Here is a 55,684-nt window from a genome sequence, read left to right on the forward strand (position 1 = left end):
GATGGGAGGAGTTCTGAGGCCACCAAGCCTGCGAACATCCTCGAACACGACACGCGCGGCGCCCTCAACGGGCGCCGCGCGTGTTCCGAGGAGAAATTTTTGCTCGCCGCCTCTTGTCGAGGCGCTTGATCGGCCTATCTCCGTGACAGGCGCCGGAGCTTTGCTCCATCACGACGCCGCCCTCGCACATTCAATCCGTGACGTTCCTCGACCGACTCGCTGGAGTCGATCGATGCCGCACCGCTTGCTGACAGGTCCCGACGGGGATGTCTGCGACAAGCGGTTTCAGCCGTCACCACAACAGGGAGACGAAAACCATGCAGATCAGCCAGGTTCTTCAGGCTCTCGGCCAGTTCGCGTCCGGCCTTGCGCCGGTCAGCCGTTCCGTCCGCCCGCTCGAGATCGATTTCGACACTGCAGACGCCCTCGGCCCCTTCGAACAGGCCGCCATCGGCCAGTGGAAGACCGAGGACGGGTCGATCCTGATCGACCTCCGGCCCGATGGCCAGTTCCACAAGGCCAAGCCCGCCGCCGGCGCCAAGCATGTCGGGCGTTATGCGGTCGACCGCTCGAAGCTCTATTTCGAGGGCGAGACCGGCTGGGTCGCGCTCGGGAAGCTGAAGCGCGGTACGCTCAGCATCGGCGAGAAGCGCTTCCGCAAGGCCTGACGCGTCATTGCGAGCCACTCAAATAAAGCAGGGCCGCGCTTCCGGTGGGAGGCGCGGCCCTTTTCGTAACGGCGCGAGCCTCGTCAGTAGCCGACCGTGAAGCGACGGCGGCTATGAGCCGGCTTTTCCAGCTCATCGACCAGGGCGATCGCATAGTCCTCCGCCGAGATCGAACTGTTGCCCTTGTCGTCGACCAGGAGCTGATCGGTCCCGAGGCGGAATTGTCCGGTGCGCTCGCCCGGCTGGATCAGGGCCGCAGGGGAGAGGAAGGTCCAGTCGAGGTCCTGGTCCTGCTTCAGCAGATCGAGGAAGACGCCGCCCTTCCGGGCTTCGTCGAGATAGATGGCGGGGAATTCCGGGGTGTCGAAGAGCTTCACGCCGGGCGCGACCTCGAGGCTGCCGGCGCCGCCGACCACGAGATAGCGCTTCACGCCCGACTGCTGGACCGCCGCGAGCAGGAGCTGCGGATCGCTGGCGGAGAAATGCACGGCGCTGATGACCGCATCGTGGCCGGCGAGGAGCTTGGCCAGCCCGTCCTTGTCGAAGACGTCGCCCTTGATGGCGGTGACGCCCGCCAGAGCGGCGATCTTTTCGGGATTGCGAACGATGGCGGTGACGGCATGGCCGCGGGCCGAGAGTTCGGCCAGCAGGCGCGAACCGATGAATCCGCTGGCGCCGATCAATGCGACCTTCTTGGCGACTTTCATGACAGGGGCTCCTTGTTATGGTATCCAATGGATACCTGCACTCTAATGGAACCTATCTGATCCTGCCGCGCCGCCCCGTAAAGAAGGCACTTTCACGCGACATGGTCACCTCCGGGAAACCGCCATGCTGAAACGCCCCGATCCTTTCCAGGCGCTCTGCCCGACCCGGCGCGTGCTCGACCGCATCGGCGATACCTGGGCCGTGCTGATCCTGATCGCGCTCGACGACGGCACCTTGCGTTTCAACGAACTCAGGCGCCGGATCGAGAACATCTCGCAGAAGATGCTGTCGCAGACGCTGAAGAGCCTGGAGCGCGACGGGCTGGTGCGGCGCGAGGTGTTCGCGACGGTGCCGGTGACCGTCGAATATTCGCTGACCGGGCTCGGGCGGACGCTGGCGCAGACGGTGAACCAGCTCACCCTCTGGGCGGAGGCGCATATCGCCGAGGTCGAAGCGGCCCAGCAGCGCTACGATCGCGGCGGAGCCTCGACCTAGCCCGGATTCGGGAACGCTGGCGTTTCCACCGATTTCGTGTATATGCCCGGGCAACCGGCTTAACCAGCCGGCGGCGCGACCCCTCCGCGATGAGGCGGCTCGCGGGCTTCGGACCTTGCTGGACGACATCCCGGCCTGGCCCGCCAGATCAACCCGAACACGAGGATATCCCGATGTCGATCACGGCCGAGCGCAAGACCGCGCTCATCAAGGAACACGCCACCAAGCCGAACGATACCGGCTCGCCGGAAGTGCAGATCGCGATCCTCACGGAGCGCATCACCAACCTCACCGGCCACTTCAAGTCCCATAACAAGGACAACCATTCGCGCCGCGGCCTGCTCAAGCTGGTCTCGCAGCGCCGGTCCCTGCTGGACTACCTGAAGGGCAAGGAAGAGGCCCGCTACAAGACGCTGATCGAGAAGCTCGGCATCCGCCGCTGATCGAAAGCCGACGGTTTCCGCCCGGTGCGACCTGCTCCGGGCGGCTCCTTCTCAGGTGAGGCCGCCATGGGGCGAGCCGCCTGACTGCCGCGGCGGCCGCATGGGGCGGCCCTCCCGCGTGACCCGCCGGGCGCCCAAGACGTCCATGGCAGGATCGCCGAGCGCCCGGACGCGCAATCTCGCATGATCCGGGTGTTCCGCCGTCTTGCCCATGGGCCTGAAGGCACCGGACGGGTCAAAACCCGACCGAAAGATATAAATCCATGTTCGACATCCAAACCGAAGAACTGATCTGGGGCGGCCGCAAGCTCGTCCTCGAGACCGGCAAGGTCGCCCGCCAGGCCGATGGCGCCGTGCTCGCCACCTATGGCGAGACCGTCCTGCTCGCGACCGTCGTCTCGGCCAAGGAGCCGAAGCCGGGCTTCGACTTCTTCCCGCTGACCGTGAACTACCAGGAAAAGACCTTCGCCGCCGGCCGCATCCCCGGCGGCTATTTCAAGCGCGAGGGCCGTCCGAGCGAGAAGGAGACGCTGGTCTCCCGCCTGATCGACCGCCCGATCCGCCCGCTCTTCGTCGAAGGCTACAAGAACGACACCCAGGTCGTCGTCACCGTGCTCCAGCATGACCTGGAGAACGATCCCGACATCCTCGCGATGGTCGCGACCTCGGCTGCGCTGACCCTCTCCGGCGTGCCCTTCATGGGCCCGATCGGCGGCGCCCGCGTCGGCTATATCGACGGCGCCTACAAGCTCAACCCGACGATCGAGGAGATGAAGGACTCGGTTCTCGATCTCGTCGTCGCCGGCACGCAGGACGCCGTCCTGATGGTCGAGTCGGAGGCCAAGGAGCTTCCCGAGGACGTGATGCTCGGCGCCGTGATGTTCGGCCACAAGCATTTCCAGCCGGTGATCGACGCGATCATCCGCCTGGCCGAGAAGGCCGCCAAGGAGCCGCGCGACTATACCCCGGCCGACAACTCCGTCGTTCTCGACGCCGTCCTGAAGCTCGTCGATGCCGATCTGCGCGCCGCCTACAAGATCACCACCAAGGCCGAGCGCTACAAGGCGCTGGACGCCGCCAAGGCCAAGGTCGCCTCGCTGATCTCGGCCGAGCCGGACGGCAAGACCACCTTCACCAAGGAGCAAGTCGGCGGCCAGTTCAAGGAGGCCCAGGCCAAGGTCGTGCGCTGGACCATCCTCGACGACGGCACCCGCATCGACGGCCGCGATCTCAAGACGGTCCGCAAGATCGTCGCAGAGGCCGGCATGCTGCCGCGCACCCACGGCTCCGCCCTGTTCACTCGCGGCGAGACGCAGGCGCTGGTCGTGACCACGCTCGGCACCGGTGACGACGAGCAGTTCATCGACTCGCTGGAAGGCACCTACAAGGAAACCTTCCTGCTGCACTACAACTTCCCTCCCTACTCCGTCGGCGAGACCGGCCGCATGGGCTCGCCCGGCCGCCGCGAAATCGGCCATGGCAAGCTCGCCTGGCGCGCCATCCGTCCGATGCTGCCGGCGAAGTCGGAGTTCCCCTACACGATCCGCGTCGTCTCGGAGATCACCGAGTCGAACGGCTCCTCCTCGATGGCCACCGTCTGCGGCACCTCGCTGGCGCTGATGGATGCCGGCGTGCCGCTGAAGGCGCCGGTCGCGGGCATCGCCATGGGCCTCATCCTCGAGGGTGAGCGCTTTGCCGTGCTCTCCGACATCCTCGGTGACGAGGATCATCTCGGCGACATGGACTTCAAGGTCGCCGGCACCGCCGCGGGCATCACCTCGCTGCAGATGGACATCAAGATCGCCGGCATCACCGAGGAGATCATGAAGGTCGCCCTCGACCAGGCCAAGGGCGGTCGCGATCACATCCTCGGCGAGATGAACAAGGCGCTCTCCGCCTCGCGCAGCCAGCTCGGCGAGTTCGCGCCGCGCATCGAGACGATGAAGATCCCGGTCGACAAGATCCGTGAAGTCATCGGCTCCGGCGGCAAGGTCATCCGCGAGATCGTCGAGAAGACCGGCGCCAAGGTGAACATCGAGGACGACGGCACCATCAAGATCGCCTCGGCCGACGGCAAGTCGATCGAAGCGGCGATCAAGTGGATCAAGTCGATCGTCTCGGAAGCCGAAGTCGGCGTGATCTATGACGGCACCGTCGTCAAGATCATGGAGTTCGGCGCCTTCGTGAACTTCTTCGGTGCCAAGGACGGTCTCGTCCACATCTCCGAGCTGGCCGCCAATCGCGTCCAAAAGGTCTCGGACGTCGTCAAGGAAGGCGACAAGGTCAAGGTCAAGTTCCTCGGCCAGGACGAGCGCGGCAAGATCCGCCTCTCGATGAAGGTCGTCGACCAGGCCACCGGTGAGGACCTCACCGAGAAGCTCAAGGCCCAGCGCGAGGCCGACAAGGCCCGCGAGAAGCAGGGCGCGGCCGAGTAATCGCTGCCCGCCAGCTTGTGTAAAACAGAACGCCCCGCATCGAATGATGCGGGGCGTTTTTCGTTCACGCGGCATGTCCCGCCATGTCCGGGCAGCGTCCTTGCTAGTCTTCCGTGAAAGCCGGAGTGCCTGCCGATGAAATCCTTCGCCGTTCCCGCCATTGGCGCTTCGTTGCGCTACTATGACATCGCCGGCGACGGCCCGGCCCTGCTCATGATCCATGGGCTTGGCTGCGCCTCCTCCTGCGATTATCCGACCGTCGCAGCCGATCCGGCCTTGCGGGGCCGTCGCATGCTGCTGATCGACCTGCTGGGCTCCGGCTTCAGCGATCGGCCGGAAGCGTTCGGCTATACGATCGTGGATCACGCCCGCTGCATCGTCGCGCTGGTCGATGCGCTGGAACTCCCCCGGGTCGATCTCTTCGGACACAGCATGGGCGGCGCCGTCGCCATTGCCGCAGCCGCGATACTGGGGCCGCGCCTTGGCAGGCTCGTCGTCGGCGAACCCAATCTCGATCCGGGCGGCGGCCAATTCAGCCGGGGCATCGCGGCGATCCCGGAAGCGGAGTATTGCGCCGGCGGCCAGGACGCGATCGTGCACGCAGCCCGAGCCGAGGGCAACGATATCTGGGCAGCCTCGCTCGCCCGCAGCGCCGCCTATGCGGTGCAGCGGACAGCGCGTTCGCTGGTCGAGGGGAGCGACCCGACATGGCGGAGCACCCTCGTGTCACTGCCCGTGCCGCGCACGCTGATCATCGGCGAGCTGTCGCTGCCCTATGATGATGCGGCGGGACTGCCCGAGGCAGGGGTCGAGATCGCTATCGTGCCGGGGGCCGGACATTCCATCCCGTGGGACAACCCGGCCGGTCTCGCTGCCGCCATCGCGGCTGGCTTGTCTCTGGCGCAACGTGCCGGGAGGTGATGACGCGTCACTTACAATAGTCTAGACATATGCCGACCCATGGAGACCGGCATGTCCGACCACCGCATCGCCTCGCTCGACGACCTCGCCCATGCCTATCCCAACTCGATGGCCCCAGCGTCGCTCTTCAAAGAGATCGATCATGTCGACGCGAACTACGCAGCACTGATCACCGCCTCGCCGTTTTTCGTGCTCGCGACGGTCGGTCCGGAGGGGCTGGATTGTTCGCCGCGCGGGGATCTGCCGGGCTTTGTCACGGTCCGGGACGCGAAAACGCTCCTGATTCCCGACCGAAAAGGCAATAACCGTCTGGATTCCTTGAAGAATATCCTGTTCGACGATCGAATCGGAATGCTCTTCCTAATCCCCGGTTGCGGCGAGACGCTGCGCGTGAACGGACGCGCGGAGATTTCCTGCGACCCTGAGTTGTTATCGCAGTTCGAGATGGCCGGGAAGCTGCCGGCGAGCGTCATGGTCGTCCATGTCGAGGCCGTCTACTTTCAGTGCTCCCGCGCGGTGGTGCGGGCAGAGCTCTGGAACCCGGAGCGGCAGGTCGACCGGCGCAACCTGCCCTCGCCCGGCACGATCCTGCGCGACATTACCGCGCGCAACGTCGCGGTCGAAACCTTCGACGGCCAGGCCTATGACGAGGCGCTACCCGGCCGGGTCAAGGCGACGCTGTATTGAGAGGCGGTTGTTCCTCTCCCCTCATCTCGGGCTTGCCCGAGATGAGCAGCTCAGGGTGTCAAAGTCGGCAACAGCCGACTTTGATGGGGGAAGGAAGAACTCACAGCAGCCCTTCGTTCCCGGCCAGCGTCTTCAGGCTGATATCCGGCCGGGCGCCGACATGCGAGATGATCTCAGCCGCTGCCAGCGCGCCGAGGCGAAGCGAATCGCGGGTCTCGCGGTTCGAGGTCAGGCCGTAAAGGAAACCGGCGGCGAAGAGATCGCCGGCGCCGGTCGCGTCGACCACGCGCTCGATCGGGAAGACCGGCTCCTCGATGATGCCGTCCGGCGTCACCGCCAGCGCGCCCTTCTCGGAGCGCGTGACGACCGCGAGGATGTTCTCGGCACGCAGCGCTGCCAGCGCAGTGTCGAAATCCGCGGTCTCGTAGAGGCTTTTGAGCTCATGCTCGTTGGCGAAGACGAGATCGACCATGCGGTTGCGGATCAGGCCGACGAACTCGTCCCGATAGCGGTCGACGCAGAACGAATCTGACAGGGTGATGGCGACGCGGCCACCGGCCGTGTGGGCGATCTCCGAGGCCTTGCGGAAGGCTTCCTTGGCCGCCGGCGGATCCCAGAGATAGCCTTCGAGATAGACGATATCGGCGTTCTCGACGGCCCTGGCGTCGACATCGGCGACGGAAAGACCCTGGCAGGCGCCGAGATAGGTGTTCATCGTGCGCTCGCCGTCCGGCGTGACGATGATGAAGGAGCGCGCCGTGGCCGGGCCTTCCGTCGCGTCGGCCGTGCCGAAGGCAACGCCGAGCGAGGTCAGGTCATGGCGATAGAGCTTGCCGAGCTCGTCCCCGCGGACCTTGCCGATGAAGGCGCCCTTGCCGCCGAAGGAGGCGAGGCCGGCGATGGTGTTCGCGGCCGAGCCGCCCGAGATGATCCGGGCCGGGCCCATCGCAGCATAGAGCGACTCGGCACGCGGCTCGTCGATCAGCATCATCGCGCCCTTGGTCAGCTTCTGCGCGGCGAGGAAATCCTCCTCGGCCGAAGCGAGGACGTCGACGATGGCGTTGCCGAGGGCGAGGACGTCCGTGCGGGTCTGGGTCATGGCTCTAGCTCTGTCCGGAGGGCGCGGCCCGTCGGCCGATTGGGAAGATGCTGGCCCTGTCGCATCCGCATGCCGTGCGGTCAAGCCGGGCGCTCAGGCCGGATCGCGCCGGGCGGCGGCCTCGTCGAGCATGCCGGCGAGGCGGCGCAGATCGTCGCCCTCCAGCAAGCCGATCTCGCGCGCCAGCCGGTTGGCGAAGAGCGTCGCTTCGGGATCGAGGCCGGCTGTGTCGATGGTCACGCGCGGATGCGAGAGGTCGGCGAGGCGGACGAGCTCGTCGGCCTCGTCCCAGATCACGCCGAGGAGGTGGATCGCGCCCTGGATCAGCGTGAAGGTCGGGCGGCCGCGCTTGCCGTGTTCCAGCGCCGAGAGATAGGCCGGCGAGACGCCGAGACCCTCTGCCATCTGAGCGAGGGTCATGCCACGCGCTTCCCGCAATTCGCGCACGCGGTGGCCGAAGGGCGTCACGGCCCGTGTTCCCGCAGGCGGCGCAGGCGGACATAGAGCGCACCGGAGCCGCCATGGCGCTGCTCGGCCTCCTCGAAGCCCAGGACCAGCGTGCGCAGCTCGGGCAGGCGCAGCCAATGCGGCACCATCCGACGCAGCACGCCACGCTCGTCGCCGAACAAAGCCAGCGCCGGCGCGCCCTTGCCGGTCACAACCAAGGCGATGCGGCAACCGCGTCGCTGCTCGCGGCGAAGGAAGGCGTGGAGCGCCAGATGCGCCTCGTCCTGCCGCATGCCGTGCAGGTCGATGGAGGCGTCGACGCTCTGCTGGCCGCGGCGCAGTTGCGTGCGCAAACGCCGCTCGATCGGCGCCAGCGGCGGGGCTGCGGACGGTGCAGCTTTCACCGGCAACGCCGTCGCAACGGCGCGCATGGCGGCGTCTGTCGCTAGGGGGACCGCCTGTTCGGGAACCGGCTCGGGCTCGACCGGCGCGCGGCCGGGCAAGGGCTTGACCGAGCGCGCGACCTGGCGCCAGAGCGCGATATCGGCCTCCGTCAGGGTCTTTCCGCGACGCGCGCGCATCTCAGCGCGGCCAGAGCACGGTGAAGGCGACGGGATGGCGAATCAGGCCGGCGCGATGGCCCGCCGCTGCCCCCGAGCCGACGAAGAGATCCATGCGGGCCGGGCCGAGGATAGCAGAGCCGGTATCCTGCGCGATCATCAGGCGCGCGAGATGCTCGTCGCCGCCGACCCCATCCGGGATCGTGGCGTCGATCCAGACCGGCACGCCATAGGGCCAGGCCGTACGATCGACCGCTATGCTGCGCATCGGCGTGAGCGGCAGGCCGGCGCCGCCGATCGGCCCGCTTTCGGCGGGAAGATCGTCGCGGCGGGCGAAGAAGACGAAGGATTTGTTCAGGCGGATCAGGTCGCGGGCAAAGCCGGCATCAGCTTTCAGCCGGGCGTTCAGCCGGTCCATGGTCATCTGCTCGGGCGGGATCGACTCGCGCTGGCTGAGCACGCGCCCGAGCGAGGTGTAGGGATGGCCGTTGCGACCGGAATAGCTCAGCCGCGTGACGGACCCGTCCGGCAGGCGGACGCGACCGGAACCCTGCACCTGCAGGACGAAGCGATCGACGGGATCGCGCAGCCACATGATTTCGAGCCCCTGGCCGTCGAGCGCGCCGGTCTCGATCGTCGTGCGGTCCGGGAACGGCTCGAAGCCTTTGTCGGTGCGACGCGCGGCCGAAAGCGCCTTGTCGAGGCCCGGCCAGTCATCCTCGGAGAAACGCGTCACCAGATCCTTCGGCCGGTCATAGAGCGGCGTCGGGAAAGCGTCGGAGCGGGTCAGCGAACCCTCGAACTCCGGCTCGAAATAGCCGGTCGTGAAGCCGCTTCCGCCGCCTTCCGGCCGGATGCGCCAGAACGAAAAGTTCTGCTCGAAGAAAGTCCTGGCCTGCTCGCGATCGACATTCCCGGCGGCAACCAGCGCCTTCGCCTTGTCGCAGACGGCGGTGAGCCGCTCGGGAAGCGGCACGCCTTGGCGCAACGGCGGATCGGCCATGCATCCCTCCGCGAAGATGGCGAAGGCCCTGGCGTGATCGTCCTGCGCCCAGCCAGCGAGATCTGCTGGCGAGAGCGCCTCGGCGCGGGCTCCTGGAGGCAGCGGGGGCGACGAGGCCATGGCGGTCACGGGTGCAAGGGCCAGGATCGCGGAGAACGCCAGTGCGACACCGGCGCCGCCACGCTTCACGCCGCGGATTCGGTGGCCACGAGCAGCCAGTTGGGGTCGCGGCTGCCGAGCTGGCGCGAGAAGGTCCAGATGTCGTTGACCTCCGAGACCTGCTCGGCGCTACCATCGACGACCACACCCTGCGCGTCGCGGGTGACGCTGATCAGTTGCGAGACGAAGGCGATCGTGACCTGGGCGGTCTTGCCCTTGACGTCCACGGCAGCGAGATCGGCCTTGTCGATCGAGACGAAATTCGATTCCGCCTTCTCGCCGCGCTTCTCGCGCTCGGAGATGGCCTGCTCGAAGCCGTCATAGACCTCCTTGGCGAGGAGACCCTTCAGCATCTTGCGGTCGCCGCGGGCGAAGGCGGTGACGATCGCCTCATAGGCCGCCTTGGCACCGCCGACGAATTCATGCGGATCGAAACCGGGCTCCTGGCGGATCACCGCCTCGATGCCGGCGCTGACGGGCGAATCCGGCGCGGCCAGGTCCTTCCAGCGCTCGGCCGCCGGCAGCTCCGGTGCGACCGGGTCGTTGGCGGCGCCCGGCAGGCGGATCACATTGTCGCGCTTGTCCGGTGCTTGCGCCTGATCGGGCCGCATCGGCGGCGTCTCGCGGCGGGCGAAAGGATCCTTGGGCTGCTCGTTGCCGGTCTTCTGGCCGAGCACGGAGCGCAGCTTCCAGGCCACGAAGACGGCGAGGACCAGGAAGACCAGAGTCTGCATGTCGAAGGAATTTTGCATCGAAAGCTGACCCGCGGCTCCCCGTTGTTACCCGGCCCATCCGCGTCCGCGCCGGGCCTTCACCTTCATATGGTGAGACTGGCTCGTAACATCCACCCCTCCGCTTGTGAAGGCGACTTCTTGTGCCGGCACGGCGTCCATGATAGCCGACGCGCGCGCCGCTCCATAGCATGGAGCGCAGTCCCGAGTGCCGGCAGAGGCGCGGGATTTCCCGAGACAGCCTGCCAGAATAAGATGGGACCGATGGCCAACGAACTCCCCAACGGCAATGGCGCCGGCGCCGAAGCGGCTCCGAGCCTGAACGCCCTGATCCAGTACACCAAGGACTTTTCCTTCGAGAACCCGAAGGCGCCGCGCTCGCTCGCCCAGCAGGAAGCCCAGCAGGGCCCCCAGATGTCGCTGCAGGTCAATGTCGGCTCGACCGCTCTCGCCGACGACGATTACGAGACCGTGCTGCGCCTCGAAGGCAAGGCCGAGCTCAAGGGCGAGACGCTGTTCGCCTTCGACCTGAGCTATGCCGGCGTATTCCGCCTGCAGAACATCCCGCAGGAGCACATCCACCCCGTTCTGGTGATCGACTGCGCCCGCCTGCTCTTCCCCTTCGCCCGGCAGATCATCGCCGAGGCCGTGCAGAACGGCGGCTTCCCGCCCTTCTACGTGCCGCCGATCGACTTCGCGCAGCTCTTCCAGCAGCGCCTGCAGGAGCTCGAGGGCCAGCAGGGCACCGCGACCAACTGATCGGTCACCGTACCGAAAGACCTGACGGAAGGGCCCTCACGGGCCCTTTCTTCGTTTATTGCCGATGATTGTTGTCCTTGCAGGACAACGCCCCTCTCTCCATGTGCGTGGGATCGACGGCGGACGCCCCAACCGGGACGCCCGCCTTTTCCGTATCCGATGGAGACCTGATGGACGCCCTTCTGACGCTTGCCGCCGACCCCGCCGTATGGGCCGCGCTCGGGGCACTGATCGCCATGGAGGTCGTGCTCGGCATCGACAACCTGATCTTCATCTCGATCCTGACCAACAAGCTGCCGGAGCATCAGCGTTCGAAGGGCCGCAGGATCGGCATCGGACTGGCGCTGATCATGCGTCTCGGTCTGCTCGGCACCGTCGCCTTCATCGTCAAACTCACCGCGCCGATCTTCACCGTCTTCGGCCAGGCCTTCTCCTGGCGCGATCTCATCCTGATCGCCGGCGGTCTCTTCCTGGTCTGGAAGGCGACGAAGGAAATCCATCACAAGGTCGATCCCGATCCGGAATCCGTCCTCGCAGAAGGCGGCACGCGCGCCGCGACGCTGGGCTTCGGCGCGGCGATCTTCCAGATCCTGATCCTCGACCTGGTGTTCTCCATCGACTCGATCATCACCGCCGTCGGCATGACCGAACATGTTCCGGTCATGGTGATCGCCGTCATCGTCGCGGTTTTGACGATGCTGCTCGCCGCCGATCCGCTGGCGCGCTTCATCGACAGGAACCCGACGATCGTGATGCTGGCGCTGGGCTTCCTGCTGATGATCGGCGGCACGCTGATCGCCGAGGGCTTCGGCGTGCATGTGCCGAAGGGCTATATCTACGCCGCGATGGCCTTCTCAGCCTTGATCGAGGCGCTCAACATGCTGTCGCGCCGCAGGGCGCGATAAGCCGCCCTGCACGAAAGGCGGCGCGACTTACTGGGCCGCGTCGTCCGTGATGCCGAGATAGCCCTTCCAGAGCGGCGCCTTCAGCGAGCCGAGGATGAAGGCCTCATGCGCCTTGAGCGCCTCTTCGCTGAGGCGCGGGGCCAGCGGGCGCTGACGCTGCGGCTTCTCGACCGCCGCCATGGCAAGGCCGGGGCGGCCGGCCGAGGTCTCGGCGCCGAGACCAAGCGAGGCCTGCTTGCCGCCGATCAGCTCGATATAGACCTCGGCCAGGATCTCGGAATCGAGCAGGGCGCCGTGCTTGGTGCGGCGGCCGTTGTCGATGCCATAGCGCGAGCAGAGCGCGTCGAGGCTGTTCGAGGCGCCCGGATGCTTGCGACGCGCCATCGACAGGGTGTCGACCACGAAGCCCTGCTCGATCGGCGGCAGGCCGAGCCGCTTGAACTCCATGTTGATGAAGCCGACGTCGAAGGCCGCGTTATGGATCACCAGCTTGGCGCCAGCGATGAAGTCGGCGAATTCATCGGCCACCGCCGCAAAGACCGGCTTGTCCGAGAGGAATTCTTCCGAGAGGCCATGGACGTTGAAGGCTTCGATCGGCATCGAGCGTTCGGGATTGATGTAGACGTGGAAGGTCCTGCCGCTCGGGCAGTGATTGAGCAGTTCGACGCAGCCGATCTCGACGATGCGGTCGCCGTTATTGGCTTCCACGCCGGTGGTTTCGGTATCGAGAACGATCTCGCGCATCGCTTCAGGACCTCGCTTGCGCACCGCGCCCGGGACGGCCGGCGAGCGCCATCAGGATAGAACCGACCTGCCGCTCGGCGGCCATCAGACCGTGCGACGTGTCCACAAGGAAATGGGCACGGCGGCGTTTCTCCGCGTCCGGCATCTGGCGCGACAGGATCGCGTCGAGCTTTTCCGCGGTCATGCCGGGGCGGGCCAGGACGCGCTGACGCTGGACTTCGGCGGGCGCCGTCACCACGAGGACGGCGTCGCAGCGCGCCTCGCCTCCGGTTTCCAGCAGGAGCGGCACGTCGATGATGGCGAGTTCCGCACCCTCCCGGCGGCAGCGGGTGAGGAAGGCCTCCTCCTCCTCACGCACCAGCGGATGGATGATCGCTTCGAGCCGACGCAAGGCATCGGGCTTGCCGAGCACGGCCGCGCCCAGCTTTGCGCGATCGACCGCTCCATCGATCACCGTACCCGGGAATGCGGCTTCGATCGGCGCTGCGGCCCGGCCGCGATGCAGACGATGCACGGCCGCATCGGCATCGTGCAGGGGCACGCCGCGCTGCACGAAGAGCTGCGCGGTGGTCGATTTTCCCATCCCGATCGAGCCTGTCAGGCCCAGCACGAAGGTCATGGCTGCTCCGGCGAATCAGGCCTTCAGGATATCGGCTTCGATGAGCGCACGAAGCGCCGGCGTCACCTGCGGCGTCACGCCGAACCAGCGGACGAAGCCGGGCGCCGCCTGATGCAGCAGCATGCCAAGCCCATCAACGGGAACGCCGCCACGCCGTTCCGCCTCGGCCAGCAACGCGGTCTTCAAGGGGACATAGACGATATCGTCGACGATAGTTCCCGGCCGTAAAGCGGCGAGATCGATTTCCAGCGATGGTTTGCCCTGCATGCCGAGGGCCGTCGTGTTCACGATGAGATCGGCCTCGCCGACGAGGCGGTCGCGCTTCGCCCAATCGCCCGCCTCCAGAGGATCCCCAAGAGCGGCGACCAGTTCGGCCGCGCGTTCGGGGCTGCGGTTGACGACAAGAATGCGCGCGACCCCGCGCGCCTTCAGGCCGTAGCAGATACCGCGCGCCGCGCCGCCGGCGCCAAGGACGAGCGCCGTGCCGACCCGCCCCTGCCAGCCCGGTACCGTCGCATCGAGATGGGCGAGGAAGCCGCCGACATCGCTGTTGTCGGCGATGATCCGGCCGTTCTGGCGCCAGAGCGTGTTGACCGCGCCGACGGCCCGACCGGCATCGCTGATCTCATCGACCAGCGCCATCACCGCTTCCTTGTGGGGCACGGTGACATTGCCGCCAGCGAATTCGCCCTCGCGCAGGCGGGAGATGAAGGCCGGAAGATCGACCGGCGCGACATCAATCCGCTCATAGGTACCGGGAAGACGATGCTCGCGCAGCCATTCGCCATGGATCAGGGGCGAGCGCGAATGCGCGATGGGATGTCCGATGACGAAGCAGCGAGGCGGCATGAAGGAAGTCCGTTAACCGGCGAGGCAATCGAGATCGCGCAGCGACGCGAGCACCGCAAGCAGCGGCAGGCCGAGAATGGTGAAATGGTCGCCCTCGACCTTGTCGAAGAGCTGGGCGCCGGGCCCTTCGAGCTGATAGCCGCCGACGCTGGACAGGGCAGCCGGACCGGCAACGGTCAGATAGCGCGCGATGAAATCAGGCTGAAGCGTGCGCATGGTCAGGCGTGCGGCCTCGAGGCCTTCGGCCAGCGGCGCGCCGTCTCGCGCGATGACGAAGGCTGAATGGAGCTCATGGCTCCGGCCAGCGAGCGCTGCGATCTGGCGTGCCGCCCCGGCGAGATCCGCCGGCTTGTGAAAGGCGATGCCACCGCAGGTCAGGGTCTGGTCGGCGGCCAGCACGAGGCGGCCGGGACGTTCGCGGGAGACAGCCAGCGCCTTGGCACAGGCCAGAGCAGCCGCAACCTGGTCCGCCGGCACGCCGCGATCAACCAGGGGCTTCTCGACGGCGCGCTCGTCGATCTCCGGCTTCACCACCTCGACCGGGATGCCGACAGCCAAGAGCATGTCGCGCCGGGTCGCGCTGCCGGAGGCGAGAATCAACGGCTCGGGATCGAGCCAGAGGCTGGTCGATGTGCTCATGTTGCGATGAACTTCATGCGGTGGTCGCGGAGCAGGTCGAGGATCGAGGCCGCGGTTTCCTCGATCGAACGACGGGTCACGTCGATCACCGGCCAGCCCTTTCGGGCGCAGAGACGGCGCGACTGCGTGACCTCATCGGCGACGGCTGTGGGATCGACATAGGAGGTATCGTCATCGGCGCGCAGCGAGAGCAGGCGGTTCTGGCGGATCTGGACGATGCGATCGGCGCTGGCGATGAGGCCGACGATCAGAGGCTTGCGCGCGCTTTCCAGTTCCGGCGGCAGCGGGATATTCGGCACCAGCGGGATATTGGCGGTCTTGATGCCGCGATTGGCGAGATAGATGCTCGTCGGCGTCTTGGAGGTCCGGCTGATGCCGACCAGGATGACGTCGGCATTGTCGAGATCGCCGCCCATCTGCCCGTCATCATGCAGCAGCGTGTAGTTCATCGCGTCGATGCGTCGGAAATATTCGGTGTTGAGCACATGCTGCGCCCCCGGCTTCGGCGCCGACGCCTGGCCGAGATAGGACTGGAACAGCGAGAGCACAGGCTGCAGCACCGACAGGCAGGGACAGCCGAGCTCGCGGCAGAAATTCTCCAGTTTCTCCTGCCATTCCGGCTCGACCAGCGTGTAGAGCACGACGCCGGGGGATGCCTCGATCTCGGCGAGGACGCGGGCAAGCTGCGCCTCGGAGCGAACCAGCGGATAGACATGCTCGATCGCCGAGACGGTTTCATATTGCGCGGCAGCGGCCCGGCTGACGGCGATCAGCGTCTCGCCGGTCGCATCCGAGACCAGATGCAGATGGAAATAATTGCGGACCACGGCATCCCCCGGCCTGAAGCGTGTTTATCCTCTAGCGCGCTTTGAGCGCGACCGGAATCACCGCGACGAGAATTGACGCAGCTGGCGTTTCCCTCCCGCGGTTTCGGAACGACCGGGTTATCCCGGGCCGTGGGGAGCAGTGTGGACAACCGAACAGGAAACGCAGGCCGAGTGGCGGCTCTGTATAACCCGCCCGAACCATCAACAGCCGCCCGGCTGTGAATGGTAAACAAAGTGTTTCACGTGAATCATTTTGAAAGACGGCGAGCTGTCCGCCGAATTCAATTCGTTAATAAAGCCTTAACCGGTGACCGAGGCCCCGCGCGGCCCGCGACTCGCTGTCCCAGTGGCTGTGGATCGGTTGTGGACAGAATTGCGGCGGGCTATCTCCCTGCCTCCAAGAGTCAAAACAAAAGATTCTCTCTAGGAATCTTATTTAAGAAATAGCGGGATGGATGGCCCGTCAGGCATGACGACACGCGAAACCCCTGCCCTGATCCGTGTGCTCGGCGGTGAAAGCCTGCCGACCCCTCCGGTCTGGCTGATGCGCCAGGCCGGGCGTTATCTGCCGGAGTACCGCGAGCTCAGGGCCAAGGCCGGCAGCTTTCTCTCGCTTTGCTACGATCCCGAGCTGGCCGCCGAGGTGACGCTCCAGCCGATCCGGCGCTTCGGCTTCGATGCCGCGATCCTGTTCGCGGATATCCTTCTCGTGCCGCAGGCGCTCGGCCAGAAGCTCTGGTTTGCCGAGGGCGAAGGACCGCGGCTTGAACCCGTGGCCGACGCGACCCGCTTGGCGGAGATCGATCGCGTCGCCGATCAGGCCAAGCTGGATTCGATCCCGGAGACCGTTCGCCGGGTCCGGGCTGCCCTGCCCCGCGAGACCGGCTTCATCGGCTTCTGCGGCGCGCCCTGGACCGTGGCGACCTATATGGTCGCCGGTCGAGGAACACCGGATCAAGCACCGGCGAAGGAGCTTTTCGAACGCGACCCAGCCCTGTTTCAGGCGATCATCGACCGGATCGTGACCTCGTCCATCGCTTATCTGAACGCGCAAATCGCGGCGGGCGTCGATGCCGTCCAGATCTTCGACAGCTGGGCGGGTGCGCTCGGGCCGGAGGATTTCAGGCGCTGGTGCATCGCGCCGACGCGACGGATCGTCGAGGGCGTACGCGCCATGCATCCGCAGGCGCGGATCATCGGCTTTCCGCGCGGGGCCGGGCACCTGATCCCGGACTATATCGCAGGCACGGGCGTGGACGCCGTCGGCCTCGAAACCGATATCGACCGGACCTTCGCCCGAAATGAGATCCAGTCCAGGGTCCCGGTGCAGGGCCATCTCGATCCGCTGGTGCTACGCGCCGGCGGTGACGCGCTGGAGCGGGAGGTGGATGCCATCCTGACAGCCTTCGGCGATCGGCCCTTCATCTTCAATCTCGGCCACGGCATTCTGCCGGATACGCCGATCGCGCATGTCGAGCGCTTGCTGAAACGGGTACGGGGCTGAGGGCTGAGGCAATGTACGAGTGGATCAAGGCTTTTCATGTCATGGCCGTCATCTCCTGGATGGCCGGCATGCTCTATCTGCCAAGGCTGATGGTCTATCACGCGGAGGCGCAGACCGGCTCGATCCAGTCCGAGACCTTCAAGATCATGGAGCGCCGGCTGCTCAAGGGCATCATCAACCCGGCGATGATCGCCACCTGGGTGCTGGGCCTCTACCTCGCCTGGTCTGCCTTCGGCTTCAAGGGTGGCTGGCTGCACGGCAAGCTGCTGCTCGTCTTCATCCTCTCCGGCATCCATGGCATGCTGGTAAAGCACGTGCGTAACTTCGCGAACGACAGCAATGTGAAGTCGCCGCGCTATTTCCGCATTCTCAACGAGATCCCGGCGCTGCTGATGGTCGGCATCGTCATTCTCGTCATCGTGAAGCCGTTCTGAGGCCTTTCGCGCTTTCCCGCTTGAGCCCCGGGCCGATTCCCGCTATCAGGACGCTGCGCTTCTCCAGCGTCCTCCCTTGTTGTCGACTGTTCATGAGCCGCCTGCCTTAGCAGCAGCTCATGTCGCGCAACCCAAGCGCAGGTCCGGCCAGGACCGATAAGTCGATCAATCCAGTACCATCCCAACCCCTGCCGGTTCGCAGGGCGTTCATGATCCGGGTGCCCCATGCGGGAAATCAAGCTTCAAGAGCTCAAGAGCAAGTCGCCGACCGAACTCCTGGCCTTCGCCGAGGAAGTCGAGGTCGAGAACGCCAGCACCATGCGCAAGCAGGAGTTGATGTTCGCCATCCTGAAGCAGCTTGCGGCGCGGGAGACCGAGATCCTGGGCGAGGGCGTTGTCGAGGTCCTGCAGGACGGCTTCGGCTTCCTGCGCTCCTCCGATTCGAACTACCTGCCAGGGCCGGATGACATCTACGTTTCGCCGTCGCAGCTCCGCAAATTCGGCCTGCGCACCGGCGACACCGTCGAAGGGCCGATCCGCGGGCCGAAGGATGGCGAGCGCTATTTCGCCCTGCTCAAGGTCAACTCGGTCAATTTCGAGGACCCGGAGAAGATCAAGCACAAGATCCATTTCGACAACCTGACGCCGCTCTATCCGGATGAGCGCCTGAAGCTCGAGGTGCAGGACCCGACCAAGAAGGACTTCTCGCCGCGGGTCATCGATATCGTCGCGCCGATCGGCAAGGGCCAGCGTGCTCTGATCGTCGCGCCGCCGCGCACCGGCAAGACGGTTCTGCTTCAAAACATCGCCCAGTCGATCACCACCAATCATCCCGAGTGCTATCTGATCGTGCTGCTGATCGACGAGCGGCCCGAGGAAGTCACGGACATGCAGCGCTCGGTGAAGGGCGAGGTCGTCTCCTCGACCTTCGACGAGCCGGCCTCCCGCCACGTCCAGGTCGCGGAGATGGTGATCGAGAAGGCCAAGCGCCTGGTCGAGCACGGTCGTGACGTCGTGATCCTGCTGGACTCGATCACCCGCCTCGGCCGCGCTTACAACACCGTGGTGCCGTCTTCCGGCAAGGTCCTGACCGGTGGTGTCGACGCCAACGCCCTGCAGCGTCCCAAGCGCTTCTTCGGGGCGGCCCGCAATATCGAGGAAGGCGGCTCGCTGACGATCGTGGCGACCGCGCTGATCGATACGGGATCGCGCATGGACGAAGTGATCTTCGAGGAATTCAAGGGCACCGGCAATTCCGAGATCATTCTCGACCGCAAGGTGGCCGACAAGCGGATCTTCCCGGCGATCGACATCATTAAGTCCGGCACCCGCAAGGAAGAGCTCATCACGCCGCGCTCGGATCTGCAGAAGACCTATGTGCTGCGCCGCATCCTCAACCCGATGGGCCCGCAGGACGCGATCGAGTTCCTCCTGGATAAGCTGCGCCAGACCAAGCAGAATTCGGAATTCTTCGATTCGATGAATACCTGACCATCGGCACGACCGGTTTCGGCGTTCGATTCGCCGCCGTATCGACCCGACCAGGGTCGTGCGGCGGCGAAATTGTTTCAGCCTACCCGCAAACCCGACGCCCGGATGTCCGGCCGCATCGCGAAGTCGTCCGAGGTTTGACCTAAGACCCCCGCCGCCCGGCTGCCGTCTCGACCGGCGGCATCGAGCCTCGTGCAGGACACAGCCCGGCTCCGTCATCGATTCGGCAGCGAAACGGCGGCCTGCCATGTCTCGCGCAGCAAGCAGCGCACGCCCGGCTGACCGGGCTCTCCGGTCACTTGCGCGATGGAACGCTATCGGTGCGAAGCAGTACTACCTGCAGCGACCGTCCCGCTGATTGCCGATCCGCCGATCTGGTTCAGCCCATTGAAGATACTAAATTTTCAGAGGGGAAGCGCTTGCTGCTGCGGTAGTGCCGGACGGCTGGAAATGCCGGTAGTGCCGGGTAGTGCCGTGATCTCGAGCATATGGATTCGGGCCGACGCAGCCTCGCGAGTGCTGCGTGTTGACGGGTTCAGGTTCTGGCGGCTGATTGCGCGAGCGGGAGGCGAGGTCCTGTCCGCTTCGCGGCTGGCTTGATGTTGGCAAAGGCCTCGTTCATGACGGCTGCGATCGCAGGGCTCGCGGAGGAACTCGACAAACAATGACGGGCTCGGACATCCATCCCACCATTGTGGCCCTGTCATCAGCGCGGGGCAAAGCCGGAGTGGCGGTGATCCGCGTGTCCGGAAGCCTGACTCGATTCGTTCTCGAAACGATTGCAGGAATCATACCCGAGCCCCGCGTGGCGACCCTGCGAAGACTGGTCGATGCCGCAGGGGATACGATCGACAGCGCGCTCGTCCTGTTCTTCGCCGCACCTGCCAGCTTTACCGGTGAGGACGTAGCCGAATTTCATGTCCACGGCTCTCGCGCAGTCCTGGCGCGTCTCCTTGCCATTCTGACCGCCTTGCCTGGCGTGAGGCTGGCCGAAGCCGGAGAGTTCACGCGGCGGGCCTTCGAAGCGGGAAAGCTTGATCTGGCTGCGGTCGAGGGCCTGGCGGACCTGATCGATTCGGAAACGGAATGGCAGCGCCAGCAGGCGCTGCGCCAGATGGATGGGGCCTTGAGCGGCTTCGCCACGAGCTGGCGCCATTCGCTGATCGATGCCATGAGCCTGCTCGCGGCCGAACTGGATTTCTCCGACGAAGGCGACGTCTCCGGCCCGCTGCAACAGCAGGCGCTGGCGCTGGCGGGAGAGGTGCTGGCCTCGCTGCGCGTGGCGCTGGGTAGCTTTGCCATGGGCGAGCGCGTCCGCGAAGGCTTCGTCGTGGTGCTGGCCGGACCGCCCAATGCCGGCAAGTCCAGCCTGCTCAATGCGCTCGCGCGGCGCGACGTCGCGATTGTCTCGCCGATTGCGGGGACAACGCGCGATATCCTGGAGGTGCGGCTGGATCTGGCCGGGCTCCCGGTCATCCTGATCGATACCGCGGGCCTGCGCGACAGCGCCGATCCGATCGAGGCTGAAGGCGTCCGGCGCGCCCGGGCACTCGTCGCGCGAGCGGATCTCGTTGTCGCGCTGCGTGGAGTCGATTCGGAGCCGTATCGAGTCGAGAGCACGGCCGAATTGCTTCAGATCGCCACGAAAGCCGACCTTCCGGGGCCGGTCCTGCCCGGTGAACGGGCGATTTCCGTCAAGACCGGTGCGGGTTTGACCGATCTGCTTGCCGAGATCGTCGCGCGTCTTCAGCAGCTTGGATCGGGCGAGCCGGCCCTCCTGACCCGCGAACGCCATCGCATTGCCGTCACCGACGCGGTTGCCGCGCTCGAGCGGGCGGTGATGGCGGGCCACGGACAGGGAGAATTGCTGGCCGAGGATATCCGTGTGGCCGTCGTCGCGCTCGAGCGGCTTGTCGGCCGGATCGACGTGGAGGACGTGCTCGACAGGCTTTTCGCGGGATTCTGCATCGGAAAGTGAGGCGGCGGCCGGGATCGGCCCGCGCTCTCCGCGATTGTCGTTGACCCGCCCGCCGGGCTTCGCTAGCGAAATCGCATGTCAATTCATCGGCAGCATTACGACGTGATCGTCGTCGGCGGCGGCCATGCCGGAGCCGAAGCCGCCGCCTCTGCGGCGCGCTACGGTGCGCGCACGGCCCTGGTGACGCACAAGCCGGAAACGATCGGCGTCATGTCCTGCAACCCCGCCATCGGCGGGCTCGGCAAGGGACATCTCGTTCGCGAGATCGACGCGCTCGACGGCATCATGGCGCGGGCCGCCGATCTGGGCGGTATCCAGTTCCGCATGCTCAATCGCCGGAAGGGCCCGGCTGTTCGGGGTCCCCGCGCCCAGGCGGATCGCAAGCTCTATCGGCAGGCCGTTCAGGACCTGCTGGCGGCGCAATCCAATCTCGATATCGTCGCCGGCGAGGTTTTCGACCTGGAGGTGGAAGCTGGCCGCGTTGTCGGCGTGGTCCTGGCTGATGGTCGTCGATTCGCAACCGGAACGGTCGTGCTGACGACCGGCACCTTCCTCCGCGGCCTCATCCATATCGGCGAGAAGCGAATTCCGGCCGGGCGCGTTGACGAGGCGCCCTCGCTCGGCCTTTCCGCGACGCTGGAGCGCCATGGCTTTCCGCTTGGGCGCCTGAAGACCGGGACGCCGCCCCGCCTTGACGGGCGCAGCATCGATTGGGCCGCGCTCGAGATGCAGCCCGGCGATGAGCCGCCGGAGCCGTTTTCAGCGCTGACAACCGCGATCACCAATCCGCAGATTTCGTGCGGGATCACGCGCACGACGCTGGCGAGCCACGATCTCATCCGCACCAATCTGCATCGCGCACCGATGTTCTCCGGCCAGATCGAGGGGCGGGGGCCGCGCTATTGTCCGTCGATCGAGGACAAGGTCGGGCGCTTCGGAGACCGCGATGGCCATCAGATCTTCCTCGAACCCGAGGGGCTCGACGACGACACGGTCTATCCGAACGGCATTTCGACTTCGCTTCCCGAAGACGTCCAGCTCGACCTGCTGAAGACGATACCCGGCCTGGAACGGGCCGGGATGCTGCGGCCGGGATACGCGATCGAGTATGATTTCGTCGATCCGCGCGCCTTGAAGAACACGCTGGAGACGCGAGCGATCGCGGGGCTGTTCCTCGCTGGCCAGATCAACGGCACGACGGGCTATGAAGAGGCTGGCGCGCAGGGCTTGCTGGCCGGCCTCAATGCCGCGCGCAGGGCCGGTGCTGGGGAGCCGGTCGTGTTCGATCGGACGCAGTCCTATATCGGCGTGCTCGTCGACGATCTCGTGACGCATGGCGTTACGGAGCCGTATCGAATGTTTACCTCGCGGGCGGAATTCCGCCTGTCTTTGCGCGTCGACAATGCCGATGAACGATTGACGCCGCTAGGCTTGCAGCTTGGCATCGTCGGGTCAGCCCGGCAGTCGGCTTTCGAAGCGCGCAACCGGGACATCTCGGCGCTGCGCGAGACGCTGAAAGGCTTCTCGCTGACGCCGCAGCAGGCGCAAGCTGTCGGTCTGCAGCTCAATCACGATGGGTCGCGGCGCAGCGCCTACCAAATTTTGTCCTATCCGGATGTCACGTTCGAGCAGTTGTCTTCGGTCTGGCCGGAGCTGACGGACTATCCCGCTCCGGTCGTGGCGCGGGTAACGGCGGATGCCGTCTATTCCGTCTATCTCGATCGGCAGGCGGCCGAGATCCAGGCCTATCGCCGCGACCAGTCTCTGAAGGTTCCGGCCGATCTCGATCTCGATGCGATTTCGGGTCTGTCGAACGAACTGAAGCTCAAGCTGGCGGCCCAGCGCCCCGCCGATCTGGCCCAGGCGGGCCGGATCGAGGGGATGACGCCGGCCGCCCTGACCTTGTTGGCGGTCCATGCCCGGAAGGGCCGTGCCGCTGCGTTTTCCACAGGCTCGACGTGACTGTTGATAAGGACGACAGGCAACGCGCTTTGCGCTTGACGCCTGTTTCACGTGAAACAGAGGAGCGCCTGGCGCTTCTGGTGGCGGAGCTCGGGCGCTGGCAGGCCGCGAAAAACCTCGTCTCCTCGGCGACGCTCGCCGAGGTCTGGACGCGGCATATCGCGGATTCGCTGCAGATCTTCGGATTGGCCGAGGGGCGCGAGCGCTGGCTGGATCTCGGCTCCGGCGGCGGTTTTCCGGGGCTGGTGATCGGCATCTGCCTGGCCGAGCAGGGCAAGGGCCAGATCGACCTGGTCGAGAGCAATGCCCGGAAATGTGCGTTTCTGCGCCATGCCGCCCGCATCACCGGCGCTCCGGTCAAGGTCCATGCGGCCCGTATCGAAGATGTGATCGGCGATTTCACCGGCAAGGTCGATGTGGTTACGGCCCGCGCGCTGGCTCCCCTGCCCCAATTGCTCGGCTGGTGCGAAGAGCTGTTGAGAACCGGCACGCTCGGTCTCTTTCCCAAGGGACAACATCTAGATGCGGAATTGACCGACTCAGCCAGATATTGGAAGATTCAGGCGACAACGGTTTCCTCCGTGACTGATGATGCCGCGCGAATCCTGGTGGTGCGCTCGGCGGAGAGACGAGCCGATCGATGACTGAGCTCACATCCGTGACGACACCGCGCCGCCCGCGCGTGATCGCGCTCGCGAATCAGAAGGGCGGGGTCGGCAAGACGACAACCGCGATCAATCTCGGCACGGCCCTAGCGGCCATCGGCGAGAAGGTGCTGATCGTCGATCTCGATCCGCAGGGAAACGCTTCAACGGGGCTTGGCGTCGACCGCCGCAACCGCAAATCCTCGACCTATGACGTGCTCTGCGGCGATGTCGGGCTCGGGCAGGCTTTGCAGCCGACGGCGGTTCCCGGCCTGTCACTGGCGCCCTCGACGCTCGATCTGCTCGGCGTCGAACTCGAGATCGCCTCCTCCAAGGACCGCGCGCATCGACTCAAGAATGCGATCGACGAACTGGTCTACGACCAGCGCTGCCAGGACCTGACCTATATCCTGATCGATTGCCCGCCCTCGCTCAGCTTGATCACTATCAACGCGATGACGGCTTCGGATGCGGTGCTGGTGCCGCTGCAATGCGAATTCTTCGCGCTGGAAGGCCTGAGCCAGCTGCTCAAGACGGTTGAGCAGGTCAAGGCCGGCCTCAATCCGCGCCTGATCATCCAGGGCGTCGTGCTGACGATGTTCGATCCCCGCAACAACCTGTCGGGTCAGGTTATGGCGGATGTGAAGAGCTTCCTGGGCGACAAGGTCTATGAGACCGTGATCCCTCGCAATGTGCGGATCTCCGAGGCGCCGTCCTATGGCAAGCCGGCGCTGCTCTACGATCTGCGCTGCTCGGGATCGCAGGCCTATCTGCGACTGGCTTCGGAAGTGATCAAGCGCGAGCGCGCTTTGCGGGCCGCGGCCTGAGTTTACAAGTTAGAGATTAATGAGGATGGCGATGGCCGAAGAACAGGGGCGTTCCCGCCTTGGCCGCGGTCTGGCGGCGCTGATCGGCGATGTCGGCGATGAGATCGGGGCGATCGAGCGGGCGCGCGGGCAGCGCCGCGTTCCCGTCGAATTCCTGCGGCCGAGCGCCCGCAATCCGCGCCGCAATTTCGTGGAAGTGGATCTCGATGATCTGACTGCCTCGATCCGCGAGCGGGGCATTCTGCAGCCCATCATCGTTCGTTCCATTCCCGGAATGATGGACGCTTACGAGATCATTGCCGGCGAACGCCGTTGGCGTGCGGCGCAACGGGCCGAATTGCACGACGTTCCGGTTATTCTGGTCGAGGCCGATGATCGCGAGGCGCTAGAAATCGCCATCGTCGAGAACGTACAGCGCACGGATCTCAACGCGATCGAGGAAGCGGCCGGGTATGAGAGGCTGATCGCCGAATTCAACTATACGCAGAACGACCTGGCACGCGTCATCGGCAAGAGCCGCAGCCATGTCGCCAACACCCTGCGCCTGTCGAAACTGCCCGAGCCGGTGCGCAAGCTGGTTAGCGAGGGCGCGGTGTCGGCCGGCCATGCCCGTGCGCTCCTGTCCGTTTCGGACCCGGAATTCATGGCGCAGAAGATCATCGACGACGGTCTGAGCGTTCGCGATATCGAGCGTATCGTGCAGGAAGAGGCACGCGGCGAGACCAAGAGCGCCGTGGCGAGCAAGCCGAAGGCCGTGAAGGACCCCGATACGCGGGCCCTGGAGAAGGCGCTGGAGGAGGCGCTCGGCCTATCCGTCTCAATCGGGCATCGGGCGAACGGCGCGGGCGAGGTCAAGATCGGGTACAAGACGCTCGAACAGCTCGACGCGCTCTGCCATCGCTTGAAGTCCTGAGCTACTCCGCTCTAGCGGCACGCCCGAGCCGGGCCAGTGTCCAGAGGGCGCGGGTCGCAATGGCCCGACCCATCTCGGCATTCTGTCGTGTCGCCAGCACCGCATTGCCCAGAAGACCGATGGCCTCGCTCAGTTTTGCGCTGGACCAGGCATTCAGCGCGGCCTCCGTGGTCGCGATACGCGGATAGGGCAGGCGCATCGTCGCGACGACATCCCGGACGCTGCGCCCGGCATCGATGCTCTGGCGGGCCTTCAGAAGCGTGATGGCCTGCCGCAGGACGGCGCCGAGCATCACGCCGGGGTCCAGCCCCTCGCTGCTGAGCTTGGCCTGGGCGAGGTCGAGCACCGGCAGCTTTCCCGCGAAAACCGCATCGACCAGCATCGCCTGCTCCCGCTGCGCGGTGTCGCCGACGATGGCATCGACATGCTCGACCTGAACGGCCGGGTCCGTGCCGACGTAGAGCAGCAACTTCTCGATCTCGCGGCGCGAGGTCTGGCGGTCGCCGCCGAGCAGCCCTGTCAGGTGGTCGCGCGTTGTCCGGTCGATCGACTTGCCGGCCCCCTGGACCATGTCGTCGATGATCGAGCCGAGGTCGCGCGCTGCATCGCCATAACAGGGCACGGCGAGTGCCGTCTTGGCCTTTTCGCAGGCGGTGCGGACGGGGTTGTTGCGCTGCAGATCGCCGGCTTCGACGATGACCAGCGCATCCTGCGAGGGCGTGGCCAGCAGCGGCGCCAGGGCGGCCAGCAATGGCTTCGAGGTCGGCGAGACGCGGATGGCGCGGCGGCCGCCGAAAAGGCCGATCGTGTTGGCCTCGTCGGCGAGCTTCAGCGGATCGGAAGCGACGGCGTCGCCGTCCATCCTGACGAGCTGGAAAGCGTCCTGAGGGTCATCGACGCTGGCCCGGGCGAGGCCTGCCGCACGTTCCGAGACGAGGCCTGCATCGGGGCCGTAGATCAGGATCAGCCGCCAGGCGGGATCGAGTCGTGCGAGGCTGCGCTCGGCCTCGTGCGCCTTGATCGCAACCATGGCGCGTCAGGAGGTGAGGTCGGCGGCGATCTGGCCCCGGACGATGGTGGCGAGGTTCTTCGCCGCGCGAACCTGTGCATCGCGCGCCGCGCGCACCGTGGCGAAGCGCTGCGAGGACCGCTCATAGGGAACGCGGACGGAGTTCGTGCCGGAGGCGAGAACCTTGCCGGTGCCGTTCTGGGTGAGCTTCCAGGAAATCGTCGCCACGAGAACGGCCGAATCGGCGCGGCCATTGGCATAATCGACCGTGACGACCTCGACCGATTCGGCCACGGACGCTTCGAGCTTCGCGGTCTTCTGCGCATCCGGCTCGCCGCTGCCGTCGAGCTCGAAGACCAGCTCGTTGCGGAAATAATGGCCGATCAGGCCTTTGATCTCGGGGATTTCGATGCCGCGCAGCGCCGTCTTGACGCTGCCGCCCATCGTACTGGTGGTGTAGTCGGAATAGAGCGGCTGGAAACAGCCGCCGGCAAGGCCCGCGACCGTCGTCAGCACGGCCGCGAGCAGGAAGCGGCGGGAGAGAGCGGCTTCAGACGACGACATTCACGATTCTCCCGGGAACCACGATGATCTTGCGGGTCGCACGTCCCTCGAGGGCCCGCTGAACGGCCTCGCTGGCGCGCACGGCCGCTTCCACGGCCACTGTATCGGCATCGGCGGCCACGGTCACTTCCGCACGCTTCTTGCCGTTGATCTGGACCGGCAGGGTAAGCTGATTGTCCTTCAACAGCGCCGGATCGACCTCCGGCCAGGAAGCCTCGCCGGCAAGGCCCTGCAGGCCCAGCACATGCCAGCATTCCTCGGCCAGATGCGGCATCATCGGCGCCACAAGCTGGGTGATGATCGTGGCAGCCTCAAGGAGCGCGAAGGCGATATCGGCATCGAGATCGGGCTTCTCGGCCGCGCCGTCGAGCGCCTTACCGATCGCATTGGTCAGCGTGTAGATATGGGCGACGCAGCGGTTGAAGCCCAGGCGCTCGATATCGGCGCCGACCGCGTCGAGCGCGCGATGGCTCGCCTTGCGGAGCGCCAGGGCTGCTTCGCCGATCTGGGCAGGCTTGTCCGCCCTGCCGCCGGTGCGTTCCGCGATTTCCGCGACCATGCGCCAGAGACGCTGGACGAAGCGGGCGGCGCCCTGGACGCCCTCGTCCGTCCAGATCACGTCGCGATCCGGCGGCGAATCCGAGAGCATGAACCAGCGCGCGGTATCGGCGCCGTAGGAGGCGATGATGTCGTCGGGATCCACGACGTTCTTCTTGGACTTCGACATCTTCTCGATCGAGCCGATCTCGATCGGCGCGCCGGTGTCGACGTCGAAGCCGCGCCGGTCGATGCCGGAAACCTCGATGCGGACATTGCCCGGCTCGACCCAGTCACCGTTGGCGGCGCGATAGGTCTCGTGCACGACCATGCCTTGCGTGAACAGGCCGGCGAAGGGCTCGTCCAGGCCGGCGTGACCGGTCTTCTTCATCGCGCGGGTGAAGAAGCGCGAATAGAGCAGGTGCAGGATCGCGTGCTCGACGCCGCCGATATACTGGTCGACCGGCAGGAAGCGATCCACCGCCTTGCGGTCGGTCGGGCTCTCGGTGCGCCACGGATCGGTGAAGCGGGCAAAATACCAGGACGAATCGACGAAGGTGTCCATCGTGTCCGTCTCGCGGCGGGCATCCTTGCCGCATTGCGGACAGGCGACATGCTTCCAGCTCGGATGATGGTCGAGCGGGTTGCCGGGCTTCTCGAAGGAAACATCGTCCGGCAGCGTGACCGGTAGCTCGGCATCCGGAACCGGCACCGTTCCGCAGGCGGAACAGTGGATGACCGGGATCGGGCAGCCCCAATAGCGCTGGCGCGAGATGCCCCAGTCGCGCAGGCGGAAATTGACCTTGCGCTGGCCGACCGGACGGTTGCCGCGGGTTTCGCCTTCAAGCCGGCGAGCGATCTCTTCCTTGGCTTCCGCGATGGTCAGGCCGTCGAGGAAGCGGGAATTGATCATGCGGCCGTCACCGTCATAGGCGGTGTCGGTGATGACGAAGCTCGCGGGATCGGTGCCTTCGGGCGCGACCACCGGGATATTGCCCAGACCGTACTTGTTGACGAAGTCGAGGTCGCGCTGGTCATGCGCCGGGCAGCCGAAGATGGCGCCCGTGCCGTATTCCATCAGGACGAAGTTCGCGACATAGACCGGCAGCGTCCAGTTCGGATCGAGCGGATGGACGGCGCGCAGGCCGGTGTCGAAGCCGAGCTTCTCGGCCTTGTCGATCGCTTCCTGCGCCGTGCCGGTGCGCTTGCACTCGTCGATGAAGGCCTGCAGCGACGGGCTCTTCGCCGCGATCGACCTGGCGATCGGGTGATCGGGCGCGATGGCGACGAATTTGGCGCCGAACAGCGTGTCCGGGCGGGTCGTGTAGACTTCGACCTCGTCCTGCCCGGCCCCGTTCGATTCGAGAGCGAAACGAACCAGCAGACCTTCCGAGCGGCCGATCCAGTTCTTCTGCATCAGCCGGACCTTTTCGGGCCAGCGGCTCAGGCCGTCGAGCGCGTCGTTCAGTTCCTGGCCGTATTCGGTGATCTTGAAGAACCACTGGGTCAGTTCGCGGATCTCGACCAATGCGCCCGAGCGCCAGCCGCGGCCGTCGATGACCTGCTCGTTCGCCAGCACGGTCTCGTCGACCGGGTCCCAGTTGACCTTGGCCGTCTTGCGGTCGACCAGCCCGGCCTTCAGGAAGTCCAGGAACATCTTCTGCTGGTGGCGATAATAGCTGGGGTCGCAGGTCGCGAGCTCGCGGCTCCAGTCGAGCGACAGGCCCATCGACTTGAGCTGCTTGCGCATCGTCGCGATGTTCTCATAGGTCCACTCGCGCGGATGGACCTTCTTCTGCTTGGCGGCGTTCTCGGCCGGCAGGCCGAAAGCGTCCCAGCCCATCGGATGCAGCACCGAAAAGCCCTTGGCGCGCTTGTAGCGCGCGACCACGTCGCCCATCGCGTAGTTGCGGACATGGCCCATATGGATGCGGCCCGACGGATAGGGAAACATCTCGAGGACGTAGTAGCTCGGCCGCGTATCGTCGTTCTTCGTCTCGAAAAGCTTGCGCTCCTCCCAGACGGTGCGCCATTTCGGCTCGGACTCTTTCGGATTGTAGCGTTCGACGGCCATGTCAGCGGGCAATTCTTGCGGGTTTGCCGGCTCCCGGAGGCAGGCCGGCGCAGGGGCTGAATGCAAAAACCGGATGTCGGAATCTTGCAACCTGCTCTAGGACACCATTGCGCGCACGCGGTCAACGGCGCCCACGGCATGAGAGGCTGGCAGATGAGCGATACGGTTACGCGTTTGGCAGAAATTCGGGCGGCGATCGGCCGCGCCGAGCGCGATTTCGGGCGTGAAGTTGGCTCGGCCGCGCTGGTCGCGGTCTCCAAGACCAAGCCGGCCGAGCAGATCATCGAGGTGCTCGAAGCAGGCCAGCGCGTCTTCGGCGAAAACTATGTCCAGGAAGCCAAGGCGAAGTGGCCGGCGCTGAAGGAGCGCTTCTCGGACGCCGAATTGCACATGATCGGCCCGCTGCAGTCGAACAAGGCACGCGAGGCGGTCGAGCTCTTCGACGTCATCCAGTCGCTCGACCGCGAGAGCCTGGCGAAGGAGATCGCACGCGAGATCGCCCGGGTGGGCAAGACCCCGCGGCTCTTCGTCCAGGTCAATACCGGTGAGGAAGCGCAGAAGGGCGGCGTGCTACCGGCCGATACCGATGCCTTCATCGCCCGCTGCCGCGAGGTTCACGGCCTCGCGATCGAGGGATTGATGTGCATTCCACCGGCGGACGAGCCGCCCTCGCCGCATTTTGGGCTGCTCGCCAAGATCGCCGCCCGCAACGGGCTCAAGGGCTTGTCGATGGGCATGAGCGCCGATTACGAGGCGGCGATCCAGCTCGGCGCGACCTATGTGCGCGTCGGCAGCGCGATTTTCGGGGCGCGGGGCTAGGTCTTCATCGGCTCGCCGACATCGATGCGGTTGCCGTCCGGGTCTTCGAAGACGAAGGCCCGCAGGCCGTAATCCTTGTCGCGCAGGCCCTTGACGATGCGCAGGCCGCGCGCGCGGATCACGGCATGCACGGCGTCGATATCCTCGACCATCATATGCGCGACGTTGAAGGGCGCGGCCTTGTGCCCGGGCTGGAGCGTCAGGTGCAGTTCGGCGGCGTCGCGCTTCAGGATCATGAAGCCGACGGGATCGCCGTTCTCGAAGGTTTTCCGGAAGCCCAGGGCGCCAATGTAGAAGTCGCAGGCGCGGGCCATGTCGGCGACGGGCAGCATGGCGGCAATCCGCCCGAAGCGGAACGTGGAAACCGAATCAGTCATCGCAAATCTCTGGCTGGGATGGCGCCGCGTCGCGGGACGGTGCCCGGGAGCGCAGCTGCCTGATCCGAAGATATGATCGAGACGGTGCCCGCGTCTCTCCTAGCTCACCTCACCAGGATCCGGCAATGGCGCGCCAGCCGCGGCAGCAGCTTGGCGAAGACATGGCCCTCGACGGCGACGCAGCCGGCGGTCGGGGTGAAGCCGGCGCGGGCGAGATGCCAGAAGATCGCGCTGCCGCGTCCGCGCTGCACGGGCCGGTCGTTCCAGCCGAGCTCGACGATCACATCATAGAGATGATCCTCGCGCTGCAGGCGCTCCTCGGCTTCGCCGGGCGGGCGGTCGATCAGGCGGTTGTAACGGCGATCTTTCTGGTCGTCGCACCAGGCGTCGCGCGGTCCGATCCGCTTCAGCGGCAGGAGCGTGCGGGGGCGGGAAAGGCGGTCGGCCCGGTAGAAAACGCCGCGCAGCGGCAGATTTGTGCGCGGCGTGCGGCCATCGCCCTCGCGCTTCACGGTACCGATGCCGGAGCGGCCGAGCGCGCAGGGAAAGACCGCGCCGCCGGCAACGAGGAAGCCCTTGCGCCGGTCATGGACCGAGGCGAAGACGCGCAGCGAGGTCAGGTTGCGCGGTCCGCCATGCGGCGCGGCTGTATGGTTCGAACGGTTTCTCACGGGAATTCCAGGCGGCCTCACTTGCGATGACGACTCAGCAGGCTCATGTTGCCGCAACCCTTCCGTCCGAGCGATCCGTCCATGTCCGCCGTCCATCATATCCTGCTCGTTGATGACGACCAGACCCTGCGCGACACTTTGTCCGAGCAGCTGGCCCTCTACGAGGAGTTCCGGCTGTCGACCGCCGAGAACGCGACGGCGGCCATCAAGGCCGTGCAGGGCGAGCGCGTCGACCTTGCCGTGATGGATGTCGGCCTGCCCGACATGGATGGGCGCGAAGCCGTCAAGGTGATGCGCAAGAACGGCTTCAAGAGCCCCGTCGTGATGCTGACGGCACAGGGCTCGGATGCCGATACCGTGCTCGGGCTCGAGGCCGGCGCCAACGACTATGTGGTCAAGCCGTTCAAGTTCGCGGTGCTGCTGGCGCGCATCCGCGCGCATCTGCGCCAGCACGAGGCGAGCGAGGACGCCATTTTTCAGGTTGGCCCCTACACGTTTCACCCGGGATCGAAGCTGCTCGTCAGCGAGAAGGGCTCCAAGACCAAGCTGACCGAGAAGGAAACGGCGATCCTGCGCTTCCTCTACCGCGCCGGCCGCAAGCCGATCGCGCGAGAGGTTCTTCTGCAGGAAGTCTGGGGTTATAACAGCCAGGTGACGACCCATACGCTCGAAACCCATATCTACCGGTTGCGCCAGAAGATCGAACCGGATCCCGGCAATGCCCGGCTGCTGGTCACCGATGCCGGCGGTTACCGGCTGAATCCCTGACGAATGGCGCTCGACGAGGACATGGCCCTGCTGGCCCGGCAGCCGCTGCTGAGCCTGATGGACCGCGATGCGCTGAGACTGCTCGCCTTCGCGGCCGAAAGCCGCATTCTGCGTGCCGGCGACGTTTTGTTCCGCGCCGGCGAACCATCGGATGGCGCCGTGCTGGTGGTGTCCGGTGCCGTCGCGCTGACGATGCAGGACGATGGGAAGCCGGCGAGCGAGATTGTCGGGCCCGGAGCGTTGATCGGCGAACTTGCGCTTTTCACCTCCGTCCCACGACAGGTCACGGCGATCGCACGCGAGCCGACGCAGGTGATGCGGCTGCCGCGCAGCGTGATGCGCCGCGTGCTCGGCGAATCGCCGGATTCGGCCGAGGCGATCGCTGCTGCGATCGGGGATCGGCTGCGGGGCTTCGTCGGTGAGCTCTCCGCCGTCCAGGAAGCGCTGAGCGCGATCGATCGGAAGTAAGCTGTCCGCTCAGGACGATGGCGGATGCCGGGCAGCACGGATCGCGGCGAAGCGCGGCCAGAGGATGTTGATGCACAGCCCGGACATGACGAGCGCGGCTGCGGCGAACTTCCAGCCGGGCAGAGGCTCCCCGAGCCAGATCGCCGCGGCGCCCATGCCGAAGACCGGCACAAGCAAAGCCGTCGGCGCGACGGTTGCGGCGGCATAGCGCGAGAGTAGCCAGCCCCAGACCGCATAGCCGAACATGACATTGCCGACCGCCTGCCAGATCGCCGCGGCCCAGGCGACGGCGGGAGCATGGGTGAGACCGTCGCGGATCGCCGGCCAGCCCTCGATCATCAAGGACAGCGCGACCAGCGGCGGGATCGCGAACAGGCTGGTCCAGACGACATAGGCGAGCATGTCGACCTTGGGCGTGCTGCGCGCGACGATGTTGCCGGCTGCCCAGCAAACGGCCGCGCCGAGTACCAGGATGATGCCGAGCGGCGTGGTCGAGCCGTCGGTGTGCCAGAGGATGACGCCGATTCCGACACCGGCGAGAAGCAGGCCGGCGATCTGGAAGGGCTGCACGCGCTCATGCGTGATCGCGGCTGCCAGCAGGATCGTGAAGAAGGGCTGCGATTGCACCACCAGCGAAGCCAGGCCCGGCGCGATAGAACCCTTGATCGCGAAGAAGAGCAGGCCGAACTGGCCGGCGCCGATCAGCACGCCATAGGCGGCGAGCTTGCTCCAGGGCGCGTCCGGCCGCTTGAGGAAGAACACCGCCGGCAGCAGCGCGAAGGTGAAGCGCAAGGCGGCGAAGAGCAGCGGCGGGAAATGCTCGACGCCGATATGGATGACGACGAAATTCGTGCCCCAGACGACCATCACCGCCAGCGTGAGCAGCGCGTCGCGGAATGAGAGTGTCGTGGGGAGAGCTGGCTGCACGGGACTGGCTTCGCCTGACGGTTCGCGAAGGCCAGTAACATGCGGAACGACCCCGTCGTTAGGGCGGGCCGGCATGGCTGAGGGGCCCGCGCGACATGGAAAGCCGCGGTAGGAGCCCCTCAGAGTTCCAGCGTCACCGTGACCGGGACATGGTCGGAGGGGCGCTCCCAGCCGCGGGCCTCGCGCAGGAAGGTCAGGTCGCGCAGCGTCGGCTTCAGGGCGTCCGAGAGCCAGATATGATCGAGCCGGCGGCCTTTGTTCGTTGCCGACCAATCCTGCGCGCGGTAGCTCCACCAGGAATAGAGCTTTTCGGGCTCGGGGCGCAGCGTGCGCGCCGCGTCGGTCCAGCCGAGCTCGCTGCGCAACTTCTCCAGCGTCGTCGTCTCGATCGAGGTATGGCTGACCACGTCCAGGAGCTGCTTGTGGCTCCAGACATCGTGCTCATAGGGCGCGATGTTGAGGTCGCCGACGAGGATCGCGGGCCGGTCGGTCGGCTTCTTTGTCACGCCCCAGGTGCCGATCTCGTCGAGGAAGGCGAGCTTGTGGGCGAATTTGTCGTTCTTCGCGGGGTCGGGGATGTCGCCGCCGGCGGGGATGTAGAAGTTATGGATGGCGATGCCGGCGGCGGGGCCGGCCGCCTTGTCGAGCGTCACCGTCATGTGCCGGGCGTCGTTGCGGCCGCACATCGACATCGCCTCCTTCTCGCTGAAGGGCAATTTCGAGACGATGGCGACGCCGTTATAGCCCTTCTGGCCGATGAAGGCCTGGTGGACATAGCCGAACTGGTGGAAGGCCTTGGCCGGGAACTGCTCGTCCGGCGTCTTGGTCTCTTGCAGGCAGAGCACGTCGGGGGCGTAGGTGGCGAGGTACTCGCCGACCATGCCGATGCGCAGGCGGACGGAATTGATGTTCCAGCTGGTGACGGTGAGTTGCACGCGAGTATTCCGGCGGTGAGGAGGCCGGAAACTGGGTCGCCCGGGCCCAAAAGGCAAGCCGTTTTCAGCTTGCCTAGCGCCGTCAGAGCTTGCGCTGGTAGTCGATCACGAAATTCTGCGGATCGGGCCGGCGGCGGGTGTCGAGATTGTAAAGCGAGATCGACGTCTCGTAGCCCTGCGGGTCGACGACGACCCATTGCCTGAGCTCGTTGGCGACGAGGTCGAATTTCAGCGTGATCTTGGAGGTGCCGCCCAGCGTCGAACGGTCCTCCAGCCGGACCGTGAGCAGGTCGCCATCGACGCTGGCGCCCTTGAGCGTACCTTCGCGCGCCAGGTCCATCTTCTCGCGCACGAGGAACTTCAACGGCGTCTGGCCGATCGAGTAGATGTCCTGCGTCGCGAGGCGCTTGTCGCGGATGGCGACGGAGGTGCCGTCCGCGATCACCTCCGTGGTCGTCGGCGGCTCGTATTCGAAGCGCATCTTGCCGGGGCGCTGGATATAGATGCGCCCCTCCAGGCGCCGCCCGTTGGAGGCGTGCTGGATGAAGTTGCCCTGCAAGGTGGTGAAGCTGTTGAGATAGGCGTTCAGCCGCTCGACGGCCTCTTCCTGCGTCGCGGGAGGCGCTTGCCTGCCCTTGGCGGGCGCGGCTGCCGGCTTGGCCGCCTCGGCTGCGGGGGCCGCGGTTGCAGGCGCGTTCGATGCCACGGCCTGAACCGCAGGGGCTTCCGTCGCGGCGCCACGCGCCTGGCCGAGCCCCGGCGGCCGGGGTGGCGGTAGAACGAGGCGCGGTGCGGCTGGTTTCGTGGCCGCGGGCTTCGGCGGCTGAAGCTGAAGCGGCTGGGCCGCCAGCGGGGCAGCCGACAGCGCGCAGCCGACGATCGTCGTCAGCAGGACCGAAGCCCGAACGGTCGGGGTCAATCTGTCGAGCAAGGCTGCTCCATTCCTTGTGCCGCGGCCATCCCTGTCGAAAGCCTGAACGATCGCTGGTGCGGGAGTCGAGGCCGTTCCCGACCTCATCTGCCTATTCCAACGTCTGGTCTACTGCGGAGGTTGCAGCATCGTCATGGCAATTTGAGGACTGGTGCCGGTGCCTGCAAGGGCGGGCGGCCCTCGCAAGCCTCATTCGTCGTGCTGATTCTGGCTCTCGACGAGGATTTCGCGCTTTCCGGCGTGGTTAGCGGGTCCGACGATGCCCTCGTTCTCCATGCGCTCCATGATGGAGGCGGCGCGGTTGTAGCCGATCTGGAGGCGGCGCTGGATGTAGGAGGTCGAGGCCTTCTTGTCGCGCAGCACGACCGCCACAGCCTGCTCGTAGGGGTCGTCGCTCTCGACCGAGCCCATGCCGGTCTTGTCGAAGACGGCACCATCCTCGTCCTCGGCGCCCTCGTCCTCCTCGGAGGTGACGGCATCGAGATATTGCGGCCGGCCTTGGGTCTTGAGATGGGCCACGACCTTCTCGACCTCGCTGTCCGAGACGAAGGGGCCGTGGACACGGGTGATGCGCCCGCCGCCGGCCATGTAGAGCATGTCGCCCTGGCCGAGCAGCTGCTCGGCGCCCATTTCGCCCAGGATCGTGCGCGAGTCGATCTTGCTCGTGACCTGGAAGGAGATGCGGGTCGGGAAGTTCGCCTTGATCGTGCCGGTGATGACGTCGACCGAGGGGCGCTGGGTCGCGAGCACGACATGGATGCCGGCCGCACGTGCCATCTGGGCGAGGCGCTGGATCGTGCCCTCGATCTCCTTGCCGGCGACCATCATCAGGTCGGCCATCTCGTCGACGATGACGACGATATAGGGCAGAGGCTCGAGGTCCATGACCTCCTCCTCGTAGATCGCCTCGCCGGAATGCTTGTCGAAGCCGGTCTGGACGGTCCGCGTGATGACCTCTCCCGCCGCCTTGGCCTCGCCGACCCGGGCGTTGAAGCCGTCGATGTTGCGCACCGAGAGCTTCGACATCTTCTTGTAGCGCTCCTCCATCTCGCGCACCGCCCATTTCAGGGCGACGACCGCCTTCTTGGGATCGGTGACGACCGGGGTGAGCAGATGCGGGATGCCGTCATAGACGGAGAGTTCGAGCATCTTGGGATCGACCATGATCAGGCGGCACTCTTCCGGCTTCAGCCGGTAGAGGATCGAGAGGATCATGGTGTTGATGGCGACCGACTTGCCCGAGCCTGTGGTGCCGGCGACGAGCAGATGCGGCATGCGGGCGAGATCGGCGATCACCGGCTCGCCGCCGATGGTCTTGCCGAGGCACAGCGCGAGCTTGTGCTTGGTCGCCTCGAAATCCTGGCTGGCGAGGAGCTCGCGCAGGAAGACGGTCTCGCGGCGGGTGTTGGGCAGTTCGATGCCGATCGCGTTCTTGCCCTGAACCACCGCGACGCGCGCCGATACCGCGCTCATCGAACGCGCGATGTCGTCGGCGAGAGAGATCACGCGGGAGGATTTCGTGCCCGGCGCAGGCTCAAGCTCGTAGAGCGTCACGACCGGACCGGGGCGCACCTGCGAGATTTCGCCGCGCACGCCGAAATCCTCGAGCACGCCTTCGAGCAGCGTGGCGTTCTGCTCCAGCGCATCGGTCGAGACCGCGTTCGCAGCGACCTTCTTGGGCTCGGCCAGATAGGTCAGCGGCGGCAATTCGAACGAGTCGCGGTCGAGCAGGGAGGGCTGGGCCTCGCGCTGCATGCGCTTGCCGGGCTTCGGCGCGGCGCGCGGCATCGCCACGCGCGGAGCGTTGAGATCGCGCAGATCCTGCGGCTCGTCGTCGAGATCGAAAGGCGCGTCGTCATCGTCGGTCGCCCGGCCGGGCGTGGTAGGGCGGGCACCGGGCAGCGGCTCGGGATCGAAATCGGGCAGGCCGCGGCGCCCGGCCGGCGCCTCGCCGAATTGCGGCTCGCGGCGAACGCGGCCGTTGTCACGGGTCGGAACCAGGCCGGTATCGACGGCCGGCTCGGGGGGCTGCGGCAGGCGGCGCAGGATCGCGGCCCGCAGCGCCATCGCGCCATGGGCGAGCCAGCCGATCAGGATGACGGCGATGCCGGGCTCGTCATCGCGGCGCTCGTCGCTGTCGGACCAGTTGTCCTCGGCCTCGTCGCTGTCGAGAACCGGGTCCTCGTCGGTGACGAAGCCGAAGCCGGCGGCGGCGGTGACGGCGAGAATGGCGATGCCGGCATAGAGGAAGCCGACGAGGCTGCCGACGGCTCCGCCGGCGATGCCCGCGATATTGCGCGTGCCGAAGAGGAGACCGTCGCCGATCACGCCGCCCATGCCGGTGGGCAGCGGCCAGCGCGGGGTCGCGGGCAGGGCGCTAGCGACGGCGGCAGTCGCAGCGACGCCGACGACCCAGAGGCCGAGCTTCAATGCGCCACGATCGAAGATGTGGAAGCGGACGAGCCGGAGCGCCCAGATCACCGGCGGAAACAGCAGGGCGATGACGCCGAGGCCGATGAGCTGCATCAGGAGATCGGCGACCATGGCGCCGGGGCGGCCGAGCCAGTTGCGGATCGCGCCGCTGGTGGCGTTGTTGAGACTGGGGTCGTCGACCGACCAGCTCGCCAGCGCCGTGGAGATGGCGATCATCAGGGCGAGAACGCCCATTCCGGTCAGCTCCGAGGCGCGGCGCGACAGGAACTCGCGCACCGGGTCAGGCAGGCGGTCCATGAGCGATTGGGAGCGGCGGATCGTGCGCATGCGGTTTCGGGTCTTGTCCGGACTGTCGGGCCGCACCATTCGGCCATCAGCGGAAGGTTAGGAAGCCGAGGTTAAGACCCGCTTAACCTTGAACCGCGCTCGCCGGTTCCTGCCGCCGATTGTCGGGAGCGGATGGAACGGATCGCGGTGCCCTGCCTTTGGATCCGAGACGGACAGGAGGTGTTCCATGACCGCATCGAAGACTGTTGAAGCCCGGATCGCCCGGATCTGGCGCGGACGTACGACGCGCGCGAAGGCCGATGCCTACGCGGTCTATCTGAGGAGCGAGGGCGTGGCGCCCTTGCTGGAAAAGGCACTGGGCGCGCAGATGTTCCGGGAGGATCGCGAGACCGAGAGCGAATTCGTCACGATCTCCTATTGGGAGAGCATCGAGGCGATGTCGCGCTTCGCCGGCCCTGATCCACGCCGCATTCATCACCTGGCGCGTGACGCCGAATTCCTGATCGAGCTGCCCGACGGCGTACAGGTCCTCGAGATCGTCGTGAACGAGCCGGGTTGACGCCAAGAAAAACCCCGGCGGTTGCCCGCCGGGGTCGAGGTACCGCCGAAGCGGTGGGAGGATCACATGTTGTAGGCGCGCTCGCCATGCTCGGCGATGTCGAGGCCCTCGCGTTCCTGGTCCGAGGTGACGCGCAGGCCGACCACCGCATCGATGATCTTGAACAGGACGAAGGAGCCGACGCCGCACCAGATGACGGCGACGGCGACGGCGACGAACTGCTTCCAGACCTGGGCGCCCATCGCGTAATCGGCGACGCCGACGCCACCCAGCGCCGGGGCGACGAAGATGCCGGTGCCGATCGAGCCGATGACGCCGCCGACGCCGTGGACGCCGAAGACATCGAGCGAATCATCGTAGCCGAGCGCGTTCTTCACCGTGGTGCAGAAGAAGAAGCAGACCACGCCTGCGATCGCGCCGAGCACGATCGCGCCCATCGGGCCGACCAGGCCGGCAGCCGGGGTGACCGCGACCAGGCCGGCGACGATCCCGGAGAGCATGCCGAGCAGCGAGGGCTTGCCCTTGACGATCCATTCGATGAAGAGCCAGCCCAGCGCCGCTGCGGCGGTCGCCGTGAAGGTGTTGATCATGGCGAGCGCCGCGCCGGCGGTGGCCTCGAGGTTCGAGCCGGCATTGAAGCCGAACCAGCCGACCCAGAGAACGGCGGTGCCGATGAAGGTCATCGTCAGCGAGTGCGGCGACATCAGTTCCTTGCCGTAGCCGATGCGCTTGCCGATCACCAGCGCACCGACGAGCGCGGCGATGCCGGCATTGATGTGGACGACCGTGCCGCCGGCGAAGTCGAGCGCGCCAAGGGTGAAGAGATACCCTTCCGAGAACCAGACCATGTGCGCCATCGGGAAATAGACGAAGGTCGCCCACAGCACGACGAAGAGCAGCAGCGCCGAGAACTTCATGCGCTCGACGAAGCCGCCGACGATCAGCGCGGGCGTGATCATGGCGAAGGTCATCTGGAAGCAGATGAAGACATATTCGGGGATCACCACGCCCTTGGTGAAGGTGTCCGAGGTCGTCTCGCTGGTGACGCCGGCCAGGAAGGCCTTGGAGAAGGAGCCGATGAAGCTGGTCAGCGAGCCGCCGCCGGTGAAGGCGAGGCTGTAGCCATAGACGACCCAGACGATGCACATCACGGCGGCGGTGGCCGTGACCTGGCTCATCACCGAGAGCATGTTCTTCGAGCGGGCGAGGCCGCCATAGAACAGCGCCAGGCCGGGCAGCGTCATGAACAGCACGAGCAGCGTCGAGACCAGCATCCAGGCGGTGTCGCCCTTGTTGGGAACGGCAGCGGCAGCCGGCGCCTGTGCCAGCGCGGCGCTGACCGAGAGTGCGGCGAGAGCGAGGCCGGCCGATCCGGCCCGCAGCGAGGTCCTGAGAATCATCGTCGAAAACTCCTTGAGGGGGCGGGGCTCAGAGCGCGTCGGCATCGGTCTCTCCGGTGCGGATGCGCACGGCCTTCTCGATCGAGGAGACGAAGATCTTGCCGTCACCGATCTGGCCGGTGCGGGCCGCGGTGGTGATCGTCTCGATCACTCGGTCGACGAGATCGTCGGAGACGGCGACCTCGATCTTGATCTTCGGCAGGAAGCTCACCGCGTATTCGGCGCCGCGGTAGATTTCGGTGTGACCCTTCTGGCGGCCGTAGCCCTTCACCTCGGTCACGGTCAGGCCGTGAACGCCGACGGCGGTGAGCCCGTCGCGCACCTCCTCCAGCTTGAACGGCTTGATGATCGCCATCACGATTTTCATGTGCTGGGCTTCCCGTTTGCGCCGCCCGGTCGTCAGCCCCGGCGATCTCGTTGCACCTCTCGCGCCTGCGGGACCGCAGTTGCGTCGCAACATGCAATTCAAGGGACGTGCCAACGCGCTCCAGGAGCGGCAAAGCCGCATCCAGAGGCGAAATCATGCAGGAGAAGCGGGAAGAACCGTCGAGTTTGCCTAATAATAAGGCAATCGTCTGGTTTCTGCGCAGCTGCCTGAAATCGGGTCAGCCGAGATCAGGCCGGGGTCGGACGAGGCCTTCCTGCGCCACCGACGCCACCAGGCGGCCCTGCCGATCGAAGATGAGACCGCGCGAGAAGCCGCGCGCGCCGGCGGTCGAGGGGCTGTCCTGCGAATAGAGCAGCCAGTCGTCGGCCCGGAACGGGCGATGGAACCACAGGGCGTGGTCGAGACTCGCAGCCTGGATCTTCTGGTCGAAGACCGTCGCGCCATGGGCGATCAGGCTGGAATCGAGCAGGAGCAGGTCGGAGGCGTAGGCGAGCACGCTCTGGTGGAAGGCCGGCTCGTCGGGCAGTGGCTCGATCGCCCGGATCCAGACGTTGAACTTCGGTTCCAGGTTGGCGCTGCCGCGATAGCGTTCGAGCTCGACCGGGCGGATCTCGATCGGCCGCTTGCGCTGGTAGAAGGTCTGGAGCGGATTGGGCTTCGGCGAATTGAACAGTTTCGCCATTTCCTCGCGATCCGGCAGCTCTTCCGGCATCGGCACCTTCGGCATCGGCATCTGGTGCTCGTAGCCGGGCTCATCGACATGGAAGGAGGCCGACATCGCAAAGATCGCCTCGCCCTTCTGGATGGCGAGCACGCGCCGCGTGGTGAAGGAGCGGCCGTCGCGCAGGCGGTCGACCTCGTAGACGATCGGCACTTCGGGGTCGCCCGCCAGCAGGAAATAGGCATGCAGCGAATGCGGCTGCCGACCCTCGACGGTCTTGCAGGCGGCATAGAGCGATTGTGCGATCACCTGCCCGCCGAAGACGCGCGGCCACGTCGATTTCGGGCTGCGACCGCGGAACAGGTTGCGCTCGAGCGGTTCGAGGTCGAGAATCGCCGTCAGGGAGGCGCTGATCTGGGACATGGTCGGCGGCATCGCGGTCAGGTTGACGGAGCGGCCGGCGGCCCGCACAGGGACAGCCGGTTTCGCCTGGCATCAGCACCGAGGCATCCCGTGGCGTCAAGTCGACGCGGAGAGAAGGACGGCATGGCTATCGAACAGGGCAACAGCGCCATGCGCATCGTCATCGCGGGCGGCGGCATCGCCGGGCTGGCGCTGGCTCTGGCGCTGAAGCAGGGGCTGGGCGAGGATTTCGCGGTGATCCTGGCCGATCCGGCGCTGGCGGCTGCACCGCGCGCCGATAACCGCGCCTATGCGGTCGCGGCCGGCGGGCGGGCGATGCTGGAGACGCTCGGCATCTGGGAGACGATCGCCCATACCGCCCAGCCGATGCTGGAGATGATCGTCTCGGACAGCCGGACCGAGGACGCCGTCCGGCCGGTCTTCCTCACCTTCGACGGCGAGGTCGAGCCCGGCCAACCCTTTGCCCATATGGTCGAGAATGCAGCGCTGGTCGCGGCCTTGAAAGCAGCTTGCGAGGAGGCCGGTGTCGAGCTCCGCAGCGCTGGCGTGCGCCGCTTCACCGCCGACGATACGGCGGTCGGGCTGGTTTTCAGCGACGGAACGCGCTGCGAGGCTACCTTGCTGGTCGCGGCTGATGGCGCGCGCTCGAAACTGCGCGAGCAGGCTGGCATCGGCTGGGTCGGCTGGGACTATGGCCAGTCCGGCATTGTCGCGACGATCGGCCACGAGCGGCCTCATCAGGGACGGGCCGTCGAGCATTTCCTGCCGTCGGGGCCTTTCGCGATCCTGCCGCTGGCCGATGGCGGCAGGCTCGGGCATCGCTCCTCGATCGTCTGGACCGAGCGGAAGGAGAATGTCGGACCGCTGCTTTCGCTCGACACCCAGGACATGCTGGCCGAGATCGAGCGGCGTTTCGGGCTTGAACTCGGCGAGATCGCCCTTGAAAGCGCGGTGAGCGCACATCCACTCGGCTTCGGCGTGGCCCGGCGTTTCGTCGGCGAGCGGCTGGCCCTGCTGGGCGATGCCGCGCATCTGATCCACCCGATCGCCGGACAGGGGCTCAATCTGGGCCTGAAGGACGTCGCGGCTTTGGCCGAGGCCATCGTCGACGCGGCCCGGCTGGGTCTCGACCCCGGCTCGGCCGACGTGCTGGAAGATTACGAGAAGGCGCGCCGCTTCGACACCGTAGCGATGGGCGCGGTGACCGACGGGTTGAACCGTCTGTTCTCGAACGATGCGACGCCGGTCAGGCTGGCACGCGATCTCGGACTTGGGATCGTCGACCGGATGCCGGGGCTAAAGCGCTTCTTCATCCGCGAGGCTGCGGGCGTTGCCGGCGCGACGCCGCGGCTGCTGCGGGGCGAGGCGCTTTGACCGTTATGTGCTGCCGGGGAACGGCATGAGCCTCAATCTTCCAGCTGGCGTGCTTCTTCCGGCAGCATGATCGGGATGCCGTCGCGGATCGGATAGGCCAGCTTGGCAGGGCGGCTGATCAGCTCCTGCTTGGCGGCATCATATTCCAGCGTCGCCTTGGTCAGCGGGCAGACCAGGATTTCAAGCAGCTTCGGGTCGATGCGGGTGGTCGTGTCGGCTTCGCCGGTCATCGGTCTTTCCGTTCAAAAAGGGCATCGGACCGAAAAGCGGATGCCGCCTTCCGGTCCGATGTCATGACACTCGGCCTAGATCGCTTCGCGCGTAGCGCACTCGACAATCTAATGCTTGCGCGGCAGGTCGGCCAGCATGCCGGCTGCCACCATCAGTTTCGGCAAGGTGAGACCGGAGCTGGTGATCGCGTTGATCGTGGTGCGGGTGCGTTCCGCATCCTCGCCGCGCTCCGCCAGCCAGCTTTCCAGCGTGCCCTGGCCCTTGGCCGAGGCCGAAACCTCCTGCGTCAGGCTGGAATGGGCGTCGTCCAGCGTCTCGATCGCCCGTTCGCGAGCAAGGCGCTCATAGTCGTCCGTCGCCGGCACGGCGGCCGCCGCCGCCTTGAGACTCGACAGGCCGAATTGCGCATCGATGCCGAAATGGATGCGGGCGACCTCGCCGATCCTGCGCTTGCTGCGCTCGGCGATATCGACGATGTCGGTCGCCTCGGCCAGCGCCGGTAGGCTGGCAACGCGAGCGGCCAGCGCTTCCGGCACCCCTTCCGAGGAGAGCACGGCGATGCGCGCGAGCCTTGCCTGCGAAGCGGCCTCCGGCAGCAGGCTGCCGAGTTCCTCCGACAGTTCCCTCACGCCCTTGGCGTAATGCGCGATGGTCTGCTCGATCGTGCCGGGCTTGGCGACGCCGCGCCGCAGGAACCAGCCCATCCGGTTGGTGACGAGTTCCTGCGCGGCGCCGTAGAGGCCGAGCTGGGTCTTGCCCGGGATCTTCGCGTCGAGCGCATCGATCTCGCCGTTGAGCGCGATGAGATCGAAGGAATCGCGCGCGATCGCGTAGGCCGCGGCGATGGCCGGCGCGTCCGAGCGGGTCAGTGCTGCCAGCACCGGCACAAGCGCCGGGCCGCCACGGTTGACGATGGCGTTGGCGAGCTGCGTCGCCACGATCTCGCGGCGCAGCTTGTGGCTGGCGATCGCATCCGGATAGGCCTCGCGCAGCGCCTTCGGGAAATAGCGCACGAGTTCGGTCGCGAGATAGGGATCGTCCGGCACCGAGGATTCGAGCAGCGCGTCGTGCACTGAAAGCTTGGCATAGGCGAGCAGCACCGCGAGCTCCGGCCGGGTCAGGCCTTCGCTGCGCTTCTCGCGCTCGGCGAGCTGGGCATCGCTCGGCAGGTACTCGACCGCGCGGTCGAGCCGGCCATCCTTCTCCAGCGTCTGCATCAGGAAGCGCAGGCCCGGCGTTGCGGCCGATCCTTGCGCCTCCGTCAGCGAAAGCGCCAGCGTCTGCAGGTAGTTGTTGCGCAGGACGAGGTCGCCGACCTCGTCGGTCATCGCGGCCAGCAATTCGTTGCGCTTGTCTTCCTTCAGGCGGCCGTCCTTCACCGGGCCGGCGAGCGCGATCTTGATGTTGACCTCGACGTCGGAGGTGTTGACGCCGGCGGAGTTGTCGATCGCGTCGGTGTTGATCCTGATGCCCTTGCGGGCCGCCTCGATGCGGCCACGCTGGGTGACGCCGAGATTGGCGCCCTCGCCGACGACCCGCGTCCTGAGATCGTTGCCGGTGATGCGGATCGGATCATTGGCGCGGTCGCCGACCTGGGCGTCGGTCTCGTCGGAGGCGCGGATATAGGTGCCGATGCCACCGAACCAGAGCAGGTCGACGCGGCTCTTAAGGATCGCCGTCATCAGCTCGGGCGGCGAAACCTCCTTCTTGTCGAGATCGAGCAGCGCCCGAACTTCCGGGGAAAGCGGGATGCTCTTGGCCTGGCGCGAGAACACGCCGCCGCCCTTCGAGATCAGGCTCTTGTCGTAATCGGCCCAGGACGAGCGCGGCAGCTTGAACAGGCGCTGGCGCTCGGCCAGGGACTTCGCCGTGTCCGGGTCGGGATCGAGGAAGATGTCGCGGTGGTCGAAGGCCGCGACCAGCTTGATCGCCGGCGAGAGCAGCATGCCGTTGCCGAAGACGTCGCCCGACATGTCGCCGACGCCGGCGACGGTGAAGGGCGTGGTCTGGATGTCGATATCGACCTCGCGGAAATGGCGCTTCACCGCTTCCCAGCCGCCGCGAGCCGTGATGCCCATGCCCTTGTGATCGTAGCCCTGCGAGCCGCCGGAGGCGAAGGCGTCGCCGAGCCAGTGATGCTTCTCCAGCGAGATCGCGTTGGCGGTGTCGGAGAAGGTCGCGGTGCCCTTGTCGGCGGCGACGACGAGGTAAGGATCGTCGCCGTCATGGCGCACCGTATCCGGCGGCGGGACGATGGTCTCGCCGTCGAGATTGTCGGTGAGCTCGAGCAGGTTGCGGATGAAGATGCGGTAGCTCTCGGTGCCCTCGGCGAGCCAGGCGGCGCGGTCGGAGGCCGGCGGAAGCTGCTTCGGGAAGAAGCCGCCCTTGGCGCCGACCGGCACGATCACCGCGTTCTTGACCTGCTGCGCCTTGACCAGGCCGAGCACCTCGGTGCGGAAATCCTGCGGCCGGTCGGACCAGCGCAGGCCGCCGCGGGCGACCTTGCCGAAGCGCATATGGATGCCCTCGACGCGTGGCGAATAGACGAAGATCTCGTAGAGCGGGCGCGGCAGTGGCAGGCCGTCGACCCTGGCACAGTCGAACTTGAAGGTGATGGTCTGGCGCGGCTGGCCGTCGGGGCCGAGCTGGAAGAAGTTGGTGCGTAGCGCAGCATCGACCAGATTGACGAGGCGACGCAGGATGCGGTCGTCGTCGAGGCTGGTGACGGCGTCGAGCGCTTCCTCGATCTCGGCATGCTTCTGGGCCATGCGCTGCTCGCGCTCGCTCGCCGCGATGCGCGGGTCGAACTTCGCGGCGAAATAGGCGACGAGCCCCGAGGCGATGTCGGGATGGCTGGTCAGGGCGTCGGCGATATAGCCCTGGGCATAGGGCGCGCCGGCCTGGCGCAGATAGCGGCCGAAGGCGCGCAGCAGGGCCGCTTCCCGCCAGGCGAGGCCGGCGGCGAGCACGAGCTGGTCGAAGCGATCGGATTCGGCGAGGCCGCGGAACTGCGCCATCAGCGCCGCCTCGATGGTCGGATCGAGATGCTCGATATCGATCTCGCCGTCGTCGGCGCGCTCCAGCGTCATGTCGTGCAGCCAGATGCGGACAGTGTCGCCATTGCCTTGCGGCATGACGTTGTAGGTCCGCTCGTTGACGACGCGGAAGCCCATGTTCTCCAGCACTGGGACACGGGCGGAGAGCGAAATCGGCGCGCCGCGCGAGAACACCTTGAGATTGGCGCGCTTGGCGTCGTCGCCCTCGCGCCGGTAGAGATTGACGGCGCGGCTCCGCTCCGGCGTGAGCTGCTGGAGCATCTCGATATCGACGAGCGCGTCAGCCGCCGAGAAGCGCTCGCGATAGGCGGCGCCGAAGGCCGCGGCATAACGCTCGGCCAGCGCACGGGCGGCCGGGCCGGCTTTCTCCTGGTCGAGCACGTCCTTCAGCCCATCGCTCCAGGTGCGGACGATGGCGCTGATGCCGGATTCCAGCGTGGCGCGTTCGACGCGCGGGGTTTTGCCCTCGTCCCGGCCGATGATGTAGTGGGTGCGCGAGAGCGGCCCCTCGGGATAGGCGGGGTAGGCGGCGGAGAGGCGCCCACCATAGACCCGCGCCAGGAAATCGCCGACGCGCTGGCGCACGGTGGTGTCGTAGCGGTCCTTCGGGATGAAGACGAGGATCGAGACGAAGCGGTCGAACTCGTCGACACGGGCGAGCGCGCGGATGCGCGGCCGCTCGGTGAGCTGCAGGATGTCGAGGGCGAACTGCTCCAGCGTCGCCACGTCGATCTGGAAGAGCTCGTCGCGCGGATAGGCGTCGAGCACGTTCATCAGCGCCCGGCCGGAATAGCTCGCCGGGTCGAAGCCGATATTCTTGGCGACGCGCGCGACCTTCAGCCGCAGATAAGGAATGGCCCGGGCCGAGCCGGTATAGGCGTTCGAGGTCAGCAGGCCGACGATGCGCAACTCGCCGTCGAGCCTTCCATCCGGCGTGAACAGCTTGACGCCGACATAGTCGAGATGAACGCGGCGATGGACCAGGCTCTTGACGTTGGCCTTGGTGATGATGAGCGCCTGGGGCTTGGCCAGGAAAGAGCGCAGCTCGGGTGTCACCGTTACCAGTTCGCGGCCCTTGCGCAGAACCTTGACCGTCGGGTCGCGGAGGATGCCGAGGCCCGAGCCCTCGATCGGGTCTGCGGCGACGTCGCCGCCGGGGAAGCGATAGGCGCGGATGCCGAGCAGGGTGAAATTGTCGCCGGCGATCCATTCGAGGAATTGCAGCGCCTCGTTGATCTCGTCCTCCGGCAGCGGCGGCGGATTGGCGCGGTAGGCCTGGATCACCTCGGTGATGCGGCCGCGCATCGCGGCCCAGTCGTCGACCGCCAGCGCGACATCGGCATAGACGCGCTCGAGCCCGATGCGCAGCTTTTCGCGCGCCTCCGGCGTGTCGATGCGTGGGACGTGGATATGGAGCAGGCTCTCCCGGCGCGTGCCTTCGGGCGCGCGGCCGGCGGCTTCGCCGGCGAGCGAGGCGAACTTGCCCTTGGCGTCGCGGGCGACCGCGAGGATCGGATGGGCAACGAGGCGCGGCTCGTGGCCCTGCTCCTGCAGTTCGGCCAGCGTCGAATCGAGCAGGAACGGCTTGTTGTCGTTGACGACCTCGAGAACGGTGAGCTGGTTCCTGCGCTCGCCCTCGCCGAATTCCTCGTCACGGAAACGCAGGTTGATCGTCTCGGGCTTGCGCGGCTGGGCGAGGTGCTCGAAGGCCGCGGCCGCGGTGTGAGCCAGCATTTCGGCCGGCAGGGCCTCGAGATCCTCGGCGACGGAACGGCCAAAGAGCAGGCGGGGGAACTCGGCGGGCATCGAACTCTTCAGTCCGGTGGCTGCGGCCTCGATCGCTGCGATTGCACTCGCAGTCGCGTTCGTCACCCGTTTGCCCATATCCCAACCCCAGTTGTTTTGCCGCAGCGATGACATAGGCTGCGGAGCCTTTCAACTTGCCGTGCCTGAAAAAGCGGCAAACTGACGCTCCCCCGACTCGACAGGACACACCATGGCAACAAAGCATGACAAACCCAAGGTGGGAGAAGAGCCGGCGCGCCAGGATTCGCCCCCGAGCGTGATGGCTCTGGATCTGAAGCCCGGTGCGCTCTCGGCCGAGAACCAGGCCTATTTCGCGAAATGCCAGGAGAAGCTCGGTTTCGTGCCGAATGTGCTGACCTCCTATGCGCATGACGATGCCAAGCTCACGGCCTTCGCCGCCTTCTACAACGACCTGATGCTGGCGCCTTCCGGCCTGTCGAAGCTGGAGCGGGAGATGATCGCGGTGGCGGTCTCCAGCGTGAACCGTTGCTATTATTGCCTCACCGCCCATGGTGCGGCGGTGCGCCAGCTCTCGGGCGATCCCGTGCTGGGCGAATTGCTGGTGATGAACTACCGGGCAGCGGATCTCTCGGTGCGGCACCGCGCCATGCTCGATTTCTCGGTCAAGCTGACGGAAACCCCGCATCTCGTCGGGGAAGAGGATCGCGAAGGCCTGCGCAAGGCGGGTTTCAACGCGCGCGACATCTGGGATATCGGCGCCGTCGCCTCCTTCTACAACATGTCGAACCGGATGGCCTCGGCGGTCGATATGCGGCCCAACGCCGAGTATCACCGGCAGGTGCGGTGAGCCGGGTTCCGGCACGCCGGCCGCGAGCATTGCCACAAAAGAAAAACGGCCGGCGCAATGCCAGCCGCTAGTTGGCCCCGACTCGGTGGCCCGGCTCCGCCCGAACTCCGGGGGGCTGGGGGGCTGACAAACCGGTGATCAGCGAAACCGGGCCGTCGAGGCAACGAGGAGAGTTGAACGGCGCAACTTGGCGCTCGCTTGACGCGTTCGCGGCGAAAATGGGGCAATCGCCGTGAGGGCTCGACTCGCGCGCGAATGTGATTGCTGCGCCGGCATCCCTTGCCAGCGCAGGACTGCGGGCGCATCATCCCGGAATGATTTGGTGAGGCCCCGGACAGGGAGGCGCCATGAGCGAAAGCGAAACGCCGCAATCGCAAGCCGCCGGTGCGGTCGTCAATTTCCCGGCGCCGGCGCGACCGGCGCCCGTGACCTTCGACCGGCGCGAACTCAGCGAATTGCTCAACCTCTATGGCCGCATGGTCGCGGCCGGCGAATGGCGCGACTACGCCATCGATTTCCTGAAGGACAAGGCGCAGTTCTCGGTGTTCCGGCGCTCGTCGGAGATGCCGCTCTACCGGATCGTCAAGGATCCGGCGCTGGCGCGGCGGCAGGGCGCCTATTCGGTCGTCGCGGCGACCGGGCTGATCCTGAAGCGCGGCTCGGAACTCTCGCGCGTGCTCAAGGTGCTCGACAACAAGCTCAGCGTGGTGAGCTGACAGGCCTGCCCGCACCGGGTTCAGATGCCCGGCGGCGCGCGGCCGCCCTCGCCCAGTTCCTTCTGCATCAGCATCTGGTCGAGCCAGCGGCCGTGCTTGAAGCCGACCTTCTCGGCAACGCCGATCAGGCGAAAGCCGGCGCGCTCATGCAGGCGGCGCGAGCCGATCGAGGCGCCGGTGCCATCCCCGATCACCGCGATCATCTGGCGGAAGCCGCGCTCAGTGCAGGCCTGCATCAGGGCGTCGAGCAGCAGGCTGCCGATGCCGAGGCCCTGCGCCGTTGGTGCAACATAGATCGAGTTCTCGACGGTGGCGCGATAGGCCGGTCGCGGCCGGTAGGCGCCGGCATAGGCATAGCCGAGGATGGCACCCTCCCGCTCCGCGACGAGATAGGGGTAGCCGCCGGCCAGGATCGCCTCGTAGCGCCGCTGCATCTCGGCCTCGCCCGGCGGCTCCAGCTCCCAGGAGGCGGTGCCGTGCAGCACCGCATGGGTGTAGATCGAGGCGATGGCGGGGATGTCGGCCGTTGCGGCCGGGCGGATCGAAGGCGGCGTCATGCCCAAAGCATGAGCAATCTGCGTGCCAGAAGGGAAGGCCCGCCCAAAGAAAAAGCCCCGGCCGTGAGGCCGGGGCTCGTGCGCTCCTGTTCAGGAGCCTGTCATTCTCACTCGCGGTTGCCGATCAGCGCGAGCAGGAACTGGAACATGTTGATGAAGTTCAGGTAGAGCGACAGCGCGCCGTTCACCGAGAGCTTCGCAGCTTCCTCCGGGCCGAGCTCGGAGTAGAGATACATCTCCTTCAGGCGCTGGGTGTCCCAGGCGGTCAGGCCGGCGAAGATGCCGACGCCGACCAGCGAGATGACGAAGCCCAGAGCGCCCGAAGCCAGGAAGATGTTCACGATCGAGGCCAGGATCAGGCCGATCAGGCCCATGACCAGGAACGAGCCCATGCCGGAGAGCGACTTCGAGGTGGTGTAGCCGTAGAGGCTGAGGCCACCGAAGGCCGCAGCGGTGATGAAGAAAACCTGCACCACAGACGCGCCGGTGTAGCGGATCAGGATCGTCGAAAGCGAGACGCCCATCACCGCCGCGAAGGCGAAGAACATCGTCCGGGCGGACGAGGCCGACATCTTGTCGGCGCGGAACGAGAAGAAGAAGATGAAGGCCAGCGGCGCCAGCGCGACCACCCACATCAACGGCGTGCCATAAAGCAGCTGGCCGAAGGAGGTGAGATAGGTGTTGCCGATCTTGGCGACGGCGTTGGCCTGATCGGTCACGGCCATCTTGTTGATGCCCAGCGCGAACAGCGCCGAGATCGCAAGGCCGATCACCATGTTGTTGTAGACGCCGAGCATGAACGAGCGCAGGCCCTGATCCATCTCGACGGCGCTGGTCTGCTGTGCGCGGCCGGCACCCCAGACTGGAGCATTGCGGTCGAAGTTGCTCATTAAGCGAGTTTCCCCTGACGGTGTTTCGGACGACGGCAAGCGCGCAGGCGCCAGCCGTCCTCGCGATCGATCGTCGCGATGACGGGAATATGAGGGGCTTTCGCTTTCCTTACAAGACCCCGCCATGGTTAAGGCCGGGCGGGTCATAGAAGTTCGGTGCTGCTGCCATGCAGAATTACAGGATTTTAATGTCTATCGAGGCTCGATCTCAGATAGTCATCATAAATTTCTGAGATGAGAAGCCGGCGCTTTCGTCAGTATTTTTATCGTACCGACCAGACCGAACAGGACGGTAACCCCGACAGCGGCAGTCGCAGAGAGTATTGCACCGGTCGGGTCACTGACGAATTCGATCCGCATCACTTGCGTGACGATCCCCCAGCCCGCCGCAGTACCCGCGACAACGCCGAAGACGGCCGCGACGAGGCCGATGGCGGCGTATTCAAGGGCGTACGACGAAAGTATGAAGCGGCGGGTAGCGCCCAGCGTTTTCAGGATCATCGCGTCATAGAGCCGCGCCCGCTGTCCGGCGGCGAGTGCGCCACCCAGAACCAGCAGGCTGGCGGCGATGGCGAGGCCGGAGGCGCCGCGGATCGCCATGGCGAGCTGGGCGACGATGGTGTTGACCGCTTCGAGCGCGTCCTTGACCCGCACCGCCGTCACCGCCGGGAAGTCGAGCGCGAGGCGGCGCATCAGCACGGCATCGGTCGCGCCCTTGCCGTCCGGGCTCGACGCGACGGTGGCGAGATTGGTGTGCGGTGCGCCCGCGAAGGTATTGGGCGAGAACACCATGACGAAATTGATGCCGAAGGAGCGCCAGTCGACCGTGCGGAAATTGGCGACGCGGGCGGTGATGTTGCGGCCGAGCACGTTGACGGTGAGCTTGTCGCCGATCTTCAGGCCGATGCCGGCAGCGTTCTGGGCGTCGAAGGAGACCAATGGCTCGCCGCGATAATCGGCCGGCCACCATTCGCCAGCGGAGACGCGCGAGCCTTCAGGAAGCGTGGCGGCATAGGTGATGCCGCGGTCGCCATCGAGCACCCAGGCGGATTGCTCGCTCGCCTTGATGTCTTCGGCGCGGGTCTCGTTCACGGAGACGATGCGGCCGCGCATCATCGGCACGCGCTCGGTCTTCGCTCCCGGCCGTTCCGCCGCGAGGAAGGCGTCGAAGCGCTCGGAATCGCGGCTGGGCACGTCGAGGAAGAAGAAGCTCGGCGCCTTGTCGGGCAGGGCGCCGGTGAGCTGCCGGGTCAGGCTGACATCGATGAAAGAGAGCGCCGAGAGCAGCGTGACGCCGAGGCCGAGCGAGAGCACGAGCGCGGGCGTCAGAGCGCCCGGCCGGTGGCTGTTGGCGAGGGCCATGCGGAGCGCCGGGCGGCGCGGACGCGGGATGCGGCGGGCGATTGCCATCAGGCCGAACGAGACGGCACGCAGCAGCAGGAAGACGCCGAACATCACGCCGATATAGATCAGCGCGATCCGGCGATCATAGGCGAAGCCGATGGCGACGCCGGCGAGACCGGCCAGCGCAAGCGCGCAGAGCACCAGATAGATCGCGCGGGGGCGGCGCGGATCGGGCTCGACCTTGTCGCGAAACAGGGCCGAGACGGAAATGTCATGGGCGCGCCCGAGCGGGATGATCGCGAAGACGAACGCAGTCAGCAGGCCGTACAGCGCGGCGATGGCGAGCTCGCCCGGCGCCAGCGTCGGCTCGAACGGCACCGGCAGGATGCTCTGGACGACGGCGCCGAGGCCGAAGGGCGCGGCGGCGCCGAGCACAAGGCCGATCGCTGTGCCGATCGCGGCGACGAGCATGACCTCGGTGAGGTGGATCGCGACGACGCGGCCGCCGGTGGCGCCGACCGCTTTCATCGTGGCGAAATCGAGCTTCTTGGCCTCGACGAAGCGGCGCACGGCATTGGCGACGCCGACGCCGCCGACCAGCAGGGCGGTGAGGCCGACCAGCGTCAGGAACTGGGTGAAGCGCTCGAGATTGCGCTGGAAGCTCGGCGCGGCATTGGCGCGGGAACGGATTTCCCAGCCGGCATCGCGCTGCTGCGTGCCGGCATCGGCGATCAGCTTCTCGAGATCGGCATCGCTCGTCGCGGCTTGCGGGAGCTGGAGGCGATAGGTCCAGCGGATCAGGCTGCCGGGCTGGATCAGGCCGGTTGCCTTCAGCGCTTCCTGCGACATCAGGAGGCGTGGGCCGAAGCCGACGCCGGCCGCGATCTTGTCGGGCTCGGAAACGAGATTGGCACGCAGCTGGATTTTCGCGCCGCCGACCGTGACGATGTCGCCAGGCTTGAGGTCGAGCCGTCCAAATAGGACGGGATCGGCGACCGCGCCGTAGACGCCGTCGCGCTGGCCGAGCAGGCCGGGCAGCGGCGTCTGTGGGTCGGTCTCGACCGTACCGATGCTGGGATAGGCGGCGTCGACCGCCTTTATCTCGACGAGAGCCGCGCCCTTCTCGCCTGCATTGGCCATGCCGCGCATGGTGGCGATGCTGGAAACGGTGCCGCGCGCAGTCAGGAAAGCGAGTTCGGGCGGCGTCGCCTCGCGGTGGATCAGGCTGAAGGCGGCATCGCCGCCGAGGATGCGACGGCCTTCGCGGGCCAGCCCCTCGGTCAGGCCGCGCGAGGCGGAGGCGACGGCGGCGATAGTCATCACGCCGAGCGCGAGGCAGGCGATGAAGATGCCGAAGCCGCGCAGGCCCGCGCGCAGGTCGCGGATAGCGAGGCGCAGGACGAGGCCGATGCCTGGGGTTCGATAGGCCGGGCTTTGCGGCGGCTTGACGGGAGCGTGCATCGTCAGGCGACCACCGTCTCGGGCTCGGCCTCGATCACGCCGGAACGCAGGCGGACCGTGCGCTCGCAAAGCGCGGCGAGTGAGAGATCGTGGGTGACGAGCACCAGCGTCGCGCCGCGCTCGCGCTTCAGGGCAAAGATCAGGTCGACGATCGCACGGCCGGTCGATTCGTCGAGATTGCCGGTGGGCTCGTCGGCGACGAGGATCGCCGGGTCGGGCGCGACGGCGCGTGCGATCGCGACGCGCTGCTGCTCGCCGCCGGATAATTGGGCTGGATAATGGTCCATGCGATGGCCCAGGCCCACATTGCGCAGTTCCGCTTCGGCACGGGCGAAGGCGTCCGTGTGGCCGGCGAGCTCCAGCGGCAGGGCGACGTTCTCGCGCGCCGTCATCGTCGGGACGAGGTGGAAGGACTGGAAGACGATGCCGATATGCCGGCCGCGGAAGATTGCGAGCCCGTCCTCGTCGAGCGCGCCGAGATCCTGGCCGGCGACCTTGACGAGGCCGGAATCGGGGCGCTCCAGACCGGCCATGGTCATCAGCAGCGTCGACTTGCCGGAGCCGGAGGGGCCGACGAGGCCGGTCGCCTCACCATCCGCCAGTGACACCGAGACGCCCTTGAGGATATGGACGCGGGCGGCGCCGCGCCCCAAACTCAGGTGGACATCCTGCAACTCGATTGCCGAAGCGGCCTTCTCGCTCATCACGCCATGATCCTGATTTCACGACCCATCGCCATCCCCGTTCGCACGGAATCGCGCCCCGAACGGGGCAGGTTCTCGGCACGGTACGGTCTGCGGCCATATGGGCTCAGCTTCGCGCTTGTCCAATCGGCTGCGACGTTTTTGGTCGCGTTCCTGCTGCTTTTCATCGGGTCCCCTGACATGGCCGGCGCGCAGACTCCTCCCTCCAACGCGAGCGCGGCGCGATCGCTGAAGCTCGTCGCCTTCGGCGATTCGCTGTCGGCGGGGTACAACCTGCCGGGCAGCGCAGCCTTCCCCACCGTTCTGGAGCAGGCGTTGCGCCAGAAGGGCCTCGCTGTCGAAATCGTGAACGCCGGCGTCTCCGGCGACACGACGCAGGGCGGGCTCGAACGGCTCGACTGGTCGGTGCCCGACGGCACCGACGGCGTCATCCTCGAACTCGGCGCCAACGATGCCTTGCGCGGCGTCGACCCTGCGCTCACCCGGAAAAACCTCGAGGCGATGATCGTGCGCCTGACCGAGCGGAAGATCCCGGTGCTGCTCGCCGGCATGTATGCGCCGCGCAATCTCGGCGAAGATTATGCGAAACGCTTCGATGCGATCTATCCCGAGCTTGCGAAGACGCACGGGCTGGTGCTTTACCCGTTCTTCCTGGAAGGCATCGCGGGAGACCGCGCTTTGAACCAGGCGGATGGGCTGCATCCCACGGCCGAGGGCGTCGCCGTCATCGTCCGGACCATCCTGCCGACGGTCGAGCGTTTCATCGCCAGCCTGCCGCCCAGGTCCTGATCCGCCCGCGGGTTCTCCGCGCGGCGTATTTCCGTTTCCGCATCGCCGCCCGCCGGCCCCGCTCCCGGAGTTGCTTCGCCATGGAATACCGCCGCCTTGGACGCACCGATCTCAAGGTCTCGGTGATCTGCCTGGGAACCATGACCTGGGGAGAGCAGAACACCGAGGCCGAAGGCCATGCCCAGATGGACTATGCCGTCGAGCAGGGCATCAATTTCTTCGACACCGCCGAGCTGTACTCGATCCCGCCGAAGCCGGAGACGCA

The 55,684-nt window shown here is 66.4% G+C and carries 54 protein-coding genes (1 of these 54 cut by a window edge); 25 read left to right on the plus strand and 29 right to left on the minus strand.

Annotation, left to right across the window (positions count from 1 at the left end; translation table 11 throughout):
- Positions 1-317 precede the first annotated feature (317 nt).
- Entirely contained in the window at positions 318-668 is a 351-nt protein-coding gene (locus AC1RLU_RS25945) for an Atu4866 domain-containing protein (RefSeq protein WP_061966648.1), read from the plus strand.
- Positions 669-751: 83 nt separating this feature from the next.
- On the opposite strand, the gene AC1RLU_RS25950 is transcribed toward AC1RLU_RS25945, so the two are convergent.
- Positions 752-1,375 (minus strand): NAD(P)-dependent oxidoreductase, encoded by a 624-nt coding sequence (locus AC1RLU_RS25950; protein ID WP_492798947.1) that lies wholly within the window; start codon positions 1,373-1,375, stop codon positions 752-754.
- 124 nt (positions 1,376-1,499) lie between these two features.
- Here AC1RLU_RS25950 and AC1RLU_RS25955 point away from each other — a divergent pair, with 124 nt between their 5' ends.
- The 5 genes from AC1RLU_RS25955 to AC1RLU_RS25975 all read left to right on the plus strand — a co-directional run bounded on the left by AC1RLU_RS25955 (position 1,500) and on the right by AC1RLU_RS25975 (position 6,357).
- Positions 1,500-1,871, plus strand: a complete 372-nt coding sequence (locus AC1RLU_RS25955) for a winged helix-turn-helix transcriptional regulator (protein WP_492798948.1) — start codon at positions 1,500-1,502, stop codon at positions 1,869-1,871.
- Between the two features lie 173 nt (positions 1,872-2,044).
- Positions 2,045-2,314, plus strand: coding sequence for a 30S ribosomal protein S15 (gene rpsO, locus AC1RLU_RS25960; RefSeq protein WP_061966650.1), 270 nt, complete (start codon positions 2,045-2,047; stop codon positions 2,312-2,314).
- A gap of 263 nt (positions 2,315-2,577) precedes the next feature.
- Positions 2,578-4,749, plus strand: coding sequence for a polyribonucleotide nucleotidyltransferase (gene pnp / locus AC1RLU_RS25965; RefSeq protein ID WP_492798949.1), 2,172 nt, complete (start codon positions 2,578-2,580; stop codon positions 4,747-4,749).
- A 135-nt stretch (positions 4,750-4,884) separates the two neighbouring features.
- Positions 4,885-5,670 (plus strand): alpha/beta fold hydrolase, encoded by a 786-nt coding sequence (locus tag AC1RLU_RS25970; protein WP_492798950.1) that lies wholly within the window; start codon positions 4,885-4,887, stop codon positions 5,668-5,670.
- A 51-nt stretch (positions 5,671-5,721) separates the two neighbouring features.
- Positions 5,722-6,357 (plus strand): pyridoxamine 5'-phosphate oxidase family protein, encoded by a 636-nt coding sequence (locus AC1RLU_RS25975; RefSeq protein ID WP_492798951.1) that lies wholly within the window; start codon positions 5,722-5,724, stop codon positions 6,355-6,357.
- A 100-nt stretch (positions 6,358-6,457) separates the two neighbouring features.
- Here the strand turns inward: AC1RLU_RS25975 and AC1RLU_RS25980 are convergent, their stop codons facing one another.
- From AC1RLU_RS25980 to AC1RLU_RS26000, 5 genes are all read right to left on the minus strand, one after another.
- Positions 6,458-7,456 (minus strand): adenosine kinase, encoded by a 999-nt coding sequence (locus AC1RLU_RS25980; protein ID WP_492798952.1) that lies wholly within the window; start codon positions 7,454-7,456, stop codon positions 6,458-6,460.
- Between the two features lie 93 nt (positions 7,457-7,549).
- Positions 7,550-7,924, minus strand: coding sequence for a helix-turn-helix domain-containing protein (locus AC1RLU_RS25985; protein WP_061966655.1), 375 nt, complete (start codon positions 7,922-7,924; stop codon positions 7,550-7,552).
- Positions 7,921-8,484, minus strand: coding sequence for a Smr/MutS family protein (locus tag AC1RLU_RS25990; RefSeq protein WP_061966656.1), 564 nt, complete (start codon positions 8,482-8,484; stop codon positions 7,921-7,923). Before AC1RLU_RS25990 ends, AC1RLU_RS25985 begins: the two co-directional genes overlap by 4 nt.
- 1 nt (position 8,485) lies before the next feature.
- Complete coding sequence (mltA, locus tag AC1RLU_RS25995) at positions 8,486-9,655, minus strand: murein transglycosylase A (protein WP_492798953.1); 1,170 nt, start codon at positions 9,653-9,655, stop codon at positions 8,486-8,488.
- Complete coding sequence (locus AC1RLU_RS26000) at positions 9,652-10,377, minus strand: Tim44/TimA family putative adaptor protein (protein ID WP_492798954.1); 726 nt, start codon at positions 10,375-10,377, stop codon at positions 9,652-9,654. Before AC1RLU_RS26000 ends, mltA begins: the two co-directional genes overlap by 4 nt.
- Positions 10,378-10,620: 243 nt before the next feature.
- On the opposite strand from AC1RLU_RS26000, the gene secB reads away from it, so the two are divergent.
- Together secB and AC1RLU_RS26010 are read left to right on the plus strand one after the other, a co-directional pair.
- Positions 10,621-11,115, plus strand: a complete 495-nt coding sequence (gene secB / locus AC1RLU_RS26005; RefSeq protein ID WP_061966659.1) for a protein-export chaperone SecB — start codon at positions 10,621-10,623, stop codon at positions 11,113-11,115.
- A 170-nt stretch (positions 11,116-11,285) separates the two neighbouring features.
- Complete coding sequence (locus tag AC1RLU_RS26010) at positions 11,286-12,020, plus strand: TerC family protein (protein ID WP_091862802.1); 735 nt, start codon at positions 11,286-11,288, stop codon at positions 12,018-12,020.
- A gap of 27 nt (positions 12,021-12,047) precedes the next feature.
- Here the strand turns inward: AC1RLU_RS26010 and dnaQ are convergent, their stop codons facing one another.
- The 5 genes from dnaQ to AC1RLU_RS26035 are packed head-to-tail and all read right to left on the minus strand — an operon-like array spanning position 12,048 to position 15,698.
- The gene (gene dnaQ / locus AC1RLU_RS26015; RefSeq protein ID WP_492798955.1) at positions 12,048-12,764 is read right to left on the minus strand and encodes a DNA polymerase III subunit epsilon; all 717 of its coding nucleotides are present in this window, start codon (positions 12,762-12,764) and stop codon (positions 12,048-12,050) included.
- A 4-nt stretch (positions 12,765-12,768) separates the two neighbouring features.
- Positions 12,769-13,383 carry a dephospho-CoA kinase gene (gene coaE, locus AC1RLU_RS26020; protein ID WP_061966662.1) on the minus strand — a complete coding sequence of 205 codons (615 nt, stop codon included), beginning with the start codon at positions 13,381-13,383 and terminating at the stop codon, positions 12,769-12,771.
- Positions 13,384-13,398: 15 nt separating this feature from the next.
- Positions 13,399-14,232, minus strand: coding sequence for a shikimate dehydrogenase (locus AC1RLU_RS26025; protein ID WP_492798956.1), 834 nt, complete (start codon positions 14,230-14,232; stop codon positions 13,399-13,401).
- 12 nt (positions 14,233-14,244) lie between these two features.
- The gene (locus AC1RLU_RS26030; protein ID WP_492798957.1) at positions 14,245-14,871 is read right to left on the minus strand and encodes a Maf family protein; all 627 of its coding nucleotides are present in this window, start codon (positions 14,869-14,871) and stop codon (positions 14,245-14,247) included.
- Complete coding sequence (locus AC1RLU_RS26035) at positions 14,868-15,698, minus strand: pyruvate, water dikinase regulatory protein (protein WP_061966665.1); 831 nt, start codon at positions 15,696-15,698, stop codon at positions 14,868-14,870. The genes AC1RLU_RS26030 and AC1RLU_RS26035 overlap by 4 nt, the downstream gene beginning before the upstream one ends.
- A gap of 469 nt (positions 15,699-16,167) precedes the next feature.
- Here AC1RLU_RS26035 and hemE point away from each other — a divergent pair, with 469 nt between their 5' ends.
- From hemE to AC1RLU_RS26075, 8 genes are all read left to right on the plus strand, one after another.
- A complete protein-coding gene (gene hemE, locus AC1RLU_RS26040; protein ID WP_492798958.1) occupies positions 16,168-17,202 on the plus strand; it encodes a uroporphyrinogen decarboxylase in 1,035 nt (344 codons plus the stop codon).
- The gene (gene hemJ, locus AC1RLU_RS26045) at positions 17,199-17,636 is read left to right on the plus strand and encodes a protoporphyrinogen oxidase HemJ (protein ID WP_492799003.1); all 438 of its coding nucleotides are present in this window, start codon (positions 17,199-17,201) and stop codon (positions 17,634-17,636) included. Before hemE ends, hemJ begins: the two co-directional genes overlap by 4 nt.
- Before the next feature lie 225 nt (positions 17,637-17,861).
- Positions 17,862-19,127 (plus strand): transcription termination factor Rho, encoded by a 1,266-nt coding sequence (gene rho, locus AC1RLU_RS26050; protein WP_061966668.1) that lies wholly within the window; start codon positions 17,862-17,864, stop codon positions 19,125-19,127.
- Positions 19,128-19,806: 679 nt separating this feature from the next.
- A complete protein-coding gene (gene mnmE / locus AC1RLU_RS26055) occupies positions 19,807-21,105 on the plus strand; it encodes a tRNA uridine-5-carboxymethylaminomethyl(34) synthesis GTPase MnmE (RefSeq protein WP_492799004.1) in 1,299 nt (432 codons plus the stop codon).
- A 75-nt stretch (positions 21,106-21,180) separates the two neighbouring features.
- Positions 21,181-23,067, plus strand: a complete 1,887-nt coding sequence (mnmG, locus tag AC1RLU_RS26060; protein ID WP_492798959.1) for a tRNA uridine-5-carboxymethylaminomethyl(34) synthesis enzyme MnmG — start codon at positions 21,181-21,183, stop codon at positions 23,065-23,067.
- Between the two features lie 29 nt (positions 23,068-23,096).
- A complete protein-coding gene (rsmG, locus tag AC1RLU_RS26065) occupies positions 23,097-23,711 on the plus strand; it encodes a 16S rRNA (guanine(527)-N(7))-methyltransferase RsmG (protein ID WP_492798960.1) in 615 nt (204 codons plus the stop codon).
- Positions 23,708-24,538 carry a ParA family protein gene (locus tag AC1RLU_RS26070; protein WP_061966672.1) on the plus strand — a complete coding sequence of 277 codons (831 nt, stop codon included), beginning with the start codon at positions 23,708-23,710 and terminating at the stop codon, positions 24,536-24,538. Before rsmG ends, AC1RLU_RS26070 begins: the two co-directional genes overlap by 4 nt.
- Positions 24,539-24,569: 31 nt before the next feature.
- Positions 24,570-25,451: a ParB/RepB/Spo0J family partition protein gene (locus AC1RLU_RS26075; protein WP_454035195.1), complete on the plus strand. Its 882-nt coding sequence runs from the start codon at positions 24,570-24,572 to the stop codon at positions 25,449-25,451.
- Between the two features lies 1 nt (position 25,452).
- Here AC1RLU_RS26075 and holA read toward each other — a convergent pair whose 3' ends face one another.
- The 3 genes from holA to leuS are packed head-to-tail and all read right to left on the minus strand — an operon-like array spanning position 25,453 to position 29,635.
- Positions 25,453-26,481 (minus strand): DNA polymerase III subunit delta, encoded by a 1,029-nt coding sequence (gene holA, locus AC1RLU_RS26080; protein WP_492798961.1) that lies wholly within the window; start codon positions 26,479-26,481, stop codon positions 25,453-25,455.
- A 6-nt stretch (positions 26,482-26,487) separates the two neighbouring features.
- Positions 26,488-27,024 carry a hypothetical protein gene (locus AC1RLU_RS26085; RefSeq protein ID WP_492798962.1) on the minus strand — a complete coding sequence of 179 codons (537 nt, stop codon included), beginning with the start codon at positions 27,022-27,024 and terminating at the stop codon, positions 26,488-26,490.
- Positions 27,011-29,635 carry a leucine--tRNA ligase gene (leuS, locus tag AC1RLU_RS26090; protein ID WP_492798963.1) on the minus strand — a complete coding sequence of 875 codons (2,625 nt, stop codon included), beginning with the start codon at positions 29,633-29,635 and terminating at the stop codon, positions 27,011-27,013. Before leuS ends, AC1RLU_RS26085 begins: the two co-directional genes overlap by 14 nt.
- Positions 29,636-29,788: 153 nt before the next feature.
- Between leuS and AC1RLU_RS26095 the strand changes: the two genes are divergently transcribed.
- A complete protein-coding gene (locus AC1RLU_RS26095; protein WP_492798964.1) occupies positions 29,789-30,454 on the plus strand; it encodes a YggS family pyridoxal phosphate-dependent enzyme in 666 nt (221 codons plus the stop codon).
- On the opposite strand, the gene AC1RLU_RS26100 is transcribed toward AC1RLU_RS26095, so the two are convergent.
- Complete coding sequence (locus AC1RLU_RS26100) at positions 30,451-30,831, minus strand: glyoxalase superfamily protein (RefSeq protein WP_492798965.1); 381 nt, start codon at positions 30,829-30,831, stop codon at positions 30,451-30,453. The genes AC1RLU_RS26095 and AC1RLU_RS26100 overlap by 4 nt on opposite strands.
- A gap of 104 nt (positions 30,832-30,935) precedes the next feature.
- Positions 30,936-31,502 (minus strand): L,D-transpeptidase family protein, encoded by a 567-nt coding sequence (locus AC1RLU_RS26105; protein ID WP_061966679.1) that lies wholly within the window; start codon positions 31,500-31,502, stop codon positions 30,936-30,938.
- Between the two features lie 81 nt (positions 31,503-31,583).
- Here AC1RLU_RS26105 and AC1RLU_RS26110 point away from each other — a divergent pair, with 81 nt between their 5' ends.
- Together AC1RLU_RS26110 and AC1RLU_RS26115 are read left to right on the plus strand one after the other, a co-directional pair.
- Positions 31,584-32,270 (plus strand): response regulator transcription factor, encoded by a 687-nt coding sequence (locus AC1RLU_RS26110; protein WP_061966680.1) that lies wholly within the window; start codon positions 31,584-31,586, stop codon positions 32,268-32,270.
- Positions 32,271-32,273: 3 nt separating this feature from the next.
- Positions 32,274-32,738: a cyclic nucleotide-binding domain-containing protein gene (locus AC1RLU_RS26115; RefSeq protein WP_061966681.1), complete on the plus strand. Its 465-nt coding sequence runs from the start codon at positions 32,274-32,276 to the stop codon at positions 32,736-32,738.
- Between the two features lie 9 nt (positions 32,739-32,747).
- Here AC1RLU_RS26115 and AC1RLU_RS26120 read toward each other — a convergent pair whose 3' ends face one another.
- From AC1RLU_RS26120 to AC1RLU_RS26135, 4 genes are all read right to left on the minus strand, one after another.
- Positions 32,748-33,665 carry an EamA family transporter gene (locus tag AC1RLU_RS26120; RefSeq protein WP_244492781.1) on the minus strand — a complete coding sequence of 306 codons (918 nt, stop codon included), beginning with the start codon at positions 33,663-33,665 and terminating at the stop codon, positions 32,748-32,750.
- 119 nt (positions 33,666-33,784) lie between these two features.
- The gene (gene xth / locus AC1RLU_RS26125) at positions 33,785-34,600 is read right to left on the minus strand and encodes an exodeoxyribonuclease III (protein WP_492798966.1); all 816 of its coding nucleotides are present in this window, start codon (positions 34,598-34,600) and stop codon (positions 33,785-33,787) included.
- 82 nt (positions 34,601-34,682) lie between these two features.
- The gene (locus tag AC1RLU_RS26130; RefSeq protein WP_492798967.1) at positions 34,683-35,531 is read right to left on the minus strand and encodes a LolA family protein; all 849 of its coding nucleotides are present in this window, start codon (positions 35,529-35,531) and stop codon (positions 34,683-34,685) included.
- 189 nt (positions 35,532-35,720) lie between these two features.
- A complete protein-coding gene (locus tag AC1RLU_RS26135; RefSeq protein WP_492798968.1) occupies positions 35,721-38,291 on the minus strand; it encodes a DNA translocase FtsK in 2,571 nt (856 codons plus the stop codon).
- A 187-nt stretch (positions 38,292-38,478) separates the two neighbouring features.
- Between AC1RLU_RS26135 and AC1RLU_RS26140 the strand changes: the two genes are divergently transcribed.
- On the plus strand, positions 38,479-38,811 hold the full coding sequence (locus AC1RLU_RS26140; protein ID WP_492798969.1) for an antibiotic biosynthesis monooxygenase family protein: 333 nt from the start codon (positions 38,479-38,481) through the stop codon (positions 38,809-38,811).
- Positions 38,812-38,873: 62 nt separating this feature from the next.
- Here AC1RLU_RS26140 and AC1RLU_RS26145 read toward each other — a convergent pair whose 3' ends face one another.
- The 3 genes from AC1RLU_RS26145 to tesB form a co-directional block, all read right to left on the minus strand.
- Positions 38,874-40,211 carry an ammonium transporter gene (locus AC1RLU_RS26145; protein WP_492799005.1) on the minus strand — a complete coding sequence of 446 codons (1,338 nt, stop codon included), beginning with the start codon at positions 40,209-40,211 and terminating at the stop codon, positions 38,874-38,876.
- A 28-nt stretch (positions 40,212-40,239) separates the two neighbouring features.
- Positions 40,240-40,578, minus strand: a complete 339-nt coding sequence (locus AC1RLU_RS26150) for a P-II family nitrogen regulator (protein ID WP_061966489.1) — start codon at positions 40,576-40,578, stop codon at positions 40,240-40,242.
- 238 nt (positions 40,579-40,816) lie between these two features.
- Complete coding sequence (gene tesB / locus AC1RLU_RS26155) at positions 40,817-41,683, minus strand: acyl-CoA thioesterase II (RefSeq protein ID WP_492798970.1); 867 nt, start codon at positions 41,681-41,683, stop codon at positions 40,817-40,819.
- A gap of 123 nt (positions 41,684-41,806) precedes the next feature.
- Between tesB and AC1RLU_RS26160 the strand changes: the two genes are divergently transcribed.
- On the plus strand, positions 41,807-43,057 hold the full coding sequence (locus AC1RLU_RS26160; RefSeq protein ID WP_492798971.1) for a ubiquinone biosynthesis hydroxylase: 1,251 nt from the start codon (positions 41,807-41,809) through the stop codon (positions 43,055-43,057).
- A 32-nt stretch (positions 43,058-43,089) separates the two neighbouring features.
- Here AC1RLU_RS26160 and AC1RLU_RS26165 read toward each other — a convergent pair whose 3' ends face one another.
- Both AC1RLU_RS26165 and AC1RLU_RS26170 read right to left on the minus strand, forming a co-directional pair.
- Positions 43,090-43,287 (minus strand): Trm112 family protein, encoded by a 198-nt coding sequence (locus AC1RLU_RS26165; protein ID WP_061966490.1) that lies wholly within the window; start codon positions 43,285-43,287, stop codon positions 43,090-43,092.
- A gap of 108 nt (positions 43,288-43,395) precedes the next feature.
- Positions 43,396-48,228, minus strand: coding sequence for an NAD-glutamate dehydrogenase (locus tag AC1RLU_RS26170; protein WP_492798972.1), 4,833 nt, complete (start codon positions 48,226-48,228; stop codon positions 43,396-43,398).
- Positions 48,229-48,409: 181 nt separating this feature from the next.
- Between AC1RLU_RS26170 and AC1RLU_RS26175 the strand changes: the two genes are divergently transcribed.
- Complete coding sequence (locus AC1RLU_RS26175) at positions 48,410-48,958, plus strand: peroxidase-related enzyme (protein WP_061966491.1); 549 nt, start codon at positions 48,410-48,412, stop codon at positions 48,956-48,958.
- 347 nt (positions 48,959-49,305) lie between these two features.
- Positions 49,306-49,674, plus strand: a complete 369-nt coding sequence (locus AC1RLU_RS26180) for a DUF2794 domain-containing protein (RefSeq protein ID WP_492798973.1) — start codon at positions 49,306-49,308, stop codon at positions 49,672-49,674.
- A 20-nt stretch (positions 49,675-49,694) separates the two neighbouring features.
- Here the strand turns inward: AC1RLU_RS26180 and AC1RLU_RS26185 are convergent, their stop codons facing one another.
- The 4 genes from AC1RLU_RS26185 to AC1RLU_RS26200 form a co-directional block, all read right to left on the minus strand.
- Positions 49,695-50,231, minus strand: coding sequence for a GNAT family N-acetyltransferase (locus AC1RLU_RS26185; protein WP_492798974.1), 537 nt, complete (start codon positions 50,229-50,231; stop codon positions 49,695-49,697).
- A gap of 107 nt (positions 50,232-50,338) precedes the next feature.
- Positions 50,339-51,121 carry a Bax inhibitor-1/YccA family protein gene (locus AC1RLU_RS26190; protein ID WP_061966494.1) on the minus strand — a complete coding sequence of 261 codons (783 nt, stop codon included), beginning with the start codon at positions 51,119-51,121 and terminating at the stop codon, positions 50,339-50,341.
- 219 nt (positions 51,122-51,340) lie between these two features.
- Entirely contained in the window at positions 51,341-53,926 is a 2,586-nt protein-coding gene (locus AC1RLU_RS26195) for an ABC transporter permease (protein ID WP_492798975.1), read from the minus strand.
- Positions 53,927-53,928: 2 nt separating this feature from the next.
- Complete coding sequence (locus tag AC1RLU_RS26200; protein WP_492798976.1) at positions 53,929-54,630, minus strand: ABC transporter ATP-binding protein; 702 nt, start codon at positions 54,628-54,630, stop codon at positions 53,929-53,931.
- A gap of 180 nt (positions 54,631-54,810) precedes the next feature.
- Here AC1RLU_RS26200 and AC1RLU_RS26205 point away from each other — a divergent pair, with 180 nt between their 5' ends.
- Positions 54,811-55,419 carry an arylesterase gene (locus AC1RLU_RS26205; protein ID WP_091862602.1) on the plus strand — a complete coding sequence of 203 codons (609 nt, stop codon included), beginning with the start codon at positions 54,811-54,813 and terminating at the stop codon, positions 55,417-55,419.
- Between the two features lie 80 nt (positions 55,420-55,499).
- Positions 55,500-55,684, plus strand: partial view of an aldo/keto reductase gene (locus AC1RLU_RS26210; protein WP_142114147.1) — the start only. 871 nt of this gene lie beyond the right edge of the window; the window shows 185 of its 1,056 coding nt (coding positions 1-185); its start codon is at positions 55,500-55,502; the stop codon falls past the right edge of the window.

This window comes from Allobosea sp. GW822-FHT05A11 (assembly GCF_058800455.1).

What these genes read in the sequence shown, in the direction of transcription:
- AC1RLU_RS25945 (WP_061966648.1), top strand. Translation starts at nt 318, where the DNA reads ATGCAGATCAGCCAGGTTCTTCAGGCTCTCGGCCAGTTCGCGTCCGGC.
- AC1RLU_RS25950 (WP_492798947.1), bottom strand. Translation starts at nt 1,375, where the DNA reads ATGAAAGTCGCCAAGAAGGTCGCATTGATCGGCGCCAGCGGATTCATC.
- AC1RLU_RS25955 (WP_492798948.1), top strand. Translation starts at nt 1,500, where the DNA reads ATGCTGAAACGCCCCGATCCTTTCCAGGCGCTCTGCCCGACCCGGCGC.
- rpsO (WP_061966650.1), top strand. Translation starts at nt 2,045, where the DNA reads ATGTCGATCACGGCCGAGCGCAAGACCGCGCTCATCAAGGAACACGCC.
- pnp (WP_492798949.1), top strand. Translation starts at nt 2,578, where the DNA reads ATGTTCGACATCCAAACCGAAGAACTGATCTGGGGCGGCCGCAAGCTC.
- AC1RLU_RS25970 (WP_492798950.1), top strand. Translation starts at nt 4,885, where the DNA reads ATGAAATCCTTCGCCGTTCCCGCCATTGGCGCTTCGTTGCGCTACTAT.
- AC1RLU_RS25975 (WP_492798951.1), top strand. Translation starts at nt 5,722, where the DNA reads ATGTCCGACCACCGCATCGCCTCGCTCGACGACCTCGCCCATGCCTAT.
- AC1RLU_RS25980 (WP_492798952.1), bottom strand. Translation starts at nt 7,456, where the DNA reads ATGACCCAGACCCGCACGGACGTCCTCGCCCTCGGCAACGCCATCGTC.
- AC1RLU_RS25990 (WP_061966656.1), bottom strand. Translation starts at nt 8,484, where the DNA reads ATGCGCGCGCGTCGCGGAAAGACCCTGACGGAGGCCGATATCGCGCTC.
- AC1RLU_RS26000 (WP_492798954.1), bottom strand. Translation starts at nt 10,377, where the DNA reads ATGCAAAATTCCTTCGACATGCAGACTCTGGTCTTCCTGGTCCTCGCC.
- secB (WP_061966659.1), top strand. Translation starts at nt 10,621, where the DNA reads ATGGCCAACGAACTCCCCAACGGCAATGGCGCCGGCGCCGAAGCGGCT.
- AC1RLU_RS26010 (WP_091862802.1), top strand. Translation starts at nt 11,286, where the DNA reads ATGGACGCCCTTCTGACGCTTGCCGCCGACCCCGCCGTATGGGCCGCG.
- dnaQ (WP_492798955.1), bottom strand. Translation starts at nt 12,764, where the DNA reads ATGCGCGAGATCGTTCTCGATACCGAAACCACCGGCGTGGAAGCCAAT.
- coaE (WP_061966662.1), bottom strand. Translation starts at nt 13,383, where the DNA reads ATGACCTTCGTGCTGGGCCTGACAGGCTCGATCGGGATGGGAAAATCG.
- AC1RLU_RS26025 (WP_492798956.1), bottom strand. Translation starts at nt 14,232, where the DNA reads ATGCCGCCTCGCTGCTTCGTCATCGGACATCCCATCGCGCATTCGCGC.
- AC1RLU_RS26030 (WP_492798957.1), bottom strand. Translation starts at nt 14,871, where the DNA reads ATGAGCACATCGACCAGCCTCTGGCTCGATCCCGAGCCGTTGATTCTC.
- hemE (WP_492798958.1), top strand. Translation starts at nt 16,168, where the DNA reads ATGACGACACGCGAAACCCCTGCCCTGATCCGTGTGCTCGGCGGTGAA.
- rho (WP_061966668.1), top strand. Translation starts at nt 17,862, where the DNA reads ATGCGGGAAATCAAGCTTCAAGAGCTCAAGAGCAAGTCGCCGACCGAA.
- mnmG (WP_492798959.1), top strand. Translation starts at nt 21,181, where the DNA reads ATGTCAATTCATCGGCAGCATTACGACGTGATCGTCGTCGGCGGCGGC.
- AC1RLU_RS26070 (WP_061966672.1), top strand. Translation starts at nt 23,708, where the DNA reads ATGACTGAGCTCACATCCGTGACGACACCGCGCCGCCCGCGCGTGATC.
- AC1RLU_RS26075 (WP_454035195.1), top strand. Translation starts at nt 24,570, where the DNA reads ATGGCCGAAGAACAGGGGCGTTCCCGCCTTGGCCGCGGTCTGGCGGCG.
- holA (WP_492798961.1), bottom strand. Translation starts at nt 26,481, where the DNA reads ATGGTTGCGATCAAGGCGCACGAGGCCGAGCGCAGCCTCGCACGACTC.
- AC1RLU_RS26085 (WP_492798962.1), bottom strand. Translation starts at nt 27,024, where the DNA reads ATGTCGTCGTCTGAAGCCGCTCTCTCCCGCCGCTTCCTGCTCGCGGCC.
- leuS (WP_492798963.1), bottom strand. Translation starts at nt 29,635, where the DNA reads ATGGCCGTCGAACGCTACAATCCGAAAGAGTCCGAGCCGAAATGGCGC.
- AC1RLU_RS26095 (WP_492798964.1), top strand. Translation starts at nt 29,789, where the DNA reads ATGAGCGATACGGTTACGCGTTTGGCAGAAATTCGGGCGGCGATCGGC.
- AC1RLU_RS26100 (WP_492798965.1), bottom strand. Translation starts at nt 30,831, where the DNA reads ATGACTGATTCGGTTTCCACGTTCCGCTTCGGGCGGATTGCCGCCATG.
- AC1RLU_RS26110 (WP_061966680.1), top strand. Translation starts at nt 31,584, where the DNA reads ATGTCCGCCGTCCATCATATCCTGCTCGTTGATGACGACCAGACCCTG.
- AC1RLU_RS26115 (WP_061966681.1), top strand. Translation starts at nt 32,274, where the DNA reads ATGGCGCTCGACGAGGACATGGCCCTGCTGGCCCGGCAGCCGCTGCTG.
- AC1RLU_RS26135 (WP_492798968.1), bottom strand. Translation starts at nt 38,291, where the DNA reads ATGCGCACGATCCGCCGCTCCCAATCGCTCATGGACCGCCTGCCTGAC.
- AC1RLU_RS26140 (WP_492798969.1), top strand. Translation starts at nt 38,479, where the DNA reads ATGACCGCATCGAAGACTGTTGAAGCCCGGATCGCCCGGATCTGGCGC.
- AC1RLU_RS26145 (WP_492799005.1), bottom strand. Translation starts at nt 40,211, where the DNA reads ATGATTCTCAGGACCTCGCTGCGGGCCGGATCGGCCGGCCTCGCTCTC.
- AC1RLU_RS26150 (WP_061966489.1), bottom strand. Translation starts at nt 40,578, where the DNA reads ATGAAAATCGTGATGGCGATCATCAAGCCGTTCAAGCTGGAGGAGGTG.
- tesB (WP_492798970.1), bottom strand. Translation starts at nt 41,683, where the DNA reads ATGTCCCAGATCAGCGCCTCCCTGACGGCGATTCTCGACCTCGAACCG.
- AC1RLU_RS26160 (WP_492798971.1), top strand. Translation starts at nt 41,807, where the DNA reads ATGGCTATCGAACAGGGCAACAGCGCCATGCGCATCGTCATCGCGGGC.
- AC1RLU_RS26165 (WP_061966490.1), bottom strand. Translation starts at nt 43,287, where the DNA reads ATGACCGGCGAAGCCGACACGACCACCCGCATCGACCCGAAGCTGCTT.
- AC1RLU_RS26170 (WP_492798972.1), bottom strand. Translation starts at nt 48,228, where the DNA reads ATGGGCAAACGGGTGACGAACGCGACTGCGAGTGCAATCGCAGCGATC.
- AC1RLU_RS26175 (WP_061966491.1), top strand. Translation starts at nt 48,410, where the DNA reads ATGGCTCTGGATCTGAAGCCCGGTGCGCTCTCGGCCGAGAACCAGGCC.
- AC1RLU_RS26180 (WP_492798973.1), top strand. Translation starts at nt 49,306, where the DNA reads ATGAGCGAAAGCGAAACGCCGCAATCGCAAGCCGCCGGTGCGGTCGTC.
- AC1RLU_RS26185 (WP_492798974.1), bottom strand. Translation starts at nt 50,231, where the DNA reads ATGACGCCGCCTTCGATCCGCCCGGCCGCAACGGCCGACATCCCCGCC.
- AC1RLU_RS26190 (WP_061966494.1), bottom strand. Translation starts at nt 51,121, where the DNA reads ATGAGCAACTTCGACCGCAATGCTCCAGTCTGGGGTGCCGGCCGCGCA.
- AC1RLU_RS26195 (WP_492798975.1), bottom strand. Translation starts at nt 53,926, where the DNA reads ATGCACGCTCCCGTCAAGCCGCCGCAAAGCCCGGCCTATCGAACCCCA.
- AC1RLU_RS26200 (WP_492798976.1), bottom strand. Translation starts at nt 54,630, where the DNA reads ATGAGCGAGAAGGCCGCTTCGGCAATCGAGTTGCAGGATGTCCACCTG.
- AC1RLU_RS26205 (WP_091862602.1), top strand. Translation starts at nt 54,811, where the DNA reads ATGGCCGGCGCGCAGACTCCTCCCTCCAACGCGAGCGCGGCGCGATCG.